This is a genomic window from Nocardiopsis endophytica, assembly GCF_027706725.1.
Classification (GTDB): domain Bacteria; phylum Actinomycetota; class Actinomycetes; order Streptosporangiales; family Streptosporangiaceae; genus Nocardiopsis_A; species Nocardiopsis_A endophytica.
In genome coordinates this window covers 1-57,229 of sequence record NZ_JAQFWQ010000002.1, presented here as the reverse complement: position 1 = coordinate 57,229, position 57,229 = coordinate 1, and the positions used below count along the sequence as shown (strand labels likewise).

Annotated in this window: 47 protein-coding genes, 2 tRNA genes, 2 pseudogenes and 1 CRISPR repeat array; of the genes and pseudogenes, 30 read left to right on the top strand and 21 right to left on the bottom strand. The window is 73.4% G+C overall.

From position 1 onward, the window contains the following. Positions 1 to 17: 17 nt before the first annotated feature. The 5 genes from O4J56_RS01030 to O4J56_RS01010 all read right to left on the bottom strand — a co-directional run bounded on the left by O4J56_RS01030 (position 18) and on the right by O4J56_RS01010 (position 6,034). Positions 18 to 842, bottom strand: coding sequence for an SAM-dependent methyltransferase (locus O4J56_RS01030; protein WP_270683121.1), 825 nt, complete (start codon positions 840 to 842; stop codon positions 18 to 20). 185 nt (positions 843 to 1,027) lie between these two features. After that, positions 1,028 to 2,743: an ABC transporter ATP-binding protein gene (locus O4J56_RS01025; protein WP_270683120.1), complete on the bottom strand. Its 1,716-nt coding sequence runs from the start codon at positions 2,741 to 2,743 to the stop codon at positions 1,028 to 1,030. Then, entirely contained in the window at positions 2,740 to 4,500 is a 1,761-nt protein-coding gene (locus tag O4J56_RS01020) for an ABC transporter ATP-binding protein (RefSeq protein ID WP_270683119.1), read from the bottom strand. The genes O4J56_RS01025 and O4J56_RS01020 overlap by 4 nt, the downstream gene beginning before the upstream one ends. Positions 4,501 to 4,503: 3 nt before the next feature. Further along, positions 4,504 to 5,409, bottom strand: coding sequence for an alpha/beta hydrolase (locus tag O4J56_RS01015; RefSeq protein ID WP_270683118.1), 906 nt, complete (start codon positions 5,407 to 5,409; stop codon positions 4,504 to 4,506). A 130-nt stretch (positions 5,410 to 5,539) separates the two neighbouring features. After that, positions 5,540 to 6,034 (bottom strand): hypothetical protein, encoded by a 495-nt coding sequence (locus O4J56_RS01010; RefSeq protein WP_270683117.1) that lies wholly within the window; start codon positions 6,032 to 6,034, stop codon positions 5,540 to 5,542. Between the two features lie 96 nt (positions 6,035 to 6,130). Between O4J56_RS01010 and O4J56_RS01005 the strand changes: the two genes are divergently transcribed. Continuing rightward, positions 6,131 to 6,781 (top strand): TetR/AcrR family transcriptional regulator, encoded by a 651-nt coding sequence (locus O4J56_RS01005; protein WP_270683116.1) that lies wholly within the window; start codon positions 6,131 to 6,133, stop codon positions 6,779 to 6,781. A gap of 143 nt (positions 6,782 to 6,924) precedes the next feature. Here the strand turns inward: O4J56_RS01005 and O4J56_RS01000 are convergent, their stop codons facing one another. Next, positions 6,925 to 7,833, bottom strand: coding sequence for an alpha/beta hydrolase (locus O4J56_RS01000; RefSeq protein ID WP_270683115.1), 909 nt, complete (start codon positions 7,831 to 7,833; stop codon positions 6,925 to 6,927). A 117-nt stretch (positions 7,834 to 7,950) separates the two neighbouring features. On the opposite strand from O4J56_RS01000, the gene O4J56_RS00995 reads away from it, so the two are divergent. Then, positions 7,951 to 8,988, top strand: a complete 1,038-nt coding sequence (locus O4J56_RS00995; RefSeq protein ID WP_270683114.1) for a helix-turn-helix domain-containing protein — start codon at positions 7,951 to 7,953, stop codon at positions 8,986 to 8,988. A 92-nt stretch (positions 8,989 to 9,080) separates the two neighbouring features. Further along, positions 9,081 to 9,668, top strand: a complete 588-nt coding sequence (locus tag O4J56_RS00990) for a 3'-5' exonuclease (RefSeq protein WP_270683113.1) — start codon at positions 9,081 to 9,083, stop codon at positions 9,666 to 9,668. 44 nt (positions 9,669 to 9,712) lie between these two features. On the opposite strand, the gene O4J56_RS00985 is transcribed toward O4J56_RS00990, so the two are convergent. After that, positions 9,713 to 10,270, bottom strand: a complete 558-nt coding sequence (locus O4J56_RS00985) for a S1 RNA-binding domain-containing protein (RefSeq protein ID WP_270683112.1) — start codon at positions 10,268 to 10,270, stop codon at positions 9,713 to 9,715. Between the two features lie 32 nt (positions 10,271 to 10,302). Further along, positions 10,303 to 10,917 carry a hypothetical protein gene (locus O4J56_RS00980; protein ID WP_270683111.1) on the bottom strand — a complete coding sequence of 205 codons (615 nt, stop codon included), beginning with the start codon at positions 10,915 to 10,917 and terminating at the stop codon, positions 10,303 to 10,305. 315 nt (positions 10,918 to 11,232) lie between these two features. Between O4J56_RS00980 and O4J56_RS00975 the strand changes: the two genes are divergently transcribed. After that, positions 11,233 to 11,796, top strand: coding sequence for a peptidoglycan-binding domain-containing protein (locus tag O4J56_RS00975; protein WP_270683110.1), 564 nt, complete (start codon positions 11,233 to 11,235; stop codon positions 11,794 to 11,796). 84 nt (positions 11,797 to 11,880) lie between these two features. Here the strand turns inward: O4J56_RS00975 and O4J56_RS00970 are convergent, their stop codons facing one another. Both O4J56_RS00970 and O4J56_RS00965 read right to left on the bottom strand, forming a co-directional pair. Then, on the bottom strand, positions 11,881 to 13,815 hold the full coding sequence (locus O4J56_RS00970; protein WP_270683109.1) for an ABC transporter ATP-binding protein: 1,935 nt from the start codon (positions 13,813 to 13,815) through the stop codon (positions 11,881 to 11,883). Between the two features lie 305 nt (positions 13,816 to 14,120). Beyond that, entirely contained in the window at positions 14,121 to 14,474 is a 354-nt protein-coding gene (locus tag O4J56_RS00965; protein WP_270683108.1) for a hypothetical protein, read from the bottom strand. 1,254 nt (positions 14,475 to 15,728) lie between these two features. Then, positions 15,729 to 17,038: a CRISPR direct-repeat array (repeat unit 29 nt; unit sequence CTGCTCCCCGCGCACGCGGGGCTGTTCCC). Between the two features lie 164 nt (positions 17,039 to 17,202). Between O4J56_RS00965 and cas3 the strand changes: the two genes are divergently transcribed. The 10 genes and pseudogenes from cas3 (at position 17,203) to O4J56_RS00915 (ending at position 28,156) form a co-directional block, all read left to right on the top strand. Beyond that, entirely contained in the window at positions 17,203 to 20,100 is a 2,898-nt protein-coding gene (gene cas3 / locus O4J56_RS00960; protein WP_270683107.1) for a CRISPR-associated helicase Cas3', read from the top strand. Beyond that, the gene (gene casA, locus O4J56_RS00955) at positions 20,090 to 21,751 is read left to right on the top strand and encodes a type I-E CRISPR-associated protein Cse1/CasA (protein ID WP_270683106.1); all 1,662 of its coding nucleotides are present in this window, start codon (positions 20,090 to 20,092) and stop codon (positions 21,749 to 21,751) included. Before cas3 ends, casA begins: the two co-directional genes overlap by 11 nt. 130 nt (positions 21,752 to 21,881) lie before the next feature. Further along, the gene (gene casB, locus O4J56_RS00950; protein WP_270683105.1) at positions 21,882 to 22,490 is read left to right on the top strand and encodes a type I-E CRISPR-associated protein Cse2/CasB; all 609 of its coding nucleotides are present in this window, start codon (positions 21,882 to 21,884) and stop codon (positions 22,488 to 22,490) included. Further along, positions 22,487 to 23,662, top strand: coding sequence for a type I-E CRISPR-associated protein Cas7/Cse4/CasC (gene cas7e / locus O4J56_RS00945; protein WP_270683104.1), 1,176 nt, complete (start codon positions 22,487 to 22,489; stop codon positions 23,660 to 23,662). The genes casB and cas7e overlap by 4 nt, the downstream gene beginning before the upstream one ends. Next, the gene (gene cas5e / locus O4J56_RS00940; protein ID WP_270683103.1) at positions 23,659 to 24,372 is read left to right on the top strand and encodes a type I-E CRISPR-associated protein Cas5/CasD; all 714 of its coding nucleotides are present in this window, start codon (positions 23,659 to 23,661) and stop codon (positions 24,370 to 24,372) included. The genes cas7e and cas5e overlap by 4 nt, the downstream gene beginning before the upstream one ends. Beyond that, on the top strand, positions 24,372 to 25,073 hold the full coding sequence (gene cas6e, locus O4J56_RS00935; RefSeq protein WP_270683102.1) for a type I-E CRISPR-associated protein Cas6/Cse3/CasE: 702 nt from the start codon (positions 24,372 to 24,374) through the stop codon (positions 25,071 to 25,073). The genes cas5e and cas6e overlap by 1 nt, the downstream gene beginning before the upstream one ends. A gap of 1 nt (position 25,074) precedes the next feature. Then, positions 25,075 to 25,892: pseudogene (gene cas1e, locus O4J56_RS00930) on the top strand (type I-E CRISPR-associated endonuclease Cas1e). Beyond that, positions 25,889 to 26,251, top strand: coding sequence for a type I-E CRISPR-associated endoribonuclease Cas2e (gene cas2e, locus O4J56_RS00925; protein ID WP_270683101.1), 363 nt, complete (start codon positions 25,889 to 25,891; stop codon positions 26,249 to 26,251). The pseudogene cas1e and the gene cas2e overlap by 4 nt, the downstream one beginning before the upstream one ends. A gap of 200 nt (positions 26,252 to 26,451) precedes the next feature. Continuing rightward, positions 26,452 to 26,709, top strand: a pseudogene (locus tag O4J56_RS00920) (NUDIX hydrolase); the annotation flags it as partial. Between the two features lie 796 nt (positions 26,710 to 27,505). Then, a complete protein-coding gene (locus tag O4J56_RS00915) occupies positions 27,506 to 28,156 on the top strand; it encodes a hypothetical protein (RefSeq protein ID WP_270683100.1) in 651 nt (216 codons plus the stop codon). A gap of 206 nt (positions 28,157 to 28,362) precedes the next feature. Here O4J56_RS00915 and O4J56_RS00910 read toward each other — a convergent pair. After that, a tRNA-Arg gene (locus O4J56_RS00910) sits at positions 28,363 to 28,438 on the bottom strand. A gap of 326 nt (positions 28,439 to 28,764) precedes the next feature. Here O4J56_RS00910 and O4J56_RS00905 point away from each other — a divergent pair. Beyond that, entirely contained in the window at positions 28,765 to 29,976 is a 1,212-nt protein-coding gene (locus O4J56_RS00905) for a D-alanyl-D-alanine carboxypeptidase family protein (protein WP_408639069.1), read from the top strand. A gap of 43 nt (positions 29,977 to 30,019) precedes the next feature. Here O4J56_RS00905 and O4J56_RS00900 read toward each other — a convergent pair whose 3' ends face one another. The 4 genes from O4J56_RS00900 to O4J56_RS00885 all read right to left on the bottom strand — a co-directional run bounded on the left by O4J56_RS00900 (position 30,020) and on the right by O4J56_RS00885 (position 32,493). Next, on the bottom strand, positions 30,020 to 30,445 hold the full coding sequence (locus O4J56_RS00900) for an MscL family protein (RefSeq protein ID WP_270683098.1): 426 nt from the start codon (positions 30,443 to 30,445) through the stop codon (positions 30,020 to 30,022). A 107-nt stretch (positions 30,446 to 30,552) separates the two neighbouring features. Continuing rightward, entirely contained in the window at positions 30,553 to 31,203 is a 651-nt protein-coding gene (locus O4J56_RS00895) for an SAF domain-containing protein (RefSeq protein ID WP_270683097.1), read from the bottom strand. 146 nt (positions 31,204 to 31,349) lie between these two features. Further along, complete coding sequence (locus tag O4J56_RS32070) at positions 31,350 to 31,745, bottom strand: FmdB family zinc ribbon protein (protein ID WP_270683096.1); 396 nt, start codon at positions 31,743 to 31,745, stop codon at positions 31,350 to 31,352. Between the two features lie 163 nt (positions 31,746 to 31,908). Then, complete coding sequence (locus O4J56_RS00885; protein ID WP_270683095.1) at positions 31,909 to 32,493, bottom strand: 5-formyltetrahydrofolate cyclo-ligase; 585 nt, start codon at positions 32,491 to 32,493, stop codon at positions 31,909 to 31,911. A 160-nt stretch (positions 32,494 to 32,653) separates the two neighbouring features. On the opposite strand from O4J56_RS00885, the gene galU reads away from it, so the two are divergent. The 9 genes from galU (at position 32,654) to O4J56_RS00840 (ending at position 41,277) form a co-directional block, all read left to right on the top strand. Then, entirely contained in the window at positions 32,654 to 33,586 is a 933-nt protein-coding gene (gene galU / locus O4J56_RS00880; protein WP_270683094.1) for a UTP--glucose-1-phosphate uridylyltransferase GalU, read from the top strand. Positions 33,587 to 33,608: 22 nt separating this feature from the next. Next, a complete protein-coding gene (gene glp, locus O4J56_RS00875; protein ID WP_270683093.1) occupies positions 33,609 to 34,832 on the top strand; it encodes a molybdotransferase-like divisome protein Glp in 1,224 nt (407 codons plus the stop codon). A 1,493-nt stretch (positions 34,833 to 36,325) separates the two neighbouring features. Then, a complete protein-coding gene (gene moaC / locus O4J56_RS00870; protein ID WP_270683092.1) occupies positions 36,326 to 36,904 on the top strand; it encodes a cyclic pyranopterin monophosphate synthase MoaC in 579 nt (192 codons plus the stop codon). Then, positions 36,901 to 37,425, top strand: coding sequence for a MogA/MoaB family molybdenum cofactor biosynthesis protein (locus O4J56_RS00865; protein WP_270683091.1), 525 nt, complete (start codon positions 36,901 to 36,903; stop codon positions 37,423 to 37,425). Before moaC ends, O4J56_RS00865 begins: the two co-directional genes overlap by 4 nt. A 143-nt stretch (positions 37,426 to 37,568) precedes the next feature. Then, entirely contained in the window at positions 37,569 to 38,201 is a 633-nt protein-coding gene (locus O4J56_RS00860) for a GNAT family N-acetyltransferase (protein WP_270683090.1), read from the top strand. Positions 38,202 to 38,733: 532 nt separating this feature from the next. Then, entirely contained in the window at positions 38,734 to 39,522 is a 789-nt protein-coding gene (gene sepX, locus O4J56_RS00855) for a divisome protein SepX/GlpR (RefSeq protein ID WP_270683089.1), read from the top strand. A 95-nt stretch (positions 39,523 to 39,617) separates the two neighbouring features. After that, positions 39,618 to 39,691, top strand: a tRNA-Ala gene (locus O4J56_RS00850). A 595-nt stretch (positions 39,692 to 40,286) separates the two neighbouring features. Next, positions 40,287 to 40,505: a hypothetical protein gene (locus O4J56_RS00845; protein WP_270683088.1), complete on the top strand. Its 219-nt coding sequence runs from the start codon at positions 40,287 to 40,289 to the stop codon at positions 40,503 to 40,505. A gap of 205 nt (positions 40,506 to 40,710) precedes the next feature. Then, a complete protein-coding gene (locus O4J56_RS00840) occupies positions 40,711 to 41,277 on the top strand; it encodes a hypothetical protein (RefSeq protein WP_270683087.1) in 567 nt (188 codons plus the stop codon). A gap of 40 nt (positions 41,278 to 41,317) precedes the next feature. On the opposite strand, the gene O4J56_RS00835 is transcribed toward O4J56_RS00840, so the two are convergent. Continuing rightward, positions 41,318 to 41,635 (bottom strand): sec-independent translocase, encoded by a 318-nt coding sequence (locus O4J56_RS00835; protein WP_270683086.1) that lies wholly within the window; start codon positions 41,633 to 41,635, stop codon positions 41,318 to 41,320. Between the two features lie 243 nt (positions 41,636 to 41,878). Here O4J56_RS00835 and O4J56_RS00830 point away from each other — a divergent pair, with 243 nt between their 5' ends. After that, positions 41,879 to 42,784: an ion transporter gene (locus tag O4J56_RS00830; protein WP_270683085.1), complete on the top strand. Its 906-nt coding sequence runs from the start codon at positions 41,879 to 41,881 to the stop codon at positions 42,782 to 42,784. On the opposite strand, the gene O4J56_RS00825 is transcribed toward O4J56_RS00830, so the two are convergent. Further along, the gene (locus O4J56_RS00825) at positions 42,781 to 42,984 is read right to left on the bottom strand and encodes a cold-shock protein (protein WP_270683084.1); all 204 of its coding nucleotides are present in this window, start codon (positions 42,982 to 42,984) and stop codon (positions 42,781 to 42,783) included. The two genes, O4J56_RS00830 and O4J56_RS00825, sit on opposite strands and share 4 nt — an antisense overlap. A gap of 361 nt (positions 42,985 to 43,345) precedes the next feature. Continuing rightward, positions 43,346 to 44,980, bottom strand: coding sequence for a dolichyl-phosphate-mannose--protein mannosyltransferase (locus tag O4J56_RS00820; protein ID WP_270683083.1), 1,635 nt, complete (start codon positions 44,978 to 44,980; stop codon positions 43,346 to 43,348). A gap of 163 nt (positions 44,981 to 45,143) precedes the next feature. Between O4J56_RS00820 and rsmI the strand changes: the two genes are divergently transcribed. Next, a complete protein-coding gene (gene rsmI, locus O4J56_RS00815; protein ID WP_270683082.1) occupies positions 45,144 to 45,971 on the top strand; it encodes a 16S rRNA (cytidine(1402)-2'-O)-methyltransferase in 828 nt (275 codons plus the stop codon). A 136-nt stretch (positions 45,972 to 46,107) separates the two neighbouring features. Here rsmI and secD read toward each other — a convergent pair whose 3' ends face one another. Together secD and O4J56_RS00805 are read right to left on the bottom strand one after the other, a co-directional pair. After that, the gene (secD, locus tag O4J56_RS00810) at positions 46,108 to 48,777 is read right to left on the bottom strand and encodes a protein translocase subunit SecD (RefSeq protein WP_270683081.1); all 2,670 of its coding nucleotides are present in this window, start codon (positions 48,775 to 48,777) and stop codon (positions 46,108 to 46,110) included. 87 nt (positions 48,778 to 48,864) lie between these two features. Further along, positions 48,865 to 49,284 (bottom strand): hypothetical protein, encoded by a 420-nt coding sequence (locus O4J56_RS00805; protein ID WP_270683080.1) that lies wholly within the window; start codon positions 49,282 to 49,284, stop codon positions 48,865 to 48,867. A 156-nt stretch (positions 49,285 to 49,440) separates the two neighbouring features. Between O4J56_RS00805 and metG the strand changes: the two genes are divergently transcribed. Both metG and O4J56_RS00795 read left to right on the top strand, forming a co-directional pair. After that, on the top strand, positions 49,441 to 51,258 hold the full coding sequence (metG, locus tag O4J56_RS00800; protein WP_270683079.1) for a methionine--tRNA ligase: 1,818 nt from the start codon (positions 49,441 to 49,443) through the stop codon (positions 51,256 to 51,258). 152 nt (positions 51,259 to 51,410) lie between these two features. Further along, positions 51,411 to 52,337 carry a TatD family hydrolase gene (locus O4J56_RS00795; protein ID WP_270683078.1) on the top strand — a complete coding sequence of 309 codons (927 nt, stop codon included), beginning with the start codon at positions 51,411 to 51,413 and terminating at the stop codon, positions 52,335 to 52,337. A gap of 97 nt (positions 52,338 to 52,434) precedes the next feature. On the opposite strand, the gene O4J56_RS00790 is transcribed toward O4J56_RS00795, so the two are convergent. Beyond that, positions 52,435 to 53,538, bottom strand: a complete 1,104-nt coding sequence (locus O4J56_RS00790) for a CaiB/BaiF CoA transferase family protein (protein WP_270683077.1) — start codon at positions 53,536 to 53,538, stop codon at positions 52,435 to 52,437. 512 nt (positions 53,539 to 54,050) lie between these two features. On the opposite strand from O4J56_RS00790, the gene O4J56_RS00785 reads away from it, so the two are divergent. Beyond that, complete coding sequence (locus O4J56_RS00785) at positions 54,051 to 55,202, top strand: ubiquitin-like domain-containing protein (protein ID WP_456299789.1); 1,152 nt, start codon at positions 54,051 to 54,053, stop codon at positions 55,200 to 55,202. A 75-nt stretch (positions 55,203 to 55,277) separates the two neighbouring features. Next, positions 55,278 to 56,180, top strand: a complete 903-nt coding sequence (gene rsmA, locus O4J56_RS00780; protein WP_270683076.1) for a 16S rRNA (adenine(1518)-N(6)/adenine(1519)-N(6))-dimethyltransferase RsmA — start codon at positions 55,278 to 55,280, stop codon at positions 56,178 to 56,180. Positions 56,181 to 57,229 lie beyond the last annotated feature (1,049 nt).

The window sequence follows — 57,229 nt, the reverse complement described above, 5'->3', positions numbered from 1 at the left end:
GGGCCGGGGTTCGCCGGTTACGGCTTGCGCGCGACGCCGCCGTATTGGTCCATGCCTCGGCGGCTGCCGACCTCGATGGGGCCCGGGCGCCACAGCGGGCACGGGACCACGCCCGGCTCCAGCAGTTCCAGGCCCTCGAAGCGCGCGGCGATGTCCTCGGGGCTGCGCAGGTGGTAGGGGAGGCCTCCCTTGGAGTCCCCCTCCTCCATGGCCGCGTTGTAGGCCTCGCTCGTGTTCGTGCCGTCGTACATCGCCAGGAAGCTGCCGGAGGGCAGGGCGTCCATCAGGCGGTTCACGATCGGCATGATGTCGTCGGCGGGGATGTGCCCGAGGATGCCCAGCAGCATCAGCGCCACCGGCTCGTCGAAGTCCAGCGTCTCGGCGGCCTTGCTCAGGATCGACTCGGGGTCGCGCAGGTCGGCGTCGATGTAGTCGGTCGCCCCCTCGGGGGTGCCGACGAGCAGCGCCCGCGCGTGCGTCAGGACCAGCGGGTCGTTGTCCACGTAGACCACGCGGGACTCCGGCGCGATGGTCTGGGCGACCTCGTGGGTGTTGTTGACCGTGGGCATGCCGGTGCCGATGTCGAGGAACTGGCGGATGCCCTCCTCGGCCGCGAGGTGGGTGACGACCCGGATGAGGAACTCGCGGCTGGTGCGGGCCAGGTCCACGATCTCCGGGAAGTCCGCGATCACCTGGTCGCCGACCGCGCGGTCGATGGGGTAGTTGTCCTTGCCGCCCATCCAGTAGTTCCAGATGCGCGCGGAGTGGGGGACCGTGGTGTCGATCTGGGGCTGCGGGGCGCCGTCGCCGTTCGCCGGGGAAGGGGACGAACCGTCTGTCATAGGGGGTTACCTGTCTAGCGTCGGGAGGTGGGGAGGACCGGCCCGCCGTCAGAGGGCCCCGGGGGCCGTTCCCGGCTCCTGCGGGCCCGGAGACCCACCAGCGGCGGGGATCCGACCATCGAGCCTAGGCGACGCGGCGCCCCCGCGCATGCGCGGGGACGCCTGTCCGGCGGCCCTTCCCGGGGTCACCCGTGCTCCGCAGGTACGGCGGCCGCCCGCCAGAAGCCGGCGTAGCGGCCGCCCAGGCGCAACAGCTCGTCATGGGTGCCCGCCTCGACGACCCGCCCCCCGTCCAGGAAGGCGATGCGGTCGGCGTGCATGGCGGTCGGCATCCTGTGCGTGACGAGCACCACCGTCCGGCCCGCCGACAGGCGCTCGATGCCCGCGTGGACGGCGGCCTCGTTCCCCGGGTCCAGCGCCGACGTCACCTCGTCCAGCAGCACGATCGGGGCGTCCTTCAACAGCGCGCGGGCGATCGACACGCGCTGCCGCTCCCCGCCGGACAGCAGCGCCCCGCCTTCGCCGACGTTCGTCGCCCACCCGTCGGGCAGTCGCGCCACCACCTCGTCCAGCCGGGCCGCGCGCGCGGCCTCCAGGACCGCGTCCCCGTCGGCGTCGGGGCGGCCGAGGCGCACGTTCTCCTCGATCGTGTCGTCGAAGAGGTACACGTCCTGGAAGACGACGGCGATCCGCGCCATCAGGTCGTCGGTTCCGATCGACCGGACGTCCACGCCGCCCACCCGCACCGAGCCGGCGTCCACGTCGTGGAAGCGCGCGAGCGACTGCAGCAGCGTGCTCTTGCCCGCCCCCGACGGGCCGACGATCGCGAGCCGCCCGCCGTCGGGCACGGACAGGTCCACACCGTCGAGCACCGTGCGGTCGCCGCGCCGGAAGGTGACCCCCTCGAACGCGAGGTCGTGGCGGTCCGGCCGGACCGGGTCGGACGGCTCCGGGAGGGGCGCGGCGCGCAGCACGGCGTCGAGCCGCTCCAGCTCGCCGCGGGCGGCGCGCAGGGCGCCCCCGGCGTGGGCCAGGGACAGGACGGGGTCGGTGCAGCGCGTGGCGAGCACCAGGATGCACAGCAGCTCCGCTGCGTCGATGGTCCCGCCCAGGGCGAGGTGGGCGCCGAGCACCAGCATCGCGGTGAACGCGGCCTGCACGGTGAAGGCCAATCCCAGGACCCCGGGGAGCGCGGCCAGGGCCGAGCGCCGGGACGCCCGCTGGAGCCCCTGGAGCGCGTCGTCGAGCAGCCCGAAGCGCTCCCGGGAGCGGCCTCCGGCGCGCAGGACCGGCTGCGCCCGGATGTACTCGATGGTCCGGTCGGCGGCCTCGCGCTCGGTGTCGGCGCGCGCGGCGTCGGCGGCCGCCGACGCACGCCCGGACAGGTATTGCGCCGCCGCCACCGCCGGGACGGCGGCCAGGGCGGCCAGTCCCAGCCGCCAGTCGAAGGCGAGCACCACGGCGATGGTCGCCAGGGGCGTGACCGTGGCGGTCACCAGCGGCGCCAGCTGGTGCGCGATCACGCCCATCGCCTGCAGCACGCCGGTCCCCGCCAGGACGGACACCTCCCCGGCCCGGCCGCCCCCGAACCAGCCCACCGGCAGCCGGGTCAGGTGGTCGCCGAGCCGGTGGTACATGCCGCGCAGCAGCGCGCCTCCGGTGAGGAAGCCGGACAGGTCGGCCGCGTAGCGCAGCGAGGCGAAGACCGCCACGGCCCCCGCGAAGGCGGCGAGCCAGGGCACGGCGTCGGCGGGCGCCCCGGACAGCAGCGCCCGCAGGACGGGGACCAGGAGCGCGTAGGACAGCCCTTCGAGCAGTGCGGCGGCCGTCATCAGGGCGATGGTGCGGCGCACCGGCCGGGAGTACTCCGCTCCCAGCACGCGGAGCAGCAACCGGATCATCGGGACTCCTCAGGGGTGTGGGCCCCGGACACGACCGTGCCGTCCTCCAGGACGACGACGGTGTCGGCGTCGGCGACCGTCTCGGGGCGGTGGGCGATGACCAGGAGCGTGCGGTCCCCGCGGGGGGCCAGGGCCCGGCGCACCGCCCGCTCGGTCTCGGGGTCGGCGAAGGCGGTGGCCTCGTCGAGGACGAGCACGGGCGTGTCGGCGAGCAGGGCGCGTGCGAGGGCGATGCGCTGCTCCTCCCCGGCCGAGAGCCGGATGCCGTCGCCGAGCACGGTGTCGTAGCCGTCGGGCAGGCGGAGGATCCGGTCGTGGATCCGGGCCCGCCGGGCGGCGCGGACCACGTCGTCCCGGTCGGCATCCGGCACCGCCAGCGCGATGTTGTCCGCCACCGGCGCCCGCAGCAGGAACACCTCCTGGAACACGAAGGAGACCGCGGCGGACAGGTCGGGTGCGGCGATGTCGCGCAGGTCCACCCCGCCCAGCCGGACCGACCCGGCGGTGGGGTCGAAGAACCGGGGCAGCAGCCGAACCAGCGTGGACTTGCCGCCGCCCGAGGGGCCCACGACGGCGGTGACCGTCCCCGGCTCCAGCACCAGGTCGACGCCGCGCAGCACCTCGCGGCCGTCGCCGTAGCCGAAGCGGACCCCGCGCAGCTCCACCCGGTGGCCCCGGGGCGTGCGCGGGCGCGCGGGCTCGGGCAGGGGCGGCTCGGCGAGCACCTCCCGGATGCGGCCGATGGCGCGGCGGGCCGCCAGCATGTCGTCGAAACCGTGGCCCAGTGCCGCCACCGGGGCGGTCAGGCCCAGGCCGAGCAGGAGGAAGGGCGGCAGGTCCGCCGGTTCCATGCCGCCGCGGGCGATGAGGAACGCGCCCCCGGCGAGCACCGTCCCCAGCACGACCGGCGGCGAAAGGGCGAGTTGCATCGCGGCGCCGACCGGGGCCAGGCCGCGCACCATCCGCAGGAAGGAGGCGACGAAGCGTTCCACGGCGGTGCGGAACGCGCGGTGCGACCGCCCGGCCCCGCCGAACGCCTTGACCACCGCGATGCCCCGGACGAACTCCAGCACCGCGTCGGAGATCCGCCCCATCGCGGTTTCGAACTCCTCCTCCACGCGCCGCCGGGCGGGGGTGGTCAGCAGCGGCACCAGGGCCACCGCGAGCGCGACCGGCGCCAGGGTGACCAGGGTCAGCCGCCAGTCGACGGTGAACAGGTACACCAGCGACACCAGCGGCACGGCGAAGGAGGTGGCGAGCTCGCCGGGCGTGTGCGCGATGAAGGGGTGGACCGCGCTGACGCCGTCGCCCACCACCTTGGCCAGCTCGCCGGTGCGGCGCCGGGACAGCGCGGCGACCGGCGCCCGCCCGAGCCGCGCGGCCAGGGCCCGCCGCAGCGTGAGCTGCACCCGGCCGTCGAGGACGTGCGCCGCACCGGACGCGGCGGAGGTGAGCACCAGGCGGACGAGCAGGCCCACCGCGCCGAAGGCGACGGCCGCCCACACCCGGTCGGCGTCGGGTGGGCCGGGCGCCAGCAGCTCCCGGCCCGTCTCGGCGACCGCGATCAGGGGTGCCAGCCCGGCGACCGCGCCGAGCACGTGGAGGACGACGACTCCGGCGAGGCCGCCGGCGTAGGGGCGCAGAAGCCGCGATGTGCCCGTGTCGGCAGGTGGTCCCGAGGCGCGGTCCGCGGCGGAGTCCGCGGCGGAGGCGGCGGCGGGCGCGGCTGCGGGATCGGCCGCGGTGTCCGTGGCCACGGCTCACCCCGCCAGGCCGCGGCGCAGGGCCGTGCCGATCTCGGCGAACTGCAGCTGCGAGATCTCGGCCGACCGGATCTGGTGCGACCCGTGGAAGGTGCCGGGCCACTGGTGCAGCTCGACCGGCACGCCCGCCTGCATCAGCCGCACCGCGTACTCGATGTCCTCGTCCCGGTTGGGGCAGAACTCCGCGCAGGCGATGTAGGCGGGCGGCAGCCCGGACAGGTCGCCGGCCCGCGCGGGGGCGGCGTACGGGGTGGCGGGGGAGGGGCCCAGATAGTGCTCCCACGCGTGCAGGACCGCCTTCCGGGTGGCGAAGGGCGTGTCGGTGAAGGTGCGCGCCGACCGCGTGAGCTGCCGGTCGTCGAAACAGGCCTGGTGGAGCAGCTGGAACCGGACCGGCGGCCCGCCCTCGTCGCGGGCGCGCAGGGCGAGGGAGGCGGCCAGTGCCCCGCCGCAGCTGTGGCCGCCCACGGCGATCCGGTCCGGCTCGGTCCCCAGCTCCTCGGCGTGGTCGCAGGCCCAGGCCAGGACCGTGCGGGCGTCGTCGTGGGGGGCGGGGAAGGGGTGCTCGGGCGCGAGCCGGTAGCCGGTCGACACCACGGTCGCCCCGGACAGGTCGGCGAGCAGCGCGGCCCAGGGGTGTTCGGTGTCCAGGTCGCCCATCACGAAGCCGCCGCCGTGCAGCCACACGACGGCGCCCCGGCTCCGGTGCGGCCGGTAGATCCGCACGGGGACGTCGGGGGTGCCGGGGACGGTGTGGTCACGGACCTCCATCCGGGAGGTGTCCGGCTCCGGCAGGGAGGCGATGACCTGGGCGAGTCGGGAGCGGGCGGCGGCCGGGTCGCCGAGGTCGAGCCCGGATGCCAGGGGTACGTACGGTTCGAGTTCGGGATCCATGGTGGCCATGCTCCGCTCCGCCCGGCCCCCGGTCATCCGCCGCCCGTCGCGCATCCCCGGCGGTCGGCGCGACGGACGCGCGGGGCGGAGGCGCGGGGCGGAGCCGCGTGCGCGCGGGCGGCGGAGCGGCGCAGGCCGGTCAGGCCGACAGCGCCTCGTAGCCGCTGCGGAGCAGGCCGGGTGCCTCGCCGCGGTGGACGGCCGACAGGCGCGACCACAGGGCCCTCCCGGCGCCGTTCCTGTACTGGACGAACGTCGCGAACGTCGCCTCGGAGCCGTCGACGGCCATGACCAGCTGGACGCTCATCATCCACCCGGGGGCCTCCAGCCGCGTCCAGCCTTCGCCGCTGCCGGAGATGCGCCACCCGGCGATGCGGTCCGTCGAGGGGCCGGGCCTCAGGCGCAGCCCCAGCACGCCCCGCCACAGGACCTGCGCCGGGCGGCCGAGGACCTCTTCGCACATGGCCCGCAGCCATTCCTCGGAGGTCCAGGGCGCGGGCCGGTCCATCGTGAGGGTGAACAGGTCGGCGTAGTCGTAGTGGCCGAACGAGGTCAGGGCGGCGGTCTCCGGGGGCGGCGTCCGCCGCTCGGTGACGGCCGGCTCGGGTGCGGTCGGTGTGATGGTCGCCGTCATGTCCCACTCCCTTCGGGTGCGGCGTCCGCGGTGTGGCGGCGCCGTCGCTCGGAAAGTAACATACAGACATGTACGTATGTGAGTGGGGCGGCTGACGTGGCCGCGGAACGGACGGGCGGGCGCCGCACACAGGCCGACCGGCGCGCACGGACCAGGAGCGCGCTGCTGGAGTCGGCGGCCCGGGGGCTGTCCGCGCACGGCTACGCCAACCTGTCGCTGGAGCGGGTGGCGGGCGGGGCGGGATACACCCGGGGGGCGCTGTACCACCAGTTCGCGAACAAGGAGGAGCTGGCGCTGGCGGTGGTGGAGTGGGTCGGCGAGACCTGGCGCGCCGAGGTGGGCGGCCCCGCGGCGGCGCACGAGGACCCCGTCGAGGCGCTGTGCGCCCTCGCGCGGGCGCACGCCGTCTACTGCCGCCGCGACATCGCCGGCGTCATGATGACGCTGCAGACCGAGTTCTCGGGCCGGGACCACCCGGTCGCCCGGGCGCTGGAGCGCAACGTCCGACCGCTCATCGCCGAATGGGGCGGGCGGATCGCGCAGGCGCGTGAGGCCGGGGCCCTCCCGCCGGGGCCGCCCCCCGAGGAGACGGCCTCGGCCTACTTCGGCACGCTGCAGGGCGTCACCATCGCCGTCGCCGGGCACGCGCCCCACGACGTCCGGTTCGCCGAGGGGGCGGTCCGCGGCGTCCTCGGCCTGCCGCCCGCGCACCCCGCCCCGTTCGACGCCGACGGCCACAGCACTTAGCGCCCGCGCGACCAGGCGGGTGTGCTCCGCGTTGATCTCGGGGAAGTCGGGCTTATGCTGTCCGTTTTTACCCCGACTTCCCCGAGATCAACGACGCAGGGGCGGCGTTCGGCGGCGGGGAGCCCCGGGGTGCGCGGCCCGGCTCACTCCGCCAGGGCGCGGCGCAGGGCCCTGAGGAGCTCGGCGGTCTGCAGCTGGGACACCTCGGCGGACTGGATCTGCTGCGAGCCGTGGAAGGTCCCGGCCCACTGGTGCAGCTCGACCGGGACGCCCGCCTGCAGCAGGCGCACCGCGTACTCGATGTCCTCGTCGCGGTTGGGGCAGTACTCGGCGGCGGAGATGTAGGCGGGCGGCAGGCCCGACAGGTCGGTGGCGCGCGCGGGGGCCGCGTAGGGGGTGGCGGGTGCCGTTCCCAGGTAGTGGCCCCACATCTGGGCGACCTTGCTCCGGGTCACGAAAGGGGTGTCGGTGAAGGTGCGCGCCGACACGGTCAGCTGGCGGTCGTCGAGGCCCGCCTGGTTGAGCAGCTGGAACCGTACGGGCGGCCCTTGCTCGTCCCGGGCGCGCAGCGCCACGGCGGCGGCGATGCCGCCGCCGGAGCTGTGGCCGCCGACGGCGATCCGGTCCGGCGTCGTGCCGAGTACGCCGGCGTTCCCGGAGGCCCACACGAGCGCCGCGTAGGCGTCGTCGTGCGCGGCGGGGAAGGGGTTCTCCGGGGCGAGTCGGTAGGCCACGGAGACGACCGTCGCCCCTGACCCGTCGGCGATCATCGCGGCCCAGGGGTGCTCGGTGTCCAGGTCGCCCATGACGAACCCGCCCCCGTGCAGCCAGACGAGGGCGCCTCGGGGGTTCCGCGGCCGGTAGATCCGCACCGGCACGGGCGGGTCGGCGGAGCCGGCGGCGGGGACGGTGCGGTCCTCGACCTCCAGGCCGGAGGTGTCGGGTTCGGGAAGGGTGGCGGTCAGCTCCGCGAGCTGCTTGCGCGCGGCGGGCGGGTCGCTCAGGTCGGACGGCGGGAAGAGGGACAGGTAGGGCTCGAGTTCGGGATCCATGCCGGTCATCCTGGGGCACGTGGTGGCCGGAGGCAGCCGCCGGTCGTCGCGCATCCTCCGCGGAGCGCGCGACGAGCGGCGGGTCTCCGGCGCGGAGCCCGTGCGTAGGATCGGGCCATGGACGCATTGGTGGTGCGGCTGTCGCAGTTGGACACCGAGGCTGCGGGGGCGCTCCGGCTGGTGGCGTTCTACGACACGCTGATGCGCCGGAGGGTCGACCTGCCCGCGCTGGCCCGTGCGTCGGCGGGGGTGGCGGAGTGCGTGGCGGGGGCCCAGCTGCACGGCACGGGCAGTGTGGTCCGGTTCGCGCCGAACGGGCGGGAGGCGCCGGACCCCGTCCCGGCCGCGCGGTCGACCGTCTGCCCCGTCATCCTGGACGAGGAGGAGGTCGGGACCGTCTGGCTGGAGCGGGAGGACGCACCGCGCGCGCTCGACGAGCTGCTGCTGGACCGGTTCGCCCTCGCCGCCGCGGCGGCGCTCGAACGGCACGGCCCCGCCCGGACGACCATGGCCGACCCCGCGCTGGTGGAGCTGGTGATCAGCCACGGGGGCGATGAGGCCGCACGGGCGCGGGCGCTGCGCCTCCTCGGATTCGCCGCCGACGTCCCGGTGCGTGTCGCTGCGGTGCGGACGCGCGAGCCGCTCGACCGGGTCGGCGCGCAGGTGTGCTCCGGCCGACCGGTGAAGGCGGCGACGGTCGGCGGGGTGGGGGTCCTGCTGGCGGGGGCGGTCGATGCGGCACGGTTCCCGGAGGGGGCGCGGGCGGGCATCGGCGCCGCCGATGGGCCCGCCGAGTCCTGGAGGCAGGCGCGGACGGCCCTGCGCTTCACCACCCCGCTCCGGCCCGTCGTCCACCACCGCGACCTGGGCGTGCTGGCGCTGCTCGCCGAGGTGCCGCCCGACGCGGCGCGGGCCGCCCCGGACGTGGCCGCGATCGGCCGCCTGGCCGCCGCCCCGGAGGACCTGGAGACGCTGGAGGTGTACTGCGCGGTGGGGTCGGTCCGCCGGACCGCCGAACGGCTCCACCTGCACCACAGCAGCGTCGCCCGGCGGATCGAGCGGATCGGCGGGGATCTGGGTGTGGACCTCACCGACCCGGCCGGTTCGACCCGCGCCGGGATGGCCCTGGCGCTGTGGAGGCTGCTCGACGGCTGACGCGGGGGCGGCGGGCGGGGCGGCGGCCGGCACGGGGCCACGGCGGAAAACCACGTGCGCCGGACGGTGGTGCGGCCCTATCGTCGCCGCCCATGAGCGCCTCTGAACGGTCCCCCGCCCTGCTCAACGTCATCGACGTCGAGGCCACCTGCTGGGACGGGCCCGCCCCCGCGCCGTCGGAGATCATCGAGATCGGCCTGTGCGTGGTCGATGTGCGGGCGCGCGAACGCGTGGAGAGCGACCGCATCCTGGTCCGGCCGGTGAAGTCGAGGGTGAGCGCGTTCTGCACGGAGCTCACCGGGCTCACCCAGGAGGAGGTCGACACCGGCATCGGGTTCCGCGACGCCTGCGCCGAACTGGTGCGCCGCCACGGCGCGGCCGACCGGCGCTGGGCGAGCTGGGGGGAGTACGACCGCAAGCAGTTCGCCCGCCAGTGCGACGCCGACGGGGTCGACTACCCGTTCCCGCCGCGGCACGTCAACGCCAAGCGCGTCTTCGCCGAGGCGCACGGCCTACGGCAGCGGGGAATGGCGCGCGCGTTGGAGTATGTGGGCCTGCCCCTGGAGGGACGACACCACAGCGGGCCGGACGACGCCTGGAACATCGCGGCCATCGTCCTGCACCTGATGGACCGCGGCGACTGGCCGACCGCGCGTGGGGAGGCGGCGCGGCGGAAGTGATGAGTCGGGGTCATGGACGGCCCCATCGGACGCCTCTTGAGCCGTTATGCCCGGCGCAACCGCACTCGGCGGGCTTCAATGTCGATCGAGGCCACCTCCACCTCGACGAGGTCGCCCACCTGCAGGTCCACGCTCTCCGCGCCGGGGAGAAGGCCCACGATGCCGTCGCCGTCAGTGCCCCCGTCACCGTCGGCGTCCATCTCGACGAACGCCCCTACGCGCGTGGTCCTGTCCACCCGGCCGGGGAGGGTCCGCCCGATGGCGCGGCGCGCGAACGCGTGCAAGGGGTCGGGCAGCAGCCGCTTGAGCGAGACCGACACCTGCTCGCGCTCCAGGTCCACGTCGGTCACGACGCCGACCACCTCGTCCCCCACGGCGGCCGCTTCGGAGGGGTGCCCGATCGGGCGGTGGGACACCTCGGGGATCCGCACCAGCCCTTCGCGGCCGTCGATGTCGAGGAACAGGCCGAACGGGACGATGCGCACGACGGTCCCCTTGACGACCTCGTTCCTGAGGGGCCAGCCGTTCAGGACGGCGGTCACGGTTTCGTCCACGGAAAGATCGCGGCGCAGCGGCTCCAGGGGGTCGGGCTCAGAAGACATGTGGCGGAGTGTACGCCGCCGGACCTCTTCGGTCAGGTCCTCCTGGGGCGCAGGCCCAGGCGACGCAGCTCCAGCCCGGCCAGCGCGCGCACCGCCTCCGCGTCGTCGGTGCGCCAGGCCTCCACCGGGTCGTCGTGCACCGCCGCCAGGCGCGCGGGGCGCGCCGAGGCCAGCGCGCGCAGCGCCAGGACCCGCTCACCCGCGCGGCCCTTCAGCGCGCCGGCGCTCCGGGCCGTCGAAGCCTGCCGGATCCAGCGCAGGCGCGCGGGCAGCCAGGTGCCGAGCACGACCACGATCGGCAGAAAGGCGGTGAGCAGGCCGAGGAGGACCGCCGACGACGCGATGGACTCCTGGAGCGATCGCCCCGCGTCCCCGAGCGAGGCCCCGGCCTCACCGACGGAGGTCAGCGGGGAGGCGAGGCTGTCACCTGCAAGGGGGACCTGGCGTGCGGCGTCGGCCGCGTCGCCCATGTGGCGGTCCACGGCGTCGCCCGCGTCGGCGAGCATCGTTCCGGACGCACCGGCGGCGGCGACGGCATCGTGGAGGGCGAGGGCGGCCTTGATCCAGAGGACGATCCACAGGACGGCCAGGGCGTCGGCGAGGACCTGCAGCGCGAGTCGCGCGGGACGGTCGGCGTAGAGCTTCACGTGGGCTCCATGGGGGGTCGGGGGGAGGGGGAGCCACGCGTGCGCGTGGTCGGGGTCATCGTGTCCCCGACGGTGCCGTACCGCAACGCCGCCCGTCCGCAACCCGTGGAGCACGGGTCCCACGGCGTTCAGGTGCCGATCGCGCGGTCGGCGCCGACATGGTCCCAGGAAATGCGACTCCCGTCCGGCATGAAAGGTTGACATTCTCGCCCCGCCGCTTTTATGAAATTCGGCACGCCTGTCCGTGAAAACGAGTCGTGCCCTCTGCGGGTCCCCTTTAGGGAAACCCATTCGCACAGGAAGGGACGACGGGCCATGCCCCCCACTCTCCGCTCCGCCGCCGTTGCGACCGCGGCCGCAGCCGCCCTGCTCTCCCCCTTGGCCGCCGCTCCGGCCGCGCTCGCCGACGGGCCGAACACCCCGCCTGAAGTGCGCTCCGAGATCCAGGCGCTGCCGTGGCCCGCCCTGGCCCGAGGGGACTCGGGCGCGGTCGTCCAGGCCGCCAACGAACTCCTCCAGTCCTACGGCTACCTGCCCGAACAGGGGCTCGGCAACATCTTCTTCGACGAGTACATGGAAGAGGCGGTGCGCGCCTACCAGGACGACCGGGACATCCCCGTCGACGGCCGCATCGGCGACGAGACCTGGAGCCATATCCGAATGGACTTCGGCGTCGTCGGCCCCGGGAACGGCGACAGGGACAAGGTCACGGCCGTCCAGGCCCTGCTCGACCACAACGGGCATTCGGTGATCGCCGACGGAATCTATGGCGCCAGCACCGAGAAGGCGGTCATCGCCTTTCAGGAGGAGAACTCCATCGACGCCGACGGAATCGTCGGCCCCATCACCTTCCGCGCCCTGGTGACCGGCGGCGTGTGACGCCGTTCGCCCCCTCGGGCCGACGTTCCGCGTCGGACCCTGCCGCCCCGGGCGGCAGGGTCCGATCGCGCGAGGCCGGTGCGGTCAGGAAGCCTCTTCCACCCCGGGGATCTCGTAGGCGGAGGCCTGGATCGAGTACAGCTCCGCGTACAGTCCGCCGTTGCGGACCAGTTCCTCGTGGGTGCCCTGCTCGACGACGCGGCCGCGGTCCATGACCACGATCCGGTCGGCCATGCGCACCGACGCCAGGCGGTGGGTGATCAGCAGGACCGTCGCTCCGCGCGCGGCGTGCTGGAGGCTGTCGAAGAGGCGCTGCTCGGCGTAGGCGTCGAGCGCCGCCGTGGGCTCGTCGGCGATGATCAGGTCCGCCCGCTGGTAGAGGCCCCGGGCGGCGGCGATGCGCTGGCGCTGCCCGCCGGACAGGTCGGCGCCGTCCTTGAAGCGGCGGTCCAGGACGGTCTCCAGGCCGCGGGGCAGCCCGTCGACGACCTCGTCGGCGCCGGACAGCACCAGGGCGCGGTGCAGGCGCCCCTCGTCGGCCGCCTCGCCCTCCGCCATGGCGACGTTGCGGCGGGCGGTGGCCGGCCACAGCGAGTGGTTCTGCCGCATGGCGCCGATGCGCTCGCGCAGGAGCTCGGGGTCGATGTCGGCGAGGTCGCGCCCGTTCCAGGCGACGGTGCCCCTGTCGGGGGTGAACAGGCCGGAGATCAGCGTGGACACGGTGGTCTTGCCCGACCCGTTGGGGCCCACCACCGCCACCACCTCGCCCTTGCGCAGGCGGAAGGAGACCCCGCGCAGCGCCGGGGCCTCGGCGCCGGGGTAGGAGAAGTGGACGTCGTCCAAGCGGATCTCCTCCAGGGGGCCGGGAGGCGGTCCGACGGCGGGGGCGGGCGTCCGGTCGCGCGCCTGGTCCAGCACCTCCAGGAAGTCGGCGAAGTACAGGCTCGCCTCGTAGAAGGAGGCGACCGCGTTGACGAGGCGGTCCAGTGCGGCCTTGCCCTGGCCCAGGGCCACGTAGGCGGTCCCGGCCACGGCCAGCGGCATCCACTCGCCCAGCAGCATCCACACCAGGGTGATGTAGGTGGCCAGGGTGACCGCGCCGCTCGCGGCCTCGCCGGTGGCGCGGGCGGCGGTCTGGCGGCCGACGATGGCCAGCAGCGAGTCGCGGACGTACCGCGCCAGGGCGGTGTACTCGCCCAGCATGGGGCGTCGCATGTTGTAGGCGCGCAGCTCGGCGGCGGTCTGGCGCTGGGTCATGGTGAAGGTGTGGATGTACAGCAGCCGGTTGGTCGTCGACAGCTCGCGCATGCGCCGGTACTGCATGCGCGCCGAGCGGGCGGCGGCCCAGCCCACCGGCAGCACCGCTGCCACCAGGAGCGGCAGCAGCAGGGGGTGCAGCACGGTGACCACCGAGGCCACGGCGATGATCCCGACCGTTTCGGCGAGGATGTCGACGGTGTAGCCGATCATCCGCCCCGCCTCGTGGAGCCCCCGGTCGCGCCCCCGGTAGACGGCGTCGCAGAAGTCGGACTCGTCGAAGGACTCCAGCCGGACCGCGGTGACCGCCCCCAGCAGTTCGGTCTCGGCGAGCAGCTCCACCTGGTGGCGCAGGCGCCCCTGCGACCAGATGGCGGCGGTGCGCAGCGCCGCGCGGAGGGTGATCGCCGCCCCGGCCAGCACCAGGGCGGGCAGGGCGGCCTGGATGCGCTCGGGGGTGGGGCCCTCGGCGAAGAGCTCGTTCAGGATTCCGGCCAGGGCCGCCAGCACCGATGCGGCCAGCACGGCCGAGGCGGTGTTGAGCCCGATGACGGCGGCGGTGTCGCGGGGGCTCGCGCGCCACGCCCACCGCAGGGCGGTGGCGATCTGGCCGGGCAGGCGTGCGGCCACACGCCGCACCGGGATGGAGCCCATCTCCTCCAGCCAGGGGTAGTACTTGCTCTTGGCGAACTCGGGCAGCTCCCAGGGCGGCGCAGGCCGCCGGGTCCGTGATCGTGCCCTGTCCGTGCGCGTTCGGCGCATAGGTCACCCCCGTGGTCATGGAACTGGTGTTCGAGTACCGATCGGTGGGCTGCATCCTGCCCGGAGCTCCCGGGGGACGGAAGCCGGACGCCACGGCGGGACCGAGATGGGGCCGGACCGGATCACGGCTGCGGCCGCGCGAGAGGAGGTCTGGTCCGGCCCCGAACCCGCGCCGCCGCCGCACCACGGCGCGACGCGCGGCCGGACGGGAGTGTTCGGATAACTCTGAGTCCGTATCGACCGAGGAATCGGCCACCCCCGTGGAGCCGCACCGACATGCCCGGACCTACTCGGGGGCGTGGGCCTCAGCCGTTCCGTCCATCCTCGGGCCCCTGTGCCCCCGTTCCCCGGGGACCGGCGGGCCGAGGGCGCGCGAAGAGGACGGCGAACGCCGTGGCCGCCGGGACGGACAGGGTCAGCGGCGCGACGGCACCGAGGAGGCGCTCGTCGCGGTCGTTGTTGCACACGGCGGGGTCGGAGTCCGCGTCGATGACGCCGTCACGGGAGGAGTCCGGCGGCGCGACGGCGGGCGGGCGAGAGCACAGCACCCAGGAGTCGTCCGTCGGGGCGAGCGGTACGAACACGAGGCATGCGGCCCACAGCCAAAGAGCGAGGGCCGCCCCTCCACAGATCCAGACCGGACGCAGACGCAGCTCCACGCGCGGCCGCTTCTTCCTGGCCTCCTCATTGGCTCTCCGGAGCACCTCATCGGACTCAGCCGTCATCGTCGCCTTTCGGGAGTAGGTGGCAAAGTTCCCGGGCGACGCTACCTTTCTCCCCGGCACTGTCGGCCAAGTCCTCTTCGGTGACGTCCACAGCCCCGACGAAGTAGACGAAGGGATCGATGCCGTCGTCGGAGGCTCGTCCTGGGGCACGTCATCGACCCTGTTCCATATCAGCTGCCCCTGCTGTCGGAGACCGTCGACAGTGTGCCCGCAGGCTGTCAATGTCCCAAGAGCATGGAAACGTAACCTGTGCGTCCGGAAGTAGAACCGTGGTCAGCGTTCCGTAGGTCACCAAGCATCGAACGGTCTGGAAACGAGCGGCCTTGTCCTTGAGAGTGCAGGTCGAAGACTGAACTGGGGCGCCGATCCCCTAATGGTCGTCGGAAGCGCGGAAATGAGAGGGAGGTCGTAGCGCTGTGCCGCTTTGGGGCCGTGCGGTTGCGGTGGTGGGGTGTCTGGTGATCGTGGCGCTGCTGTGGACTTCGCCCCATGGGCAGGACCGCGGTGATTGGGGCGAGGTCGTGTGTCGGCCGGTGATCGGTGACGGTCCCCAGTGGGTGGGGGACGAGGTGTGGGTCGATGCCCTCGAGGGGACCGACCGATACCACGAACCTGTTGAACCGTTCGCCGTGTGTGAGCACCGGAGGTCCGGGCGTCTGGCTCTGGCCGTGGTCGCGGCCGTGCCCACGACCGCGCTATTGGGAGCCTGGATCGCCGTTGCCGTCATGGACCGGCGCGCCGGTCGGCCTCCGTGGGGCTAGCCCTTCAGGTGAGGGTCCTCACTCCTCGGCAATTCGCTGATCTCCAGTGCATGCGAATTCTGCTGCCGGAGACCGCCGACAGTGTGCGGGCGGTCGCGGAACGGGCGCCGGCCGACAATGAACCAGGGGCGGCGCTCGGCAGTGCCGGATGGTCGGCCGTGTAGATATGGCGGCCCCAGTGGGAGCCCAGGAAGGCGGCCGTGCCGGGAACCGTCGGTCGACGATCAGCGCGACAGTGCCGCTGCGGAGGCCTGGAGCGTAGAGCATTGCGCCTGCCTGGGCCTCTGTCAGGGGCCCAGGCAGGCGCCACGACACAATGACCGGGGCCGATTTCGGGGTGCCGATGGCTACGCTGGCGGTGAGGGGGAAGTGGGCAAAGTTGTCGAAAACAAGAGATTGCTTGGTGAATTGTCCCAGGTCACTGAGTCTGCTCCCCGCGCACGCGGGGCTGTTCCCCGGCGCGGCACCGTTCGCACGCGCTCACGCACCTGCTCCCCGCGCACGCGGGGCTGTTCCCGGCCGCCTACGGCCTGTGGGCCCGCTGCGGCTCTGCTCCCCGCGCACGCGGGGCTGTTCCCTGAGTCCCGGGGCGCAACTGCCCAGTGAGGCACTGCTCCCCGCGCACGCGGGGCTGTTCCCGGGCGGTTGTACACGTTGCGGTAGGCGACGCGCTGCTCCCCGCGCACGCGGGGCTGTTCCCGCGCCCAGAACCGCTGCTCAATCTCCAGTACGCTGCTCCCCGCGCACGCGGGGCTGTTCCCGGCGTCGGCGGTGTCGTGTGGGTTGAGCGCGGCTGCTCCCCGCGCACGCGGGGCTGTTCCCGCCCGGGACATCATCATCGAGGCGTCGGACGGCTGCTCCCCGCGCACGCGGGGCTGTTCCCCCGTGTGCCGACTCGCGGAGGTTCACCGTGATCTGCTCCCCGCGCACGCGGGGCTGTTCCCAGTTCTTCCCGACGATTCCGATGGTCCGCACGCTGCTCCCCGCGCACGCGGGGCTGTTCCCAGAAACTCTGTCTGCTTCGGGTCAACGATTTCCTGCTCCCCGCGCACGCGGGGCTGTTCCCCCCTCCGGGGGCGGCGGCACCATGGAGTACGGCTGCTCCCCGCGCACGCGGGGCTGTTCCCCGGCGGCGGCTGCGCCGCGCGGTGGCCCCGGTCTGCTCCCCGCGCACGCAGGGCTGTTCCCCGGGTGGCGGCGGCGGAGATGGCACGCCGGAACTGCTCCCCGCGCACGCGGGGCTGTTCCCTCCTCGCGCTGCTTCTTCGTGGCCGCGGTGACCTGCTCCCCGCGCACGCGGGGCTGTTCCCCCGAGCGGCTGGACGTGCCCCTCAACACGGCCCTGCTCCCCGCGCACGCGGGGCTGTTCCCGACCATGTGCGCGTGCCCCCGCCCTCGAAGAACTGCTCCCCGCGCACGCGGGGCTGTTCCCGCTCCGTTCATGGAATGCGCAGACCCGAACTGCTGCTCCCCGCGCACGCGGGGCTGTTCCCTCGCCCAACACCGCGGCCCACCACTGGCGCAACTGCTCCCCGCGCACGCGGGGCTGTTCCCTTCCCCGCAGCACGCAGTACTACGCACAACAACTGCTCCCCGCGCACGCGGGGCTGTTCCCCCGCGGCACACGGCGGGCAGGGCGCCGCCCGGCTGCTCCCCGCGCACGCGGGGCTGTTCCCTCGGTGTCGGACCCGGTCAGGGCCACGTCGAGCTGCTCCCCGCGCACGCGGGGCTGTTCCCTACCTGCTGGTCTCCTCATCGGTCGTCCAGGCCTGCTCCCCGCGCACGCGGGGGTGCCGTGACGATCGGGTTGAGGATCGGCTGCTTAGCAGGCGGGCGCCTTGCGGATGGCCGCATACGGACAGTGAGGGGGCCGAGGTCTCCAGGTGCGCTTGAATCTCCCCATGTCCTACGACGAGTACGCCCGAGAGCTCAGCGCCGCCCTCGGCGCTGCGGGGCGTTCGGTGTGGGCCAAACACGACTGGGACTCCGGCGGGTGGCTACCCCTGTGGCGGCACATGGGCGACAGCGCGGGAACGGCCGCTTACCTCTGGGACGAGTGGCTCGCGCCTCAGGTCCGGGCCCGCATCAGCGAGGCCCTGCCCCGCGGTGAGGCCGACGGGCGGCGGCTGGCGGTCTGGCTCGCGATGGTGCACGACATCGGCAAGGCCACCCCGGCGTTCGCCTGCCAGGTGGAAGGGCTCGCCGAGGCAATGCGCTCCCAAGGGCTGAAGATGGGCTCTGCCGCTCAGATGGGCAAAGACCGTTCGCTCGCCCCCCACGGAATGGCCGGGCAACTCCTCCTCGTGGCGTGGCTCCAGGACAACGGGTGGTCCAAGCGGGCCGCGCAGCAGATCGGGGCCGTCGTCGGCGGCCACCACGGCGTGCCTCCCAGCGACGCCGACCTCCAAGACGCCCTCGCCCACCGCGAACTTCTGTACGGGTCGGCGAGCACCGACGCCTGGCAGCGCGTCCAGCGCGAACTCCTCGACGCGGCCGCGTCCGCCTGCCGGATCCGGGAGCACCTGGACGCCTGGTCGCCGGTGAAGCTGCCGCAGCCGAGCCAGGTGCTGCTCAGCGCGCTGGTCATCGTCAGTGACTGGATCGCCTCCAACGCCTCCCTGTACCCCTACTTCCAGCGGACGGGCACCGCCGCCGACGGACGCGTATCCCGAGCCCTGAAGCAGCTGGGCCTGCCGGGCCGCTGGCGCCCCCGCCTCCCGCAGGGCAGCGCCCAGGACGTGTTCGCCGCGCGCTTCTCCTGGGACGAGGGCACCCGGGTCCGGCCGGTCCAGGAGGCCGCCCTCGCCGCCGCGCGGGCCATGGACGAGCCGGGCATGCTCGTCATCGAAGCGCCGATGGGCGAGGGCAAGACCGAGGCGGCGCTCGTGGCCGCCGAGCACATGGCCGCGGTGTCCGGGGCGGGCGGGTGCTTCGTCGCGCTCCCGACCATGGCGACCAGCAACGCCATGTTCTCGCGCCTGGCCGACTGGGCCGGCTCCCTGGAGGGGATCGACGGCTCTGCGTCGGTGTTCCTGGCGCACTCCAAAGCCGCGCTCAACGATGACTACACGGGCCTTCCCTTCGCCGGGGCGGAATCGGCCGACGACGTCGAGCGCGACGCCGCCGGGAGCCGGGGCGGCGGGCTCGCGGCCCACTGGTGGCTGCGCGGCCGTAAGAAGGGGATGCTCGCGGACTTCGCGGCCGGGACGATCGACCAGCTCCTCTTCGCGGGCCTGAAGAGCCGCCACCTGGCGCTGCGGCATCTGGCCGTGGCGGGCAAGGTCGTGGTGATCGACGAGGCGCACGCCTACGACACCTACATGAACACCTACCTGGACACCGTCCTCGCCTGGCTGGGCGCCTACCGGGTCCCGGTGGTGGTCCTGTCGGCGACGCTGCCGGCGCGTCGCCGCAGGGAGCTGGCCGAGGCCTACTGCCAGGCCCGGCGCGGTTCGCCCGAGTTCGACGCGGTCGAGAAGGTGCAGGGGTATCCGCTCCTTACCAGCGCCGTTCCCGGAGGGGCGCCGCAGGTGGAGGCCGTGGAGGCCTCGGGGCGCAGGACCGAGGTGCAGGTCGAATACCTCGATGACGACCCGGACGCCCTGGCCCGCCGCCTTGAGACCGAGCTGGCCGGGGGCGGGTGCGCCCTGGTCGTCCGCAACACCGTCAAGCGGGTCCACGCCACGGCCAGGGTGCTGCGCGACCGGTTCGCCGGAACGGGCGTCGAGGTCAGCGTGGCGCATGCGCGCTTCGTCGACCTGGACCGGGCGGACAAGGACCGCGAGCTGCTAGCGGCCTTCGGGCCGCCGGCCACGGTCGCCGAACTCGGCGGGCACCGACCGCAGAACCCCCGCATCGTGGTCGCCAGCCAGGTGGCCGAGCAGTCCCTGGACATCGACTTCGACCTGCTGGTCACCGACCTGGCCCCCGTCGACCTGGTGCTGCAGCGCATGGGCCGCCTCCACCGCCACCTGCGCGGCCAGGGGCAGAGCGAGCGCCCCGAGGGCCTGCGCACGGCCCGGTGCCTGATCACCGGGGCCGACTGGGGCCAGCAGCCGCCCGAGCCGGATGCGGGCTCGCAGTTCGTCTACCGCCGCTACCCCCTGCTGCGTGCGGCCGCGGCCCTCGATGCCCACCTCTCGGCTGAGGACGGCGGGAACACCATCGGAGGCACGGTGGTCCTGCCCGACGACATCGACCGCCTGGTCCAGGGCGCCTACGGCCCCGATCCGATCGGCCCCTCCGAGTGGCAGGAAGAGCTGGGGCAGGCGCGGGAGTCGCACGGGATCGAGCAGGCGGCCAAGGCCGATCAGGCGCGCGCGTTCCTGCTCAACCCCCCTGCGAAGCCGGGGCGGTCGCTCATCGGGTGGGTCAACGCCGGGGTCGGGGACACCGACGACAGCCCGCGGGGCCGGGCGCAGGTGCGCAACGCAGGGGAGAGCCTGGAGGTGCTGCTGTTGCAGCGGCGTCGCGACGGCGTGCTCACGACCCTTTCCGGCCTGGGGGAGGGTAGGGGCGGCATCGAGCTGCCCACCGACTTCGCCCCGTCCGAGGAGGTCGGGCGGATCGCCGCCGCCAGTGCGGTGCGCCTGCCCTTCCCCCTGGTGGCCCCCTGGGTCATCGACCGGGTGATCGACGAGTTGGAGCAGAACCTGCTCCCGGCCTGGCAGGACAAGGACGCCCACTGGGTGGCCGGGGAGCTCCTGCTCGTCCTCGACGAGGACTGTCGGACCCGCCTGGCAGGCTTCGACGTTCACTACACCCACCAGGACGGTCTCGAGGTGACCGATGGCCACTGACGGCGGCGCCGCGGGTTTCGACCTGATCGAGCAGGCTTGGATCCCGGTGCGCAGGAACGACGGCGGCGACGACGAGCTGTCGCTGCAGGAGGTCTTCGAGCGGGCCCACAGCGGCCCGGACGGCATCCGCCGCCTCGTCGGCGACCTGCCCACCCAGGAGTTCGCCCTGCTGCGCCTGCTGCTGGCCGTCCTGCACGACGCCCTGGACGGGCCCGCCGACACGGAGGAGTGGCAGGAGCTGTGGGAGGCCAAGGAGCTTCCCGTCCAAAAGATCCGCGACTACCTCGGCGGGTACCGCGACCGGTTCGACCTGCTCCACCCGAAGACCCCGTTCATGCAGGTCGCCAACCTGCACACCGCCAAGAACGAATTCTTTCCCCTGGACCGCATCGTCGCTGACGTGCCCAACGGGGACCAGTTCTTCACCATGCGCGCCCGCGGCGCCCAGCGATTGGACTTCGCTGAAGCCGCCCGCTGGCTCGTCCATGCCCACGCCTACGACCCCTCCGGCATCAAGTCCGGCGCCGTGGGTGATGCGCGGGTGAAGAACGGCAAGGGGTACCCCCTGGGCGTCGGGTGGGCCGGGAACCTGGGCGGGGTCTTCCTGGAAGGGCGGGACCTGCGCGAGACGCTGCTGCTCAACCTCATCTCCTTCGACTCCGACGTCCGTACCGACGACCAGGACCGCCCGGCGTGGGCCTTCCCGCCCGCCGACGCGGCGGCGCTGCGCGGTGCCGAGCAGGCCTACCGCCCCTACGGCCTGCGCGACCTGTACACCTGGCAGGGGCGCCGCATCCGCCTCTTCGCTGACGACGGCGGGGTCCACGGAGTGCTGCTGTGCTACGGCGACCCGCTGGACGCGCCCAACCAGCACCACCGCGAACCGATGACCGCCTGGCGGCGCAGCCCGACCCAGGAGAAGAAGCGTGGCGAGAACCTGGTCTACATGCCCGCCGAGCACGTCCCGGCCCGCAGCGCCTGGAGGGGCCTGGAGTCGCTGCTGAAGGGGCGGGCCGGGCGCCAGCGGGGCGAGGCCGCCGAGCGCCTGCGCCCGGGGATTGTGGAATGGGCCGCCCGCCTGGCCAACGACGAGGCGCTCTCCGAGGACCACCCCGTGTCCGTGCGCACCGTAGGGGCCAAGTACGGGACCCAGCAGTCGGTCATCGACGAGGTGACCGACGACAGGGTCAACATGCGCATCACCCTGCTGGCCGACCGCTCCGCGCAGCTGCGGCAGGAGGCCATCGATGCCGCGGCCGACGCAGACCAGGCGGTCTTCATCCTGGGGAACCTGGCCACTGACATCGCCCGTGCGGCGGGTCTGGACACCGACGCCCCTCGCGCCCAGGCCCGGGACCGGGGCTTCGGCGAACTCGACCACCTGTTCCGGTTGTGGTTGGAGAACCTGGCCTCGGACTCCTCCCCGCAAGGCGAGCGCCGGAGCTGGCAACGGCAGGTGCTCCGGACCGTCGCCTCGATCGGCCGTGAACTGGTCGACGCGGCCGGAGAGCGGGCTTGGAGCGGTCGGATCATCGAGACCGACAACGGCGATGAGCTGTGGCTGAACGCCGGGTGGGCCGAGCGGCGGTTCCACAACGCCCTGTCCAAGGCCCTGCACATGACACAGGAACCTGACGAGCCCGGAGACTGATCACGTGGAGCCCACCACCGAGACGACCGAACCGACAGCAGAAGGCGCGGCGGGCGCCACGAAACGGGAAGAACTGGGCACGTTCGGTCGAGCCGTCCATGGCCGGCTGTTGTGGTTGCAGCGAGGGTATGTGAGCGACCCCGACGACCCGATGGCCGTGCAGGTGCTCGCCGGGCTTCGCCCCGGTGCGGGCCGCCTCCCCGAGGACCTTCCCCAGCTGTTGGGGTACGACTACGGCCTGGACGAAGTGTGGCTGGACGACGACGTCCCCGTTCGCGCCGCCCACATCGCGCTGAGCCTGTACGCAGTTCACCAGCAGTCCCTGCGCAGCCCGGACCTCCGGATGTACCGGTGGGGCACCTCCAAGTCGGACAGGCACCCCTCGGTCCGGCACAACCTCGGTTGGGCAGTGCGCGCGCTCATGGTCAGCGCGGTCCAGGAACCCGATGCCGAAGGCGAGCGGAGGGCTAGCCAGGCCTCGGTCCAGACCACGGTGCAGCAGCGCTTCGTCCAGGCGGGCAAGGCCACCAGCGTCAGGACCATGGCCGACCGCCTTCGCGGCCTGGTGGACCTGCTCCACCGCCACCGGGTCCCCCTTGACTACGCGCTCCTGGCCGAGCACATCCACAGGGCCCAGCAGCCCGGCGGCATCGCCGAGGTCCGCCGCGCGTGGAACTTCGGGTTCAACTCCTACCGGGCACCCCGTACCACCGACGACACCGACAAGGACGCCTCGTGAGCCGAACCATCCTGGACGTGCACGTCCTGCAGACCGTCCCGCCGAGCAACATCAACCGCGACGACACCGGATCGCCCAAGGGGGCGGTCTACGGCGGTGTGCGCCGCGCCAGGGTCTCCAGCCAGGCATGGAAGCGCGCCACACGGGAGGCGTTCAACCGCGTCCTGCCCCCTGAGGAGCTGGGCACGCGCACCAAGCGCGTCGCCGAACTGGTCGCCGAGCGCATCGTGGAACTCGATGACAGCATCGCCCAGGAGGAGGCGCTGGAGCTGGCCGCCGCGACCGTGACCGCGGCCACCGGCTCCAAGGTCGAGAAGCCCAAGCGCCGCAAGGGCGAGGAGGAGGACCGGGCTCCCGAGTCCTCCTACCTGATGTTCCTCAGCGCGCGCCAGCGCGACGGCCTGGCCGAGCTGGCCGTGCAGGGGCGCTCCGACATCAAGGCCTTCCTGAAGGACGCGGAGACCAAGAAGCGCGCCAAGCAGATCGCCAACACCGGCCACTCGGTCGACATCGCCCTGTTCGGCCGCATGGTCGCCGACTCCTCCGACATCAACGTCGACGCCTCGGCCCAGGTCGCCCACGCCATCAGCGTGCACGCCGCCGAGATCGAGGCCGACTACTACACCGCCGTCGACGACCGCCGCAAGGACGACGAGCCCGGCGCGGGGATGATCGGCACCGTCGAGTTCAACTCCGCCACCCTGTACCGCTACGCCGCGGTCGACGTCGACCGGCTCGCCTCCAACCTGGGGGCCGGGATCCAGGAGGGGCGGCCCGCAGCCGAACCGGTGCGCCGCTCGGTCGAGGCGTTCATCCGCTGCTTCGTGGAGTCCATGCCCACCGGCAAGTCCAACACTTTCGCCAACCACAGCCTGCCGTCCGCGGTCATCGTCAAACTGCGCGACGCGCGCCCGATCAGCTTCGCCGGCGCCTTCGAGGCCCCCGTGCCCCAGGACACCCCCGACGGGCAGGTCGGGCACGCCTGCGCCAAGCTCGCCGAGCACATCGCCGAGATCGAGCACGTCTACGGGGCGGCCGGCGCCAAGACCTGGCTCCTTCGTGTCGGAGAGGCCACCAAGCCCCTTGAGGCACTGGGCGCCGCGCTCCCGCTGGACCAGATGGTGGGCGAGGTCGGACAGGCGGTGGCCGCCCGCATGGAGAACCCGGCATGAGCGTGCTCCTGCTGCAGCTCGCCGGACCACTGCAGTCATGGGGCGCCGCCTCCCGCTTCGCCCGCCGCTCGACCGAGAACGCCCCCACCAAGAGCGGGCTCGTCGGCCTGCTCGCCGCAGCCCAGGGCCGTGCGCGCAGCGACGACGTCAGCGACCTGGCGGCCCTGCGGTTCGGGGTGCGGGTCGACCAGCCGGGCGTGCGGCTGCGCGACTTCCAGACCGCCCACCACGGCGACACCGGCGAGGCCATGCCGGTGTCCGAACGGTTCTACCTGGCCGACGCGGTCTTCCTCGCCGCATTCGAGGGCGACGGCGCGCTTCTGGAGGAGCTGCACCGGGCCCTTCTCGCTCCCGTCTACCTGCCCTATCTGGGGCGCCGGTCGTGCCCCCCGGCACGCCCCATCCCTCTGGGCACGGCGGAGCAGGGCCTGGAATCGGCCCTGTCCGGGCACGAGTGGCTGGCGGGCGAGTGGTTCAAGCGCAAGCGGCGCAGTGAGCCCGAGGTGGAGCTGGGCGTGTGGCTGGACGCGGGCAAGGGGCGCACCGCCGACCACGAACAGCGCGACGTGCCCCTCAGTTTCGACCAGGCCCACCGCCGCTACGCGATGCGCGGCGTGGAGTACACGACGGTGACCGTGCCCAACCCCCGAGCCGTATCCCGGCCCTCCGGCTTCGTCCACAACCCCATGGACGCGTTGGGAGACGTGTGATGTTCCTGTCCAGGGTCCGACTGAACCCCGCCCGCGCCGGTGCGCGCAAGTTCCTGCTCTCGCCCCGGGCCATGCACGGGGCGGTCACGGCGGCCTTCGTCGACGGAGTGCCCGAGCCCGGTGGGGGAGGGCCGCGGGTGCTGTGGAGGCTCGACCACAACTCCCGCAACGAGGTCTACTGCTACATCGTCAGCCCGGACCGGCCCGACCTGACCCACGTGGTGGAGCAGGCCGGATGGCCCACCACACAGACCTGGGAGACCCGCGACTACACACCCCTGCTCTCCCGGCTGGAGGCCGGGCAGACGTGGGCGTTCCGCCTCACGGCCAACCCGGTGCACAGCATCCGCCGCAAGGACGGCGAGCCGACCAAGGTCACCGCGCACCGCACGCCCAAGCACCAGCTCTCCTGGCTGTTACAGCGCCAGGAGGCCAACGGTTTCGAGATCGTCGCCAAACCCCAGGACCGGCAGAGGGGCCCAGACGACGAGTACGAGGTGATCGTGCACGACCGGCGCGCCCGCCGGTTCGGCAAGGTCGAACCCACTGGGAAGCAGAACCGGGTCCCGCTGGTCACCGCGACCTTCGACGGGCGGCTGAAGGTCACCGACCCCGAGGCGCTGCGCCGGATGCTCACCACGGGCCTGGGGCGGGCCAAGGCCTACGGGTGCGGGCTGATGACGCTGGCCCCGGCGGACTGACGTGAGCGGAATCGGAGCGCGAAAGGCTCTGACCCCGAGGGAGCTGACCCGAGTTGGGGAGCGCCTGTCCTTCGTCTACCTGGAGCGGTGCACCGTCCACCGGGAGGACAACGCCATCACCGCCGAGGACGCCGAAGGCACCCGCTTCATCCCGGCGGCCGGGCCCTGTCGCGCTCGGCCGCACTGGCCGAGTCCCAGGCCAGGGCGTGGGCGAACCGGCGCACCCGCCTGGAGGTGGCCCGGGCCATGTACCGCATGCGCTTCCCGGATGAAGACCCTTCCAAGGCCACTCGCCGCCAACTGCTGGGCATGGAGGGCGACCGCCTCAAGATCTTCTATCGGGAGGAGTCGGCCCGCACGGGGGTGCCCTGGCACGGCCGCAAGTACACACCGGGCGACTTCGACTCTGGGGACCCACCGAACCAGGGGATCACCTCGGCCGCCCAGTGCATGTACGGGGTGGCCCACGCGGTGGTGGCCGCGCTCGGGTGCTCGCCCGCGCTGGGCTTCGTCCACTCCGGACACGAACTGTCGTTCGTGCTGGACATCGCCGACCTGTACAAGACCGAGGTGGGCATCCCGGCGGCCTTCGACGCGGCGGCTGAGGGGCCCATCGATGTGGGCGGACGCACCCGTCGCCTGTTGCGTGAGCGGATCAACGACACCGGCCTGCTGGACCGGTGCGTCAAGGACATCAAGACCCTGCTGCTGCCCGGCGGAGTGGACGCCGAGGTCGAGGATGCCGCGGACCAGGTCAACCTGCAGGGCGACGGCGGCGCGGAGTTCGAGTCGGGGATCCACCACGGGGTGATCTGGTGACGGTGATCGTGCTGACCACCTGCCCGGCGGGGCTGCGGGGGTTCTTGACGCGGTGGCTGATGGAGATCTCGGCCGGGGTTTTCATCGGCAACCCCTCGGCGCGGGTCCGCGAGGTCCTGTGGGACGAGGTGCGCGCGTACGCGGAGGCCGGGCGGGCACTGCTGGCCTACAGCACCGACAACGAGCAGGGGTTCACCTTCGAGACCTTCGACCACAAGTGGCGGCCGGTGGATCATGAAGGGCTGACCCTGCTCATGCGCCCCCACAAGCAGGACCGGAACGAGGGGGAGGGGCAGCCCCAGCCCCGGTCGAAGGGCTGGAGCAAGGCCTCCAAGCGCCGCCGGTTCGGAGGCCGGTGATTCGAAGTGGCACGACACGCCGGTGTGCGCTTGTGAAACCGCAGGTCACCGAGCCTGCTCCCCGCACACGCGGGGCTGTTCCCGCCTCGGCTTGGGCGGACGAACCGTGCGGCCGCTGCCCGGACAGCTCGACGGCCGTGGTCGCGGGGATCGGTCCGCGGGGTGCTGCCGCGGCCGCTGGCTCCGGCCCGGCGGGGCGGCAAGAGACCGGGTGGCGGCCCGGCCCGCTGCGGCCCTTGCTGTACACGCAGCCGACACCGGGGATCAGCGACAGCGAGCACCGCATCTTCTTCGCCGACTCGGCGGAGCACGTCGGCGCCCCTGTCGAGGACTGGGAGGCCGAGCGGATCGAGTGGGTGCCGTTGGCTTCGGTGCCGGAGCTCGTTCGCAAGCGCGAGATCGTCTCCGGTACGTCCATGGGCGCCTTGCTGTCCCTCATGGCGGCCGGGCGCCCTTGAACGCAGGTCACAGGCTGGAGACGAAGGGCTGTCGGAAGCCGGAGTGATCGTGCGCGGGGTGGGGGCTGAACGGAGCGGACTGAAGGCCCGAAGCTGACGCGCCCCCGGCGCCAGGGACGCCGGGGGCCGGTCGGCGGGCCCTTCCGCGCCCGGTAGGGGTCTCCAGTCCCTACCGGAGGCGCTCCTTGTCCAGGTCGATCCGGCCCCGCCGGTTGCGGCTGCCGCCGCAACTGAATTTTGGGGCGTCCGGAACTCCGCAACCTCAGAGTTCCCGCCCTGGGGACACTAGTGCCCTCCAGGAACGCGCTCAAAATTCGCTGAATGATCATAAACGACTCTGCACAGGACTGCACAGGAATGCCCGCGATCGCATCGGACGGGCTCCGGGCTCCCAGGATTCGCAGGTAGGGCGGGGAGGCGGAAAGGCGGGGAAACGTTGCATAAAGGCGACACGCTGTGGCGGCGGAGTTGCTGTCTGGGGTACTTTCACCCCATCGGCCCACCGTGAGCCCGTGTAGGCGCGCCGTCTCCAATGCTTCAGGCGTTCCCGACTTCGACACGGCTCGGCGGATCCGTCCAGGTCGATCCGAATGTTCCTGTCGAACGGAGTCCTCCTAATGCACTTTGCCATCTATGCGAGTCCGGCATTCATCCGGGTCCTCGCGCTCCTCCTGGGGGGTGCTGTGACCTGTGGTCTGGTCATCGCGGGGCAGGACCTCCCCACGGCCCTGGTCACCGCCTTCGCCGCCTCCGTCCTTGTCGTCGGAGGCGGTCGGCGGGCGGTCGGGGAGGCGCGGTGACCGCGACCGAGCGCTTCGAGAGCGGACCGCAGGAGTCCATGCGCACCTACCGGGGCGATCCCGATTACGTGGTCGTGTCCGGTGTTCCTCCGCGCCGCGTCCGTGTCGGGTCCGACGGGATGCTCTGGGGCGAGGTGCCGGTCGTTCCGGTCCAGGGCCGCGCGGCACCCCCGTCTCCCGCGGGCCCAGGTGCCGACGGGCGGATCACGGTGAGCGTCCCCCACCCGCAGGGGCCGGCGGTCTCCGCCGTCCCTTCGCACCACACCGACGAGGGGCCCTCCGGCGGTCAGGCCGTGCCCGACATCGACGGGTTCGATCTGCGCCCCGATCCGATGCAGATGGAGACCCCGGCCGCGTTCATGGTGGCGCTGCGCCAGTACCGCCGGTGGGCGGGGAGCCCGCCGTACCGGGAGATGGCCGACCGCTGCGGCAACGTGTACTCGGCTTCGGCGATGTGTGCGGCCCTGGGCGCCTCCGAGCTCCCCAAGTACACGATGCTCAACGCGCTGATCCTGGGCTGTGGCGGTGACGAGAAGGAGTTCCAGCGCTGGCTCACCGCCTGGCGGGTCCTGGACGGCCAGGAGAAGGGCGAGGAGGCCCCTACCCGGCCGCCGATGGTTCTGCTGCCTCCGGACAAGAAGGAGTAGCCCCGGCGGGGAGCAGGGGGACCGTTCCGGTGCACTGCCTCGACGGGCAGTGCACCGGGGAGCGTGAAGCGCTGGAGGCTAATCCTCAAGGGCGGCGGCAGGGGCACCCGGCGGGAGCCGGCGCCGAACCGGTTCTCCCCGAGCCCCGGGGATGTGCCGACGATGTGGGCGAGGACCTCCGTCGGCGGGGATTTCGCCCGTTCGCGTGGCGGCCCCAGCAGGATTCGAACCTGCGACACCGGCTTTAGGAGAGCCGTGCTCTGTCCCCTGAGCTATGAGGCCTTGCAGGCCCCAGCGTAGCGGAGGACGAGGGGCGTTCGTGTCCCGTGGCGGTGGGGGCGGGCGGGCCGGGGATCCCGGGCTTTGGGTTGAGTACTCTTCTCTCTATAGGGTTGTCACTCCACCCGCGTGACATGCATCACATCGTGTGCGCCGTCGGCCCGGGGCCGGATCCACCGGTGTGGCGGCGGCCAGGGGGGACGGCCCGGTCGGCTCCGGGGGTGGAGCCGCGGCCTGGTGGCCGGATGTGGACTTTGCAGTACCCTGCCATGCGGCCGCCCTACGGCCCGTGCACGACCGTGACCGATACAGGTAGCCGGAGGACTCACGTGCCGTTCTCTCTCGCATCGACGCGGCGGACGTCCCGCGCCCGGAGAAGCGGATCGGTGCGTCGGTCTTCGAGGTCCTCGCGGGTCTCCGGGAGTCCGCGGCCCGGCGCCGCTTCGGGGTCCTCGGTGTCGCCGGTCTCGCTTCCGCGCCCCCTGCGGGTGCGGCTGGCCCAGGGCATCGCCACCGTACTGGTGCTCAGCGGCGTGCTGCTGCCCGCGGGGGAGGCCGCCGTCGCTCCGATCACCGCCCCCGCCCACGCCGACGAGGACCTCGACGCCCTCGCCGAGCAGGCCGAGCAGGCCAAGGACGACCTGGAGAAGGCCACCGAGGACTACACCGAACGGGAGAAGGACCTCGACGCCGCCCAGGAGGAGCTCGTCTCCACGCTGCACGAGCTGCAGCAGACCGAGCTGAAGCTGGGCGACATGCGCGAGCCGCTCTCCCAGATGGCCAGCACCCTCTACCAGCAGCCCGACGCCGGGGCGCTGGGCCTGATGACCTCCGGCACCATCCAGCAGGACCTGCGCGTCGACTCCTACGTCAGCAAGCTCTCCGAGGACAAGGACGCCCTCATCGAGGAGGCCAACAAGCTGCGCGACCGGCAGGTCGAGCTGACCAACGAGGCCCAGAACCTCCAGGCCGAGACGCAGCTCGCCCGGGTCGAGCTCAAGTCCGACCTGAAGGACCTCAAGGAGCAGTCCGAAGAGAGCACCAAGAAGCTCACCCAGGAGCTGGAGGACCGCGGCCTCGACGTCGACGCCTACATGGCCGGCGTGGAGTGCGATCCCAGCAAGGGCGAGCAGGCCTCCAGCTACCCCAACGGCCTGCTCCCGCAGGGCGCGCTGTGCGAGCTCCCGCAGGGCGGCGAGTTCCTGCGCGCCGACGCGGCCGTGGACTTCATGGAGATGAACCAGGCCTACGCCGACGAGTTCGGCAGCCAGATGTGCCTGACCAGCTCCTACCGCGACCTGCCGAACCAGCAGCGCGTCTACGCCGAGCAGCCCCCGGGCAACGCCGCGGTCCCCGGCACCTCCAACCACGGCTGGGGCCTGGCCGTCGACATCTGCGGCGGGGTCCAGAACCAGGGATCGGCCCAGTTCAACTGGCTGGAGGCCAACTCCCAGAAGTGGGGCTGGTTCCACCCGCAGTGGGCCTACTCCAACCCCTTCGAGCCCTGGCACTGGGAGTACAAGGCCGCCAAGGGGGAGTGACGACGGAGTGCCGGGGCGGGGCCCACCGGCCCCGCCCGGCCCGTCAGGTCGAGGCGGGCTCGTCCTCGGAGGCCTCCGGGGTGACCTCCGAGGTGCACTGCGGGCACCGGTCGGCCATGCGGCTGATCTCGCTGCGGCAGTGCGGGCACTCCCGCGTCGTCGCCTCCTCGGCCTTCATGAGGCGGTCCATCAGCTTGGACACCGGAAGCACCACGAAGAAGTAGAGCACCGCCGCCGTCAGCAGGAAGCCGATCAGCGCGTCCACGAAGGCCCCGTACAAGAAGCGGCTGCCGTTCACCTCGAAGTAGAGGTCGCCGAAGTGCGGCACCCCTCCGAAGATCCCCAGCAGCGGGGTGATGAAGCCTTCGGTGAAGGCCGTGATCAGCTCGGAGAAGACGGCGCCGATCACCACGGCCACCGCCAACTGCACCAGGTTGCCCTGGAGCAGGAACCTCTTGAATCCATCCATCGGTCGGTCGTCCCATCCCGTTCTCACCGGCGGTCCTGTCCTCCGGCGCCCGGGGGCGGGGGGCGCCGGAACCGCGCCGAACAGGATTCACTACACCTGGTCATCGGTCAACCGCGGATCGTCAGTGCAATCCCGCCGCGGACGGACGCCGCCGCCAGCGCCGCCGCCTCGTCCCCCTCGGCGGCCACCACGATGACCGCCCCGCCCGTCCCGCCCGCGCCGCCGTCCTGCGGGTCCGGGACGGCCACGACCGGCCGGTCCTCCGCCAGCACGGCGGGCGGCCGACCGGTGTCCGGGGCGAATCCGGGAGGCGCCTCCGAGGGGCCGGGCGGCGCCGCCACCAGGTCCACCCGGTCGCCGGGCGCGACCAGCGCGGCCGCCTCCGCGTCGGCGACCCGCACCGGCACCGCCGCCGCGCCCGGCCCGTACCCGGCGGCGGGGGAGTCGGCCAGCCGCGCGTCGGTGAGCACCTCCCCGCGCCGGACCGGCCCCGTCAGCGACCCGCCCACGGGCTCCTCCCCGGGCCGCAGCGCCCCCTCGGGCACCGCGTCGGCGGGCAGGGTGCGCACCTCCAGGTCGGCGGCGGCGACGGGGTCGAGCGGGGACAGGTCCCGTGCGGCGGCCACCACCTCCGTCCCTCCCTCGGGCACCGGGCGCAGCAGCAGGACCGCCCCGGCGAGCGCGATCGCGGCGCACAGCGTCCCGACGGCGCCGCGGTGGCGGGCCAGGGCGAGGGCGGTCCGTCGCCGAAGCGTCATGCGGCGAGGCTAGGCGGCCGGGCGGCGCGAGCGGGCGCCGATCGCGGGGCTGTGGACGGGGGCGGGGAGGGGCGGCGAAACGGCGAAGGCCGGGACCCCTGTGGCGGGGTCCCGGCCTTCGGAGAGCCGTGGGCGGCGCGGAAGGTTCAGGCCGAGGCGGCCTTCGCGGGCGAGCCGCTCGACGAGCCCGACGAGGAGGAGCCGGAGGAGGCCGGCGTGCCCGACGAGCCGGAGCCGCTGGAGGAGGAGCCGCTCGACGCGGTCTCGCTGGAGGAGCCCGACGAGGACGACGCGCTCTCGGACGAGGAGCCGTTCGACGAGCCGGACGCCCCGGAGGAGCTCGTGATCGCCGAGCTGTCGGAGGTCTTGGCGCTGTCGGTGCGGTAGAAGCCCGAGCCCTTGAAGACGATGCCCACCGCCGAGTACACCTTGCGGAGGCGCCCCTCGCACGAAGGGCAGGTGGTCAGCGCGTCGTCGCTGAACTTCTGCACGACCTCCAGCGGATCGCCGCACTCGGTGCAGACGTACTGGTATGTAGGCACGTGTTCCTCCTTGCTGGCACTCTCGCCCGTCGACTGCTAGATAGTACGCGGTTGAACAGCGGTGCCGCGACCTCGGGGGCCGACGCGCCGGGCTCCGCGCCGCCGGTGGATGCAACGCCGCCCCGCCCCCCGCTGTTCCGCGCCCCGCCCCCGCACCGCCAGGTCACAGCCGCCGCAGGCCGCCTTCGGGGGTGAGAACCCCGTCCACGGGCCGGTCGTGCGACTCGGCCGGCACCGACTCCAGGAACTCTGTGTCGTAAATCACCCCGAGTTTCAGGGTGTTCGGCCCGACCAGGGAGAGCGCGCGGTCGTAGCATCCCGCCCCGCGCCCCAGCCGGTACCCCGCGCGGTCGACCGCCAGCGCCGGCGCCAGCACCACCGACGCCCGTGCGACCGCCTCCCTCCCGTACCGGGGGCCCATCGGCTCCAGCAGCCCGAAGCGCGCGGGGGCCACGCTGTCCGGCCCCTCATAGGCCGCCCAGTCCAGCGACCGGTCCGGCAGGAAGACCGGCAGCAGGACGTACGCGCCCCGCTTCCACAGCATCGTCACCAGCTTGCGCGTGTCCGGCTCGGCGTCCACCGAGTAGTAGACGGCCACCGTCCCGGCGGTGGCCAGTTCGGGCACATCGGCCGCCGCGTCCCGCAGCGCCGACCCCGCACGGTCCCGCCGCTCCTCGGGCAGGGCCGCGCGCGCGTCGAGCAGCCGCGCCCGCAGCCGCTCCTTCTCCGACCTCGCATCAGCGTCCATGGGTGCGAGTCTGGCAGGAAGCGGCGGCGTGAGAAGGGGGAGAAGGCGCGGTGAACACCGCCCGCCCACCCCCTGCGCGACCGGGCGTTTCTCCCGGATCCCCAGGTCAGCCCGCGCGCGGCGGCCCGATCCCGCCCCGACCGTGTCCTAGAGTGCGCTCATGACGGATACGCGACACTCCCTGCCCCGGGTGACCAAGGCCGTGGTCCCGGCCGCGGGCCTCGGCACGAGGTTCCTTCCGGCGACCAAGGCCACCCCGAAGGAAATGCTCCCGATCGTCGACAAGCCGGCCATCCAGTACGTCGTCGAGGAGGCCGTGGACGCCGGGCTGAACGACGTCCTCATGGTCACCGGCCGCAGCAAGCGCTCCATCGAGGACCACTTCGACCGGGCCTACGAGCTGGAGGAGGCGCTGCGCGCCAAGGACGACACCGAGCGGCTGCGGTCGGTGCGCGAGTCCAGCGAGCTGGCGCAGGTGCACTACGTGCGCCAGGGGGAGCCGCGCGGCCTGGGCCACGCCGTGCTGTGCGCCGACGCGCACGTGGCCGGTGAGCCCTTCGCCGTCCTCCTCGGCGACGACCTCATCGGCGCCAGCGAGGGCCTGCTCAAGCGGATGATCGACGTGCAGGCCGAGCGCGGCGGCAGCGTCGTCGCGCTCATGGAGGTCGAGCCCGAGCAGGTCTCCCTGTACGGCTGTGCCGCCATCGAGCCCACCGACGACCCCGACGTGGTGCACGTGACCGACCTGGTGGAGAAGCCGCCGCAGGAGTCGGCCCCCAGCCGCTGGGCCATCATCGGCCGGTACGTGTGCGCCCCCGAGGTCTTCGGGGTGCTGCGCGACACCCCGCCCGGGCGCGGCGGTGAGATCCAGCTCACCGACGCCCTGCGGGAGCTGGCCCGGCGCAAGCCCGACGAGGGCGGCCCGGTGCACGGCGTGCTGTTCCGGGGGCAGCGCTACGACACCGGAAACAAGGTCGACTACCTTCGCACTGTGGTGGAATTCGCGTGTGCGCGGCCCGACCTCGCCGCGGAGTTCGTCCCGTGGCTCCGCGAGTTCGTGGCGGCGCAGGACCCCGGCGCTCTTCCGGGGTGACACCGGCGGTGAGAGGGGACCGATGAAGAGCGTCGAAAGGCACATCTCCGACATCCTCGGGCTGGTGCGCCCGCTCCCCCCGATCGAGCTGGACCTGCTGCGCGCCCAGGGGGCCGTGCTCGCCGAGGACGTGGCCGCCCCCGTGGCGCTGCCGCCCTTCGACAACTCCGGCATGGACGGCTACGCCGTGGTCGCCGCCGACGTGGCCGGCGCGAGCGGGGCGGCCCCGGTGCGCCTGCCCGTGGCCGGCGACATCGCCGCCGGGGACACCGGTGCCCACGCCGTGCGCAGCGGCTACTGCGCCCGCATCATGACCGGCGCCCCGATGCCCGCCGGCGCCGACGCCGTGGTGCCGGTGGAGTGGACCGACGGCGGCCGCGCCGAGGTGGCCGTGCACCGCCCCGCCGCGGCCGGGAACGCGGTCCGCCGCGCCGGGGGCGACGTGGGCGCGGGCGACACGGTGCTGCGGGCCGGCGCCCGCCTGGGCGCCGCCGAGCTGGGCGTGCTCGCCTCGGTGGGGCGGCGCACCGCCCCGGTGCACCCGCGGCCGCGGGTCGCGGTGCTGTCCACCGGCGAGGAGCTGGTCGAGCCCGGCAAGCCGCTGGCGCCCGGCCAGATCTGGGAGTCCAACGGCTACATGCTCACCGCCGCGGCGATCACCGCCGGCTGCGACGGCCACCGGCACTCCTTCGTCGGCGACGAGCCCTCCGCCGTGCTGGACGCCATCGACGACGTGCTCATGCAGGCCGACATCGTGGTCACCACCGGCGGGGTGAGCATGGGCGCCTACGACCCCGTCAAGGAGGCACTGGCCGGCCTGGGGACGGTGCGCTTCGAGCAGGTCGCCATGCAGCCCGGCAAGCCGCAGGGGTTCGGCACGGTGGGGGAGGACGCCACGCCGATCATCACCCTGCCGGGCAACCCGGTGAGCGCCTTCGTCTCCTTCTACGTGCTGCTGCTCCCGGCGCTGCGCCGCATGCAGGGGGTGGCGCCCGACCCGCTGCCCACCGTCTCGGCGCGCCTGTCCGCGCCGGTGTCCTCGCCGCCCGGCCGCCGCTCCTACCTGCGCGTGCGCCTGGAGGAGGCCCCCGGAGCCGACGGCCCGACGGCGGTCCCCGCGTCCCGGCAGGCCTCCCACCAGCTCTCCGCCCTGGCCGACGCCGACGGGCTGGCCATGGTCCCCGAGGACGCCGAGACACTGCCCGAGGGCACCGAGGTCGCCGTCCTGCGGCTGCCCCGCCCCTGAAGGGCCGCGCCGATCCCGCATCCCGGGAAATGCGCCCCTGAAAGCGGGCGTCGAGTTTCGGCTCCTTGCGATCCGGGCGGGTGGGCAGGTCCCCCGCTCACTGGCCCCAGCCGGGCGGAAGGCCGCCGGGGCGTGGGGTGGAGGGCGGCGACGAAGAGATGTCGGCGGCCCGCGGTGCAGCGTCGTCGGCTGCCAGGCGTGCGGGTGGTCGCCGTGGTTGGCGGCGACGGAGTGAGCGGGGCGGTTCCCGGGCCCCAACTGCGTCCGGCCGGCCGCTCTCGGTCCGGGCGGCAGCGCGGTACTGGAGGTGCGTGCCCGCCCGCGCTCGTGGCGCCCGCACCCCCGGTGCCCCTCCTCGTTGATCTCGGGGAAAACGCCCCTACCGGGCCGGTTTTAGCGTCCATTCTCCCGAGATCAACGAGGGAGCAGCGGCGCGGGGCGCACTGGTGTTGATCTCGGGGAAGTCGGGCTTATCGTGTCCGGTTTAACCCCGAGTTCCCCGAGATCATCGCGGGGAGGGCTGTCCGGGTGGCGCATAGCGGACATAGCGGACAGCAGGTGAGGGGGTCGGGCATCCTGCGTCGTGAAATCGACGCTTTTAGGCAGATCAGGTGTCGGTTTCACCACTCAAGTCGCCCCCGCCCCCCTCGCCCACCCCCTCGGTGATGATCTCGACGAAGGTGCTGTCAAAACTGCCGGAATGACAGCACTCCTGTCGAGATCATCGCCGGGCGGGGGCGCGCCGAGGCGGCGGCCGCCACGAACGCGGGCGACCGCGCACGCTGCCCGCCGCGCTCCCGGACCGCGCGCGGCCGGACGGACGGCAGGTGGGGCCGGGGAACCGCCCGGCTCTGACCGTCGCCGCCGAACCCGGTGGCCACGCACACGCCGGACGGACGGCAGGCAGGGCCGGGGAACCGCTGGCCTTCGTCGTCGCTGCCCTCGACCCCACACTCCGGCGGCCTTCCGCTCGGCTGGGGTCCTTGAGCGGGGTACCTGCCCAGCCGTCTCGCCCTCCCGGACCGCGAGCGGCCGGACGGACGGCAGGCAGGATCGGGGAACCGCTGGCCTTCGTCGTCGCTGCCCTCGACCCCACACTCCGGCGGCCTTCCGCTCGGCTGGGGTCCTTGAGCGGGGTACCTGCCCAGCCGCCTCGCCCTCCCGGACCGCGAGCGGCCCGCTGGACGGCAGGCGGGGCCGGGGAACCGCCGATCTCCCGCCGTCGCCGCCCTCCACGCCGCACCGCGCTGGCCTTCCGCTCGGGTGGGGCCGTGAGCGGGGTACCTGCCGAGCCTCCCACCCGTCCGCCCACCCGCACCGCGGCCACCTGACACCGAGAGTGGGGCCGTAGCGCCGCTCCTCCTGCATCTCCTGAGATCAGCGCGGGACACCCGCCCACCCGACCATCCGCGCGGGCCTTCAGGGGCGCTCTTCCGCGATCGACGACGCGGTCCGTCCGCGCGCCCGTGGGCGGGTGGGATACCTTCGGTGCCATGTCCGCACCATCTCCCCATCCCTCCGGGTTCACGCACCTCGACTCGGCGGGCGCGGCCCGCATGGTGGACGTCACCGGCAAGGACGTCTCCGCCCGCTCCGCCACCGCCTCCGGCCGGGTCCTCGTCTCGGCCGAGGTCGTCGAGGCCCTGCGCGGCGGCACCGTGCCCAAGGGCGACGCGCTCGCGGTGGCCCGCATCGCCGGGATCCAGGCCGCCAAGCGCACCCCCGACCTGGTGCCGCTGTGCCACCCCATCGCGATCCACGGCGCCGACGTCGGCCTGCGGGTGCGCGACGAGGACGTGCTCATCACCGCCACCGTCCGCACCGCCGACCGCACCGGTGTGGAGATGGAGGCCCTCACCTGCGTGATGGCCGCCGCCCTCGGGCTGGTCGACATGGTCAAGGCGATCGACCCGGCGGCCGTGGTCACCGACGTGCGGGTGGAGGAGAAGACCGGAGGCAAGACCGGCCACTGGACCCGCCCCGACGCCAATGGCGCCGCCGACGGTGCCGACACCACCGACGCTGCCGATGGCGCCGACGCCGACGCCGCCGAGGGCGGGGACCCCCGGTGAGCGGCGGCCCCTACCGCGCGGTGGTGGTCACCGCCTCCAACCGCGCCGCCGCCGGGGTCTACCCGGACCGGTCCGGCCCGGTGCTCGTCGAGGCGCTGCGCGCCGCCGGGCTGGAGGCCGACGGCCCGTGGGTGGTCCCCGACGGCCCACCCGTCACCGAGGCCCTGAAGCGCGCGCTGGACGCCGGGTACGACGCCGCCCTCACCACCGGCGGGACCGGCCTGACCCCCGGGGACGCGACCCCCGAGGCCACCCGCGCGCTGCTGGTCTACGAGATCCCCGGCATCCCGGAAGCGATGCGCGCCGCCGGGCGGGAGAAGGGCGTGCCGTCGGCGATCCTCTCCCGGGGAGTGGCCGGGGTCGCCGAGCGCGAGGGCGACGGCCACCGGATGCTCGTGGTGAACCTGCCGGGGTCCAGCGGCGGCGTCCGCGACGGCATGGAGGTGCTGTCCCCGGTGCTGGCCCACGCCGTCGACCAGATGCGCGGCGGCGACCACCCCCGGCCCGCGGGCGGCGCGTGACGGCCGGACCGACCCGCCGTTCGGCCGGAGTGGAATACTGGACGTGTCGCCCGGGACGGCCCGGGGGACACCGGGCCCGGGCGCGGCCGGCGCGGCACCCGGGACGGCAGCGACCCGCGAGGCGCCGGGGAGGACGAGCGACGTTGAGTCGGATACGCGGCTGGCCCGTCACGCTCACCGAAGGCCCCGTCGGCCTTCGGCCGCTTCGCGTGCGGGACGCCCGAGCCCTCCGGGAGACGCGGGTGCGCAACGCCGAGTGGCTGCGCCCGTGGGAGCCCACCCACCCGGAGATGCCGCTGCAGACCTCGTCCCTGACCCCCTACGTGGCCATGCTCCAGGCGATCCGCCGGGAGGCGCGCCACGGCCTGTCCATGCCCTGGGCCGTCACCTACGAGGGGCGCTTCGCCGGGCAGCTGACGGTCAGCGCCATCGTGTGGGGTTCGGCACGGTCGGCGCAGGTGGGCTACTGGATCGACCGGGAGGTCGCCGGACGCGGGGTCACCCCCACGGCGGTCGCCCTGGCCGTCGACCACTCCTTCTTCACCGTCGGCCTGCACCGCATCGAGGCCAACATCCGCCCGGAGAACAAGGCCAGCCGCAGGGTCGCCGAGAAGCTCGGCTTCCGCGAGGAGGGCGTGCGGCAGCGGCAGCTGCACATCGACGGTGCCTGGCGCGACCACATCTGCTACGCGCTGACCGTGGAGGACGTGCCGGGCGGGCTGCTCGCGCGCTGGCGCAGCCGCCAGAGCGGCCGGACCGCCGAAGGGCTGTCCTAGGCCGCCACGCCCTGCGGGGCGCGCCGGCGCGCCGGTACCGGGACGGACCGGACGAACCGTACGCCCCTCCGCGGGAAGCCGAATGTGCCCGCGCTGTGCGACCATGGCGACGCCCCGCGTAGCGGGGGCTCCGGAGGCCGCTCCCGGCCGCCTCGCCGAAGCCCTGTCGGCGGCGGGCCCGGCGCGGGATAATCACCGGAACCGGCGCGGGGCGCCGGTGGCGCGGCGCCCGCCGCGCCCGCTTTCGTTTCTCCTCGCGGAGGAGGTGGCCGAGGAAGAGGAAGACTGCAATCTCACGACACTCCGGTCCGAATATTGCGCATTTACGGACACTCGGTCGTACCGTGCGGAACGTAGACGCATCAACGATGTCGGTAACACGTACATACGGCGCATGGGGGACGGCGCATGGAACGCTGAGCCGCGCAGCCGGCTGCGGACGGGCCGTGGTTCCGGATCCCGGCCGTAGGCGGGGACCGGTGTCGCCGGGGCGTCTGGGAGTGTCCGGTGGCCGGCGGTGCGAGGAGGGGCGATGAACAGCTCTGCCCTGTACCTTGCCATTGTCGTCGTCTGGCTGATCGTCCTGGTCCCCATGCTGATGCGGCGCGACGGCGCCGACCCCGAACCGGGCGCCGAGCCCGACGCGGACCGCGGGGCCGACCGCGACACCGAGCATGACGCCGACCGCGACGCCGACCACGACATCGACCGCGACGCCGAGGACGGTGATGAGGACGCCGACGGCGCGGCCGACGACGACCCCGACCGCACCCGGGTCCTCTCCTACGACGAGTACCTGCCGGGCCCACGCGCCGGAGGCGGTGAGCGCGCCGACGCGGTGCACTCCGCCCACGGTGCGCACGCCGACCGGGACGAGCCCGGGGAACCCGGTGAAGAGCGGTACGGACCCGCTCCGGTGGAGGAGCGCCGCCTGGGCCCGGCCCGCCGCGGCGCGGCCCACCGGGCCCGCCGGACCCGCGCGCGGGTGATCGCCCGTCGCCGCCGCCGCACGCTCGCGCTGTGCACCCTGACGGCCGCGACCGGGGCCGCCGTCGGCATGGGGCTGGGCCCCTGGTGGGTGCTGGTCCCGCCGGTGCTGCTGCTCACCGGGCACCTGGTGCTGCTGCGCGAGGCCGCCAAGGCCGACGCCGAGCGCCGCGCCGCCGCCGAGGACCTCCGGCGCCGCCGGGCCGCCGCCCGCCGCCGCGCCGAGGCCGCCCGCGCCGCCCGCACGGCCGAGGTCATCGACATGCCCGCGCCTCGGGATCAGGAGGTGTACGACCAGTACGCCGACGCCCACCAGCGCGCCGTCGGCGACTGAGACCCCCTGCGGCCCCGGGCCGCAGGGGCCGCCGCGCCCCAGGGAAAGGCGTTCGGAGCACCCGTGGGGAGCTGCTAGGCTTGGGAACGTCTTGAGGGGCTGTAGCGCAGTCCGGTAGCGCACCTCGTTCGCATCGAGGGGGTCAGGGGTTCAAATCCCCTCAGCTCCACAGCAGGTGAAAGCCTGGTTCCCGAACCCCGGGGGCCAGGCTTTCGCCGATTCCGGGGCCGGTCCGCGTCGGCGCCCGTCGGCTCCCGCCGACCCCCGGCGCGCGTCGCCCCGGCTGCCGGACGGCGGGTCCGGCGCGCCCCTCCGCGGCGGCCCCGGGGGGCCCAGAAGAGGGATCTTTCCCGGGGACCACCCCTCCTTAACGCGCCCGATGCGATAAGTTCGGGCCATGCGCTGAATTTACCCCGGGAAGCGGGGGAATTCACCGTCCGCAGGTCCGCGTCCCCGGTCGACGAAAGTCCCGGAGCCGTAGGGGCCGGCGGTTCGCGCGCGGTCGCGGGGCGGGGAGGGATTCTTCCGTATCCGGCGGGGCCGCGCCCGCGCGAAGCACTGTTCATACCGGTCACAGGCGTGATCGAGGGGGCGGGTCCGCGCCCCGGTCCGACCGGCGCCAATCTCGGTGCGGACTATTCGCCACATGGTCAGAAATAGGGCTTAGATCGACATTAATATGTGCATCTGGGCCTTGTGCGCACTGTGACCGATAGGTCATCTTATTCACGGGGATGGACGACGATACTAGTGAAAGGTGCGTTGTGCTCAAGAAGATCTGCGTGATCGCGGCCATAGCCGGAGCCGCCGTCACGGGCGCCTCGCTACCCGCGTCCGCGGAGGAGGCCGCCTCCCCGGAGGCCGCCACCGCCCGGCACGCAGCCGGGTGGAGCTGGTGGAGCGGGTGGAGCTGGTGGACCACCGACACCATCGGTGAGGCGTCCGTCGACTTCGTCGAGAGGCTCCTCTCGGACGGGGAGTGACCCGGACGGCGGCGGGGTAGGCGGCGGCGCGCGCGCACGACCGACCGGCGGAGGCCGTGACAGGCGCCACGCCCCCCGCGCTGAGAGCCCGGCCCGGAACCTGCGGGCCGGGCTCGGCCGTGTCCGGGGGCCGATTGCCCCGCGCCCGCGGGGGGTAGGGAGCAGGCGAGGACCCCCGCGCCCCGCGTGAGCGAGGAAGGCAGCAGTGACCGATCGCCCCCATCCCGCGGGCGGTGCGGACCGCCCCGACCGCCCCCAGTACCCGGGCGGGACCGAGTACCCCGAGGCCGAGGCCCTGCCGGGCGGCTACCACCTTCCCGAGCGGGAGGCGCCCCGGTGGCGGCCGGCGCCCGAGCCGGCGGACGCGGGGGCCGACGAGGAGGCCGTGGCCGGGACGCCGTTCCGCCGCAGCACCCCCGCGCGCCGCAAGCGCATCCCCGAGCTCCGCGGCGGCGGCCATCTGCGGCTCATCGCGGTGACGGTGTTCTTCGTGATGGCCACCGGGAGCGCGGCCGACTACATCGACCCCGCCACCCGCGCCTTCTGGCACCTGCTGTTCTGGGCGGGCGTCGGGACGGCGGCGGCGGTCACCCTGGCCCGGGAGCGGCGCAACGGCTGGGAGCCGGGGCCGCGGTGGGTGTGGCCCGCGGCCGCGCTCGGCGGGACGCTGCTGGCCGAGCTGCTGATCGCGCTCCTGGGCTCCCCGGTGATCCTGGTCGCCTCGGTGGTGGTCGGCGCCCTGTTCCTGTTCATCGTGATGCTGTTCGGCTGAGGGGCCGGGGCGCGCCGGAGGCGGCGCGGAGGTTTCGCCGTCAGGTCGCCTCGTCGTCGAACGGCGGGCGCCGTCCGTTCAGCTGCGAGGCCGGGCGGCGCGGCGCGTCGTCCTCGTCCTCGGCCTCCCAGAAGTGCTTCTGCACGAAGCGCTTGGGGTTGAGGTCCTCCACATCGAAGTCCTTGAACTCCGGTCCGAGCCCGTCCCGGATGTCGCTCTTGGCGCTGTCGGCCATCCGGCGCAGCTGCCTGAGCACCGATCCGACCTGCTTGGCGGCCTTGGGGAGCTGGTCGGGACCGAAGACCAGGACCGCGAGCAGGCCGAGAACGAGGAACTCCCCCATCCCGATGTTGAACATGCCCATCCTTCCGTCGGCCCCCGGCCCACCTGCCGGTACCCCATGCAGGTTAGCCGCTTCCGGGCCGGACCGGCACAGCGCACCCCCGTGCCCGCATCACGCCCGACCCGTCCCGGGCAGTCCGGAATCGTCCTTATGGTCCCTCTCATCCGCCCGTATCCTGCCGAACCCGCACCGGAGGGTTAAGGTGGGGAGCCGTTCGGGGAGGCCGCACGCGGGTGCTTCGGGGCGGGGGAGTGACAGGTGAGCGAGCCGACGCTGCGCGGGCGCGCGGTGGAGACCGTGGACGCCGGCTGGTTCCGCAACACCGTGATCGTCCTCATCCTCCTCAACGCCGTCACCCTGGGGCTGGAGACCTACGAGGCGCTCCTGCGCGCGTGGGGCGCCTACTTCCGGCTGGCCGAGATGACCTTCGTCGGCCTGTTCGCCGCCGAGCTGCTGCTCAAGATGTACGCCCGGGGCGCACGCTTCTTCCGGGACCCGTGGAACTGGTTCGACCTGTTCGTGGTGGGCGTGGCGCTGGTGCCGGCCTCGGCCGGGTTCTCGGTGCTGCGCCTGCTGCGGATCCTGCGCATCCTGCGCCTGGTCAGCGTGGTCCCGCAGATGCGCCAGATCGTGAGCGCGCTCTTCCGCGCGGTGCCGGGGATGGGCACGGTGATCGGCCTGCTGCTGATCATCGTCTACACCGCGGCGGTGCTGGGGGAGAAGCTGTTCGGCGCCACCGCACCGGAGTACTTCGGCGACCTGGGCACCTCGCTGTTCACCTTGTTCATGGTGATGACCACGGAGAACTGGCCGGACGTCGCCGAGGTGGTGATGGCCGCCCACCCGGCCGCCTGGGTGTTCTTCGTCGGCTACCTGGTGGCGACCACCTTCATCATCCTCAACCTGGTCATCGGCGTGATCGTGACCGCGCTGGAGCAGGAGGTCAACGCCGAGCGCTGGCGCGAGGACCAGGAGCTGGAGCAGGAGCAGCACGAGGCGGTGATGGACCGCCTGGACGCGCTCACCGCGCAGGTGGCGCTGCTGCGGGCGCAGGTGGGCGAGGCGGGGGCGGGGCCGGACGGGGCGGGGCCGGAGCGCACGCGAAAGCCCTCCGCCCGGGGACCGGGCGAAGGGCCGAGTTCAGGAGCGTTGGGGAGCCCTTAGAGCGCCTTCACGTTGGAGGCCTGCGGCCCCTTCGGCCCCTGGGTGATCTCGAACTCGACCGACTGGTTCTCTTCCAGGTTCCGGAAGCCGGTACCCGCGATCGCCGAGTAGTGCACGAACACGTCCGGGCCGCCGCCCTCGACGGCGATGAACCCGAAACCCTTCTCAGAGTTGAACCACTTCACGGTGCCCTGAGCCATTTGCTCTCCCTTTGGGGACTACATCGGGACCGCACCCTGCTGGTCCCGGGTTGCTGGGCGCCCGTCCCCGGGGAGTCTCCTGCCCAAACGACCGGCGCCCGCGCGAAGTTCCGCGAGGCGCCTAAGCTACCGTGGAAACCGCATCCGCAACCGGGACCAGACACTACCAGTCGCCCCCCGGGTTGCCGAGACCTTTCCGTGTGAAAATCCCGAGCCGCGAAATGGAATTTTCACCGTTCGCCGGACGTTGATTTCTCCCCTGTCGCCCGGCCTCCCGCCGTTCACACTGCGGCTCGCAGTGCGGCGCCCCCGCCGCCCCCGCCGGGGGCCGCGGGGGCGCCGCGCAGGGGCCGCGGGCCGGTCAGCCGGAGCCGCCGCCGCTGCCGAAGATCCAGGTGTCGAACCACATCCGCTGGGCCCACTGGTCATAGGGGATCGTCTCGGCACTGAGGACCGGGTACAGGAATGCGAAGTTCGCGATCACGAGCAGCAGCACCACGCCGAACAGCACACCGCCCATCGCCCGCCGGGCGGGAAGATAGGCGGCGCCCTTCTCGCCGTCGCCCATGGCCAGCCCCAGCATCAGCACGATGGCCAGCACGACGAACGGCAGGAACGGAAGGGCATAGAAGACGAACATGGTGCGGTCGGGATAGGCGAACCAGGGCAGCCACCCGGCGGCCACGCACAGCAGCACCGCGCCCGCGCGCCAGTCCCGGTAGGTGAGCCACCAGCCGAGCATGACCGCCAGCGCGACCAGCCCGATCCACCACAGCGCCGGGGTGCCGATGCTCAGAATGGCGGTGGAGCACTTCTCGGTGCCGCAGCCCCCGGACTCCCCGTCGTAGAAGAACGCCACCGGGACGCGCATGATGAGCCAGTCCCAGGGCTGCGACGCGTAGTCGTGCGGCTCGGACAGGCCGCTGTGGAACTCCATCATCTGCGCGTGGTAGTGGATCAGGCCCCGCAGCGCGTTGACCGGCCCCTCCAGCTGGTCGGGGAGACGGGAGACGCCCGCGCCGGCGTTCTCGGCGCCCCACTGCCGGTCGTAGGCGCCGGACGAGGCGAACCAGCCCGCCCAGGACGCCACGTAGACCACGGCCCCCACGACCACGGTCTGCACGAAGGCCGGGATCGCGTCGAAGAGAAGCCACCTGAGGCGCAGGTCCCGCAGGCCGCCGCCGCGGCTCTGCCCGGCGCTGCGCCGCGCGCCGTAGTCCCAGGCCACGGTGAGCAGCCCGAAGGCGGCCATGAAGAACAGGGCGTTCCACTTGGTGCCCACGGCCAGGCCCAGGCACAGCCCGGCGGCCAGCCGCCACCAGCGCACGCCCAGCCACGCCGCCCCGGGGGATGCGGCCAGCCGGTCCCGCATCCGGTCGCGGTCGACCAGGAGGCAGGCGAAGGCGGCCAGCACCCAGAAGGTCACGAAGACGTCCACCATCGCCAGGCGGCTCATGGTGAAGTGCAGCCCGTCGAGCGCGAGCAGCAGCCCGGCGGCCGCGGCCAGCAGCCACGAGCGCGTCATGCGCAGTGCCACGCGCACCATGATCAGCACCGTCAGCGCGCCGATGAACGCCGAGGCGACGCGCCAGCCCTCGGGCGTCATGGACGTGCCGAACGGCAGCAGCCCCCACAGCTGGTCGCCCAGGGCGATCATCCACTTGCCGACCGGCGGGTGCACCACGAAGTCCGGTCCGCCCGACCAGATCTGGGGTACGCCCTGGGCGAGGAGGTCGTCGGCGTTGTCCAGCGTCTCGTGCTCGTAGCCGAACCGCCAGAGGGAGAACGCGTCCTTGGCGTAGTAGGTCTCGTCGAAGTAGATCTCGGGCGGCTGCCCGAGGCGGATGAAGCGCAGCACCCCCGCGAAGAGGGCCAGCGCGACCGCCGCGGCCCACCCGGGCCACTGGGGCCGGGGCATCGGGGGCTGCGGCCGCGCGGGCGCGTGGGCGGTGGCGGGAGCGGGGTCCGCCGCGTCGGGCGGTGCGGTGGTGGTCATCGCGGCTCTTATAGTCGGGTCGGGGACGGGTGGCCGTGCCGGACCGGCGGCCGTCGGGCAGTGCCAACCGGGCAGTGCCAACCGTAGCGTCTAACACCGGGGGCGATAAGTGACCGACGGGCCTGCTGCGGCGCGGGGCGCCGCACCTGCGCGAGGGGCCGGTGTGCTGACGCTGGCCGGGATCCCCATCGGCAACGGGGAGGACGCCCAGCCGCGGCTTCTCTCCGCCATCGAGGGGGCCTCGCTGATCGCCGCCGAGGACACCCGGCGGCTGCGGCGGTTCGCCGAGCGGATGGGGATCCGGCCCGGCGGCGGGACCGGGGCGCGCATCGTGTCCTACTACGACGCCAACGAGGCCAAGCGCGCCGCCGAGCTGCTGGAGGAGCTGCGCGCGGGCAACGACGTGCTGCTGGTGACCGACGCCGGGATGCCCGGCGTGTCGGACCCCGGCTACCGCCTGGTGGCGGCCTGCGCCGAGGCGGGCGTGCGGGTGACCGCCATCCCCGGCCCCTCGGCGGTGACCGCGGCGCTGGCGCTGTCGGGCCTGCCCACCGACCGCTTCTGCTTCGAGGGGTTCCCGCCGCGCAAGGGGCAGGACCGCTACTTCGGCGACCTGTCCGCCGAGCGCCGCACCCTGGTGTTCTTCGAGAGCCCGCACCGGCTGGCCTCGACGCTGGTGGCGATGGCGCACGCGTTCGGCGGGGACCGGCGGGCGGCGGTCTGCCGGGAGCTGACCAAGACCTACGAGGAGGTCCGCCGCGGCGGCCTGGTCGACCTCGCCGAGTGGGCCAAGGGCGAGGTGAAGGGCGAGATCACCGTGGTCGTGGAGGGGGCGCCGCAGCAGCGGGAGGCCCTGGGCGCGGACGACTACGTGGCGGCCGTCGCCGAGCTGGAGGCCCGCGGCGTGCCGCGCAAGCAGGCCATCCAGGAGGCCGCCCGCGAGCTGGGCGTGCCCAAGCGCGAGGTCTACGCGGCGGTGCACGGGATCTGACGCCGGGCCGGCAGGTCCGGCCCGGAACAGCGGAAGGGGGCGCCCGACGGGCGCCCCCGTCCGGCCGTGCGGGGGCGGGCGCCGGGGCGCCCCCTTCGGGCGGGGGGGGGGGGGTGCGCCACCGCCCCCCGACGGGCTAGACCACGGCCCCGTCGCTCTTCTCGCGGGCGACGCGCTGGTCCTTGCGCTGCTTGGCCTTCTTCTCCTTGACCACGTGCGGCGGCGGGGTCTTGTCGAAGCGCTGCAGCCAGTCCGCCAGCGGCGAGGCCACGAACACCGTCGAGAAGACGCCGGTCACCAGGCCGACGAGCATCGCGATGGAGAAGTCCCGCAGCGTGGAGCCGCCGAACAGGGCCAGCGTCGCCAGGATGAACACACCGCCGATGGTGGTGTTCACCGTCCGCGGGATGGTGTTCAGGATCGCGGTGTTGGCGATGCGGGAGAACTTCGACTCGCTGTCCCGCGCCCATTCGTCGCGTATCCGGTCGAACACCACGACCGTGTCGTTGACCGAGAACCCGATGACGCTCAGCACGGCGGCGAGGAACACCCCGTCGATGGGCTTGCCCAGCCAGATGAACAGGCCGATGACCACCATCAGTGTGAACGCCAGGGACAGCATGGCCGCCACACCGAACGACCACCGGAACCGCCAGGCCAGGTAGATCATCTGCAGCACCAGCGCGGCCATCAGCGCCAGCAGCGCCTTGTTCCGCAGCTCGTTGCCGAGGCTGGGCCCGATCTTCTCGTCGCTGACCTTCTCGGCGCCCCCGGCGGCGTCCGCCAGCGCGTCCTCGACCTGCTTGGCCTCGCCGTCGTCGATCGGGCCGGTGCGCACGGAGACGTCGCCGTCACCGGACTCCTGCACCACCGCACCGGGCTGGCCGCCCTGGTCGGCGACGACCTGCCGCGCCTCGGTGACGCTGATGGACTGCTCGGTGGTGAAGTCCATGACCCGGCCGCCGGTGAACTCCACGCCGAAGTTGGGCGGGCGCACCACCATGCCGACGACCGCCGCCGCGACGATCAGTCCGGCGATGGCCAGCCACAGCCGGCCCCGCTTCATCAGGTCCGGGTCGCGGTCGATCAGCCACTGGCGGACCTTGCTGATCTTGCCCAAGCCGCTGACGGCCGGGTGGTTGCGGATCACCTTGCGGCGCACCGCCCACTCGACCAGCACGCGGGCGATGACCAGCGCGGAGACCATCGAGGCGACGGTGCCCAGGCCCAGCGTGACACCGAAGCCCTGCACCGTGCCCGAGGCCAGGAAGAACAGCAGGGCGGCGGCGATGAGCGTGGTGATGTTGGTGTCCAGCACCGCGCTCCACGCCTTCTGCGTGCCCTGCACGAACCCCTTCTGCAGGTTCGGCGGGATGGCCCGGCGCCGCCGCCGGGAGAGCACCCCGGCCTCGGCCTGCTGGGTCTCGGCGTCGGTGGCGTCGGCCATCCCGGCGGACTTGTTGGCCTCGTAGACCCGCTTCTGCTGCTGGTACTCCTCGCGGGCGCGCTCGAATATCAGCACGTTGGCGTCGATCGCCATGCCGATCGCGAGCACGAACCCGGCCAGGCCCGGCAAGGTGAGGGTGGCCCCCAGCGCCACCAGAGCCGCGTAGGCGATGAGCGTGTAGCAGGCCAGCGCGAGCGAGGCCAGGAAGCCCACCAGGCGGTAGGCCACGGTGATGTAGAGCGCGGTCAGCGCGATGCCCACGGCGCCGGCGATGAAGCTCGCCTTGATGGCGTCGGCGCCCAGCGTCGGGCCGACGGTCTGGCGCTGGATCTCGGTGACCGGCAGCGGCAGCGAGCCGCCCTCGATCAGCACCGCCAGCTCCTCGGCCGACTCCGAGTCGAAGGTGGAGCTGGTGATGGTGGTGCGGCCGCCGGCCTGGCCGACGTCGCAGGCGGTGTCGGTGGTCACCTCGGGGGCGGAGATGATCTGGTCGTCCAGGACGATGGCGATGCGCCGCTGGGGCGAGCCCTGCGGGTTGCAGGCCGCGTCCCCGGTGATCTTCTTCCACTCGTCCTTGCCCGAGCCCGAGAAGTTGACGTTGACCTGCCACTGCGTCTGCGTGGTCTGGTCGAGCACCGCCTCGGCGCTGGAGATCTGGTCACCCTGGATGACGGCCTTGCCCAGCTGCAGCATCTGGCCCTGGTCGTCGGGCAGGGTCTCGGTGACCTTGTCGGGGTCGGGGGCCGACATGTCCTGCTGCGGCTGCTGGCCGCCGCCCTGCTGGCCCTGGTCGAACTGGGAGAAGTCCTCCTCGGACCCTCCGCCGCCGGAGCCCTCCTCAGAGCCGCCGCCGTCTTCCCCGCCGCCGTCGCCGGAGCCCTCGTCGGGGCTGTCCTGCGGCGCGCGGGCGCTGTCGCCGCCGCCACCGGGTACCGGGGCGCCGCCCCCGCCGGGCAGGCCCATGCCCATGCCGCCGCCCTGGGAGGCGTCGACGCCGAGCACGGGGTGCACGGTCAGCTGGGCGGTCTGGCCGATGATCTCGGCCGCCTCGGTCGGGTCCTGCACCCCGGGCAGCTCGACGATGATCCGGTCATCGCCGGACCGCGACATCGTGGCCTCGCTGACACCGAGGCGGTCGATGCGCTGGCGCAGCACCTCGATCACCTTGTCGGTGTTCTCGGCGTCGGCCTCGGTGCCGTCCTCGCCGTCCTGGGTCTGCAGCACGATCTGGGTGCCGCCGCTGAGGTCGAGCCCCAGCTTCGGCGGAATGAACCATGCGGCGCCGAACGCGCCGAGCACGATGATCAGGGAGATGATCCCGCGCAACCAGCGCGAGCCCGCTCCCGCTTGTGTGGACAATGCACTCCCTCGCTCACTTCCGGACTTCCCTGAAGGCGCCGGGCCGCGCGGCGCGGCCCGGGCGCACGGCGGTCCCGCCGCCCGCGGTCAGGCCGCGGTACGGACGGGGGCCGCGCCGGAGGGAGGGGGAGCGCGGCCCAGGGGCAGCGCCGAGACCTCGGCGGCGCCCCGGGCGGTCTGGTCGCGCGGGGGCGGCACCACGCCCGACGGCCCCGGAGGGGCGGGCAGGGCGGGCGCCCCGTGCGCGTACACCTCGGGGAGGTCGCGAAGGGTGCGGTGGTCCCCCTTGCCGGCGGGCAGGGCGGCGGCCGACCGGTGGCCGTCCTCGGCCCACACCCGGTCGCCGCGGCGGTGGGTCCCGCCGGGGGCGGCGACCTCCACCCCGTCGCGGGGCAGGAGGATCGCGGGCGCCCCGGGTCCGATCGGCGAGGCGGCCTCGGCCGCGGCAGGGGCCCCGGCCAGCAGAAGCGCCGCGCACAGCAAGGCGGCCAGCGCGCGTGAGAGCACCCGGACCACCACCTTCGGACTGCGATCGCGACCACCCTACCGACGCCCCGGACGGGTGTCGCTCCCCGCAAGCGCGGGCGGGGAGGGGAGGAAGGGGCGTGAGCGGCGGAGGAAACGAGGCGAAGCCGGGGGGTCGCGGGCTTTAGTCTTGAGGGCATGTCGTCGAATCGCCACATCCTGACCGCGGTGGCGTGGCCGTACACCAACGGGCCGCGCCACATTGGGCACGTATCCGGGTTCGGGGTCCCCTCGGACGTCTTCGCGCGCTTCCAGCGAATGCGCGGCCACGACGTGCTCATGGTCAGCGGCACCGACGAGCACGGCACCCCGATCCAGGTGCTGGCCGACCAGGAGGGCGTGAGCGCCCGCGAGCTGGCCGACCGCTACAACAGGATCATCGTCGAGGACCTGGTCGCCCTGGGCCTGTCCTACGACCTGTTCACCCGCACCACCACCGGCAACCACTACGCCGTGGTGCAGGAGCTGTTCCGGGGCCTCTACGACAACGGCTACATCTTCGCCCGCACCACCAAGGGGGCGGTGTCCCCGTCGACCGGGCGCACCCTGCCCGACCGCTACATCGAGGGCACCTGCCCCATCTGCGGCTACGACGGCGCGCGCGGCGACCAGTGCGACAACTGCGGCAACCAGCTCGACCCGGTCGACCTGATCGGGCCGCGCTCGCGGATCAACGGCGAGACGCCCGAGTTCGTCGACACCGAGCACTTCATGCTGGACCTGCCGGCCTTCGCCGAGGTGCTGGGTGAGTGGATGCGCTCCAAGTCCGGCCAGTGGCGCCCCAACGTGCTCAAGTTCTCCCTGAACCTGCTGGACGACCTGCAGCCGCGGGCGATCAGCCGGGACCTGGACTGGGGCGTGCCGATCCCGCTGGAGGGCTGGAGCGACCAGGCCAACAAGCGGCTGTACGTGTGGTTCGACGCGGTCATCGGCTACCTGTCGGCGGCGATCGAGTGGGCCCGCCGCACCGGCGACCCGGAGGCCTGGCGCCGCTACTGGCAGGCCGAGGACGCCGAGTCCTACTACTTCATGGGCAAGGACAACATCGTCTTCCACGCCGAGATCTGGCCGGCGATGCTGCTCGGCTACAACGGCGGGGGCGACCGCGGCGGCGAGCCGGGGTCGCTGGGGCGGATGAACCTGCCCACCGAGGTGGTCTCCAGCGAGTTCCTCACCATGGAGGGGCGCAAGTTCTCCTCGTCGCGGCGCGTGGTCATCTACGTCCGCGACTTCCTGGAGCGCTACTCGGCCGACGCGCTGCGGTACTACATCATCGCGGCCGGGCCGGAGACCCAGGACACCGACTTCACCTGGTCGGAGTTCGTCCGCCGGAACAACGACGAGCTGGTGGCGGCCTGGGGGAACCTGGTCAACCGCTCGCTGAACATGGCGGCCAAGAACTTCGGCGAGATCCCCGAGCCGGGAGAGTTCACCGACGAGGACCGCCGGGTGCTGGAGGCCTCGCGCGCCTCGTTCGCGGCGGTCGGCGAGCACCTGGACGCCAACCGGTTCAAGGCCGGGCTGCAGGAGGCCATGCGCACCGTCGCCGAGGCCAACAAGTACATCTCCGACCAGGCCCCGTGGGCGCTGAAGAAGACCGACCCGGAGCGGATGAAGACCGTGCTGCACGTGGCGCTGCAGCTCGTCGACGACGCGAAGTCGCTGATGACGCCGTTCCTGCCGGAGTCGTCCAACAAGGTGCACGCGATGCTGGGCGGCACCGGGCAGTGGTCGGGCATGCCGCGCATCGACACCGGGCACGACGCGATCGGCGGCGAGGAGGCCGCCTCGGAGTACCCGGTGATCACCGGCGACTACGCCGAGGACGAGGCCGTCTGGGAGTCCCGGCCGATCGTGCCCGGGACCCCGCTGTCCAAGCCGCAGCCGCTCTTCGCCAAGCTGGACCAGAGCGTGGTCGACGAGGAGCTGGCGCGGCTGGAGGCCGAGGCCGGATAGCGGCGGGGCGCGCCGGGAGGGGCGGCCCAGGCCGTTCCCCGGGCGGGGATCCCGACGGGAATACCGAGGGCGGCGGACCGTTGTACCCGACGGTCCGCCGCGCGCGTGCGCAGAGCGCGCGCCGTTCGAGCAGTGAGCGAGGAGCAGAACCCATGGGCAAGCGCAGTGGAGAGGCCGTGCGGAACCGCAACGCGCAGACGCCTCCCCCGGCCCCCGAGCCGCTGCGCGTGGCGGTCGCCGACAGCCACACCCACATGGACATGCAGGAGCCCGAGCCGGAGGCGATCATCGCCGCCGCCGAGGCGGTGGGGGTGACCCCGCTGGTGCAGGTCGGCGTCGACCTGGAGTCGTCCCGGTGGGCGGCCGACCTGGCCGAGCGGAACCCGTCGGTCTACGCGGCCGTGGCGCTGCACCCCAACGAGGCGCCGCGCATCGTGCACGGCGACGGCGCGCCCGGCGTCGAGGTCGACGAGACCGACTGGGCGGGCAAGCGCCGCGAGGCGGGCGGCGAGCGCGCGCTGGCGGACGCGGTCGCCGAGATCGACCGGCTGGCCGCGCGGCCCGGGGTGCGGGCCGTGGGGGAGACGGGCCTGGACTACTTCCGCACCGGCGAGGAGGGGAAGGCGGCCCAGCAGGACTCCTTCCGCCGGCACATCGACGTGGCCAAGCGGCACGGCAAGGCCCTGATGATCCACGACCGGGACGCCCACGAGGACGTGCTGCGGCTCCTGGAGGAGGAGGGCGCGCCGGAGACCGTGGTGTTCCACTGCTACTCCGGCGACGCCGAGATGGCCAAGGTGTGCGCGGACCAGGGCTACTTCATGAGCTTCGCGGGGAACGTGACGTTCGCGTCCGCGCACCACCTGAGGGAGGCCGCGGCGGTGGCCCCGGCGGAGCTGCTGCTGGTGGAGACGGACGCGCCGTTCCTGACGCCGAAGCCGTACCGGGGGCGGCCGAACGCCCCGTACCTGATCCCGTACACGCTGCGCGGCCTGGCCGAGGCGCGCGGCGAGGACGAGGACGCGCTGGCGGCGCAGATCGCCGAGAACGGCCGCAGGGCGTTCAAGCTGGAGGCCTGACCCGCTCAGACCTCGTTGATCTCGGGAAAAACGCCCCTACGCGGGCGGTTTTAGGGGACAGATCCCCGAGATCAACGCGGGGCGGCCGGGTGGGGCCCTATCCGAGCTCCACGCCCCACTCCTTGAGGGCCTCGTCGGCCGTCGGAGCGGGGTACTCGGGGTCGCGGGTCGCGCGGCCCGGCGTGCGGTCGAAGCGCGGAGCCGGGCCGGGGAAGGTCGTCCCGTTCTTGCGGACCACCGTGCCGCGCGCGGCGATGTGCGGGTGGTCGGCGGCCTCGGCCATCGACAGGACCGGCTGGACGCAGGCGTCCTCGGTGCCGAAGACCTCCCCCCACTCGTCGCGGGTGCGGGTGGCCAGCACGGCGGCGAAGCGCTCGCGCAGCTCCGGCCAGCGCTCCTTGTCCCACTGGCCGGGCAGGTCCTCGGCGTCGGCGAGCCCGATCCCCTGCAGGAAGGCCGCGTAGAACTGCGGCTCGATGCAGGCGACCGACACGTGCCGCCCGTCGGCGCAGGTGTACACGTCGTACCAGGGCGCGCCGGTGTCGAGGAAGTTGTCGCCGCGCTCATCGGTCCACCCGCCGCGCTCGCGCTGCTCGTAGATCATCGACATGAGGAAGGCGCTGCCGTCGACCATGGCGGCGTCGACCGTCTGCCCGCGCCCGGAGGCGGAGCGCTCCACGAGGGCGGCGAGGATGCCGGTGACCACCAGCATGGTGCCGCCACCGAAGTCGCCGACCAGGTTGAGCGGGGGGACCGGGGCCTCGCCCCTGCGGCCGATGCTGTGCAGGGTGCCGTTGAGGGAGATGTAGTTCATGTCGTGCCCGGCGACGTGCGCGAGCGGGCCGTCCTGGCCCCAGCCGGTCATCCGGGCGTAGACCAGGCGCGGGTTGATCTCGGCGCACGCGTCGGGGCCCAGACCGCGCCGCTCCATCACGCCGGGGCGGAACCCCTCCAGCAGCACGTCCGCCGAGGCGATCAGGGTGCGGGCGGTGTGTAGGCCCTCCTCGGTCTTCAGGTCGGCGCCGACGACCGGGCGGCCGCTGTCGAGGTGGCCGGGGACCCCGGCCGCCGAGGCCTGCGCCGCCTGCGGGCGGTCCAGCCGGATCACGCTCGCGCCCAGGTCGGCCAGGAGCATGGCGGCCAGGGGGCCGGGGCCGATGCCCGCGAACTCCAGCACCCGCACTCCCTTGAGGGGTCCCATCGATCGACCTCCACTCGGATTCGAATCTCGTTCGGTTTCCCCATTGTGCCGGTCCGGAGGGGGCGGGTCACTCCCGGACCCCGGGGGAGGCGCCGCGCACAGGGGCACCGCAAAAGGGGGTGCTCTTCCGAAAAGGGATTCGGCGCGCACGGGATTTCGGTCGATGTCCATGACGGGAAAAGCCGCGATGATAATGTCCGAGTGGCGGTGCGGCCGCCGCCGATTCCGCGGGCGACCTCTGGGGAGGGCGCGCGGAGTCCGAGGTCGGGCACCCTCGTGGCGAGCACTCTCTCCTGCGCTCCCGGGCGGCCGGCGCCCCTGGGGATCCCTTTCTCTTTCGCGTGGATTCCCCCTGTCCTCTTGTGTCCGCTGTCATTTCACGTGTCTTTGAAGGGATCGGAAGAATCGTGCGCAAACCACCACCACGGTCAGGGCGGCGGAGTCGGGGCGGCCGTCGGAGGGCTCGCCGCGGCTCGGCGCCGCTGCGCTCCGTCCGCCTCGCGCTTCCCGGGGTGCCCGCGCTCCCGGCCGGGATGCCCCGGTGGGCGGTCGCGGTCGGAGCGGGGGCGGCGGCGGTGCTGCTGGCGGGCGGCGGGACCGCCTACGCGATGGACCAGCGGGTCCTGCTGGACGTGGACGGCCGGGAGCGCGTGGTGCACACCTACGCCGCCACCGTCGAGGAGGTCCTGGACGACGCCGGGGTGCGCCTGCGGGACGGCGACGCGGTGGCGCCGGGGCTCGGCGAGCGGGTCGGCCGGGGCGGGGCCGTCGTGGTGCGCTCGGCCCGGGAGCTGACCGTGGCCATCGACGGGGAGGAGCCGGAGGCGCACCGGGTGACGGCGCTGACGGTGGGCGAGGCCCTGGACCAGATCGGGCTGTCGGGGGAGCCGCTGGAGCTGTCCGAGGAGCGGTCGGAGCCCATCCCGGAGGAGGGTCTGGAGGTCACCGGCGAGAGGGCCCGGGGGATGGTGATCCTGCGCGACCGCGTCCGAAAGGAGGTCGCCACCACGGAGGCCGTGGTGGGGGACGTGCTGGCGGAGAACGGGATCGACGTCGGCGGCCACGACATCGTCGAACCGGAGGTGGACGAGGCCGTCGAGGAGGGGGCGGTGATCCGGGTCGTGGAGGCCCTGGGGAAGCCGGCGACCGAGGAGGTCCCGATCGAGGCCGACACGGAGGAGCGCGAGACCGACGAGCTGGAGAAGGGGGAGGAGCGCACCGTCCGGGAGGCGGAGGACGGGGTGAAGAAGGTGACCGTGCTCCCGGTGCGGGAGGAGGGCGAGGAGACCGAGCGCGTGCTGAAGGAGGAGGTCGTCGAGGAGCCCGTCGACGGGGTCGTGGAGGTCGGCACGGCCGAGCCGGGGCAGGCGGATGCGGCGGACGGCGCCGCCGGGGCCGCCGGAGGAGGGGCGGCCGGCGGCCTGAACTGGTCGGCTCTGGCGCAGTGCGAGTCCGGCGGCGACCCCGCGGCGGTGAACTCGGCGGGCGGGTACTACGGGCTGTACCAGTTCTCCCCGTCCACGTGGCAGTCGGCCGGCGGGTCGGGGTCCCCGGCGGAGGCCCCGGCGAGCGAGCAGACGATGCGGGCGCAGAGGCTGTACGAGATGGTCGACGGGAACTGGCAGAGCCAGTGGCCGGAATGCGGCCGCCACCTGTTCGACTGAGGGGCGCAGGCAGGGTTCCGGCGCGAGCGGCGGCCGGGCACCGCGACCCCGGTCGCCCCCGCCGCCTGGCAAAATATGCGGGTGACCGACTCCGAGAACCCTGAGAACCCTGACGGCCCCGGCGGTGCACGCCTGCTCACCCCCGCCGACGTGCGGCGGCTCGCCGACCGGTTCGGCGTGCGGCCCACCAAGACCCTGGGGCAGAACTTCGTGATCGACGGCGGGACCGTGCGCCGGATCGTCCGGGTGTCCGGGGTCGGGGCCGACGACACCGTGCTGGAGGTGGGGCCCGGGCTCGGGTCGCTCACCCTGGCCCTGCTGCCGCACGTGGCGGGGGTGACCGCGGTCGAGGTGGATCCGGTACTGGCCGAGGCGCTGCCGGGGACCGTCGCCGAGCACGCGCCGGACCTGGCCGACCGGCTGCGGGTGGTCGCCGCCGACGCGATGCGCATCACCGAGGTGCCCGGCCCTGAGCCGACCGCGCTGGTGGCGAACCTGCCGTACAACGTCGCGGTCCCGGTGGTGCTGCACCTGCTGGAGCGGCTGCCGTCGCTGCGCCGCGGCCTGGTGATGGTCCAGGCCGAGGTCGCCGACCGCCTTGCGGCCGCGCCGGGCGGCAGGACCTACGGGGTGCCGTCGGCGAAGGCGGCCTGGTACGCCGACGTGCGCCGGGCCGGGGCGGTGGGGCGGAACGTGTTCTGGCCCGCGCCCAACGTGGACTCGGGGCTGGTGTCGCTGGAGCGCAGGGAGGCTCCGGTGGCGGACGTGGACCGGCGGGAGGTCTTCGCCGTGATCGACGCGGCGTTCGCCCAGCGCCGCAAGACCCTGCGCGCGGCCCTGTCGTCGTGGGCGGGCTCACCCAAGCGCGCGGAGGAGGCCCTGCGGGCCGCGGGCGTTGACCCGACGGCGAGGGGCGAGGCGCTGGGCATCGAGGAGTTCGCCAGGATCGCCGAACACGCGCCGCCCAAGGAGGCCTGACCAGACCGCCGGAGGCCGCGCGAGTCGGTCCCGGGGGCATCCCTACCACGCGCCGCGTGGTCGCTGTGTTCAGCGGTGAAGGGAAGTGAGGGTAGGGGGCCGTTTTCCTTGGGGCGTCTTTGGGGGCGGGTTTGGGTTCCATCCCCGCCGTCCGTGGGTGGGTGGTCGCTCTTGCTTGGCGGGCCCACCCCACCCCAGGGCGCGCGGTGGTGCAGGTCGCCGGTCCCCTCGGTGTCCCGGTCGCCAGTCGGCCCAGCAGGTACCCCGCTTGCGGGCTCTGCCCGGGCGGCGGGCCGCCGGAATGCAAGGTCGCAACGGCAGCGACGGCAAAGGTCAGAGGCCCTTCCGGCAGCGTTGTCGGCCGCCGGGCGTGTGCATGGTCACCGTTGATGGCGGCGACGGCCGGAGTCGGGCGGTTCCCCGGCCCTGCCTGCCGGGTGGCGGGTCGCTCGCGGTGCGGGTGGGCGGCTGGGCTGGTGCCCCGCTCCGGGCCTCGGCCGTCCGTCAGGTCGGCGGAGTGCCAGGTAGGGGCAGCGACGAGGAAAGGCCAGCGGCCCGCGCGGCAGCGTTGTCGGGCGCGGCGCGTGCGGGTGGTCACCGTTGATGGCGGCGACGGCAGAAACGGGGCGGTTCCCCGGCCCTGCCTGCCGGGTGGCGGGTCGCTCGCGGTGCGGGTCGGCGGGCGGCTGGGCTGGTACCCCGCTCCGGGCCCCGGCCGTCCGTCAGGTCGGCGGAGTGCCAGGTAGGGGCAGCGACGAGGAAAGGCCGGCAGCCCTTGCCGCAGCGCTGTCGGGCGCGGCGCGTGCGGGTGGTCACCGTTGATGGCGGCGACGGAGGGAGCGGGGTGGTTCCCGGGCGCTGTCTGCCGGGTGATGGGTCGCTCGCGGTCCGGGTGGGACGGCTCGGCTGCTGCCCCGCTCATGGATCTTGCCTGGGCGGCGGCGCGGCCGGGGGTGGGTGCGTGGTCGTCCGCGCTCGTGGCGCCCGCACCCCTGGTGCCGCTCCTCGTTGATCTCGGGGAAAACGCCCCTACCGGGCCGGTTTTAGCG

Excerpts from the sequence above, each read along its gene's own strand:
- O4J56_RS01030 (WP_270683121.1), bottom strand. The coding sequence starts at position 842 with ATGACAGACGGTTCGTCCCCTTCCCCGGCGAACGGCGACGGCGCCCCG.
- O4J56_RS01025 (WP_270683120.1), bottom strand. The coding sequence starts at position 2,743 with ATGATCCGGTTGCTGCTCCGCGTGCTGGGAGCGGAGTACTCCCGGCCG.
- O4J56_RS01015 (WP_270683118.1), bottom strand. The coding sequence starts at position 5,409 with ATGGCCACCATGGATCCCGAACTCGAACCGTACGTACCCCTGGCATCC.
- O4J56_RS01010 (WP_270683117.1), bottom strand. The coding sequence starts at position 6,034 with ATGACGGCGACCATCACACCGACCGCACCCGAGCCGGCCGTCACCGAG.
- O4J56_RS01000 (WP_270683115.1), bottom strand. The coding sequence starts at position 7,833 with ATGGATCCCGAACTCGAGCCCTACCTGTCCCTCTTCCCGCCGTCCGAC.
- O4J56_RS00995 (WP_270683114.1), top strand. The coding sequence starts at position 7,951 with ATGGACGCATTGGTGGTGCGGCTGTCGCAGTTGGACACCGAGGCTGCG.
- O4J56_RS00990 (WP_270683113.1), top strand. The coding sequence starts at position 9,081 with ATGAGCGCCTCTGAACGGTCCCCCGCCCTGCTCAACGTCATCGACGTC.
- O4J56_RS00985 (WP_270683112.1), bottom strand. The coding sequence starts at position 10,270 with ATGTCTTCTGAGCCCGACCCCCTGGAGCCGCTGCGCCGCGATCTTTCC.
- O4J56_RS00975 (WP_270683110.1), top strand. The coding sequence starts at position 11,233 with ATGCCCCCCACTCTCCGCTCCGCCGCCGTTGCGACCGCGGCCGCAGCC.
- O4J56_RS00970 (WP_270683109.1), bottom strand. The coding sequence starts at position 13,815 with ATGCGCCGAACGCGCACGGACAGGGCACGATCACGGACCCGGCGGCCT.
- cas3 (WP_270683107.1), top strand. The coding sequence starts at position 17,203 with ATGTCCTACGACGAGTACGCCCGAGAGCTCAGCGCCGCCCTCGGCGCT.
- casA (WP_270683106.1), top strand. The coding sequence starts at position 20,090 with ATGGCCACTGACGGCGGCGCCGCGGGTTTCGACCTGATCGAGCAGGCT.
- cas5e (WP_270683103.1), top strand. The coding sequence starts at position 23,659 with ATGAGCGTGCTCCTGCTGCAGCTCGCCGGACCACTGCAGTCATGGGGC.
- cas6e (WP_270683102.1), top strand. The coding sequence starts at position 24,372 with ATGTTCCTGTCCAGGGTCCGACTGAACCCCGCCCGCGCCGGTGCGCGC.
- O4J56_RS00900 (WP_270683098.1), bottom strand. The coding sequence starts at position 30,445 with ATGGATGGATTCAAGAGGTTCCTGCTCCAGGGCAACCTGGTGCAGTTG.
- O4J56_RS00895 (WP_270683097.1), bottom strand. The coding sequence starts at position 31,203 with ATGACGCTTCGGCGACGGACCGCCCTCGCCCTGGCCCGCCACCGCGGC.
- O4J56_RS00885 (WP_270683095.1), bottom strand. The coding sequence starts at position 32,493 with ATGGACGCTGATGCGAGGTCGGAGAAGGAGCGGCTGCGGGCGCGGCTG.
- galU (WP_270683094.1), top strand. The coding sequence starts at position 32,654 with ATGACGGATACGCGACACTCCCTGCCCCGGGTGACCAAGGCCGTGGTC.
- glp (WP_270683093.1), top strand. The coding sequence starts at position 33,609 with ATGAAGAGCGTCGAAAGGCACATCTCCGACATCCTCGGGCTGGTGCGC.
- moaC (WP_270683092.1), top strand. The coding sequence starts at position 36,326 with ATGTCCGCACCATCTCCCCATCCCTCCGGGTTCACGCACCTCGACTCG.
- sepX (WP_270683089.1), top strand. The coding sequence starts at position 38,734 with ATGAACAGCTCTGCCCTGTACCTTGCCATTGTCGTCGTCTGGCTGATC.
- O4J56_RS00835 (WP_270683086.1), bottom strand. The coding sequence starts at position 41,635 with ATGTTCAACATCGGGATGGGGGAGTTCCTCGTTCTCGGCCTGCTCGCG.
- O4J56_RS00825 (WP_270683084.1), bottom strand. The coding sequence starts at position 42,984 with ATGGCTCAGGGCACCGTGAAGTGGTTCAACTCTGAGAAGGGTTTCGGG.
- O4J56_RS00820 (WP_270683083.1), bottom strand. The coding sequence starts at position 44,980 with ATGACCACCACCGCACCGCCCGACGCGGCGGACCCCGCTCCCGCCACC.
- metG (WP_270683079.1), top strand. The coding sequence starts at position 49,441 with ATGTCGTCGAATCGCCACATCCTGACCGCGGTGGCGTGGCCGTACACC.
- O4J56_RS00795 (WP_270683078.1), top strand. The coding sequence starts at position 51,411 with ATGGGCAAGCGCAGTGGAGAGGCCGTGCGGAACCGCAACGCGCAGACG.
- O4J56_RS00790 (WP_270683077.1), bottom strand. The coding sequence starts at position 53,538 with ATGGGACCCCTCAAGGGAGTGCGGGTGCTGGAGTTCGCGGGCATCGGC.
- rsmA (WP_270683076.1), top strand. The coding sequence starts at position 55,278 with ATGCGGGTGACCGACTCCGAGAACCCTGAGAACCCTGACGGCCCCGGC.